Annotated in this window: 54 protein-coding genes (2 of these 54 running past the window's edge); 34 read left to right on the forward strand and 20 right to left on the reverse strand. The window is 53.1% G+C overall.

Annotated elements, in window-relative coordinates:
• Together NNO08_RS06225 and NNO08_RS06230 are read left to right on the forward strand one after the other, a co-directional pair.
• Nucleotides 1–718: the 3' portion of an L-ribulose-5-phosphate 3-epimerase gene (locus NNO08_RS06225; RefSeq protein WP_271456357.1), read on the forward strand. 137 nt of this gene lie to the left of the window's left edge; only the last 718 of its 855 coding nucleotides appear in the window; its start codon lies beyond the left edge, outside the window; the stop codon is at nt 716–718.
• A complete protein-coding gene (locus tag NNO08_RS06230) occupies nt 718–1404 on the forward strand; it encodes an L-ribulose-5-phosphate 4-epimerase (protein ID WP_271456380.1) in 687 nt (228 codons plus the stop codon). The genes NNO08_RS06225 and NNO08_RS06230 overlap by 1 nt, the downstream gene beginning before the upstream one ends.
• Before the next feature lie 131 nt (nt 1405–1535).
• On the opposite strand, the gene yjfY is transcribed toward NNO08_RS06230, so the two are convergent.
• Nucleotides 1536–1811, reverse strand: coding sequence for a DUF1471 family protein YjfY (gene yjfY, locus NNO08_RS06235; protein WP_202039800.1), 276 nt, complete (start codon nt 1809–1811; stop codon nt 1536–1538).
• Nucleotides 1812–2109: 298 nt separating this feature from the next.
• On the opposite strand from yjfY, the gene NNO08_RS06240 reads away from it, so the two are divergent.
• The 6 genes from NNO08_RS06240 to NNO08_RS06265 all read left to right on the forward strand — a co-directional run bounded on the left by NNO08_RS06240 (nt 2110) and on the right by NNO08_RS06265 (nt 5538).
• Entirely contained in the window at nt 2110–2874 is a 765-nt protein-coding gene (locus NNO08_RS06240; RefSeq protein ID WP_271440288.1) for a TSUP family transporter, read from the forward strand.
• Between the two features lie 158 nt (nt 2875–3032).
• Nucleotides 3033–3428 (forward strand): 30S ribosomal protein S6, encoded by a 396-nt coding sequence (gene rpsF, locus NNO08_RS06245; RefSeq protein ID WP_003025672.1) that lies wholly within the window; start codon nt 3033–3035, stop codon nt 3426–3428.
• Nucleotides 3429–3434: 6 nt separating this feature from the next.
• On the forward strand, nt 3435–3749 hold the full coding sequence (priB, locus tag NNO08_RS06250) for a primosomal replication protein N (protein WP_003025674.1): 315 nt from the start codon (nt 3435–3437) through the stop codon (nt 3747–3749).
• A gap of 4 nt (nt 3750–3753) precedes the next feature.
• Complete coding sequence (gene rpsR, locus NNO08_RS06255; protein ID WP_000135199.1) at nt 3754–3981, forward strand: 30S ribosomal protein S18; 228 nt, start codon at nt 3754–3756, stop codon at nt 3979–3981.
• 41 nt (nt 3982–4022) lie between these two features.
• Complete coding sequence (rplI, locus tag NNO08_RS06260; RefSeq protein ID WP_137383988.1) at nt 4023–4472, forward strand: 50S ribosomal protein L9; 450 nt, start codon at nt 4023–4025, stop codon at nt 4470–4472.
• Between the two features lie 142 nt (nt 4473–4614).
• Entirely contained in the window at nt 4615–5538 is a 924-nt protein-coding gene (locus NNO08_RS06265) for a DMT family transporter (protein ID WP_202039798.1), read from the forward strand.
• Between the two features lie 88 nt (nt 5539–5626).
• Here NNO08_RS06265 and NNO08_RS06270 read toward each other — a convergent pair whose 3' ends face one another.
• Nucleotides 5627–6277, reverse strand: a complete 651-nt coding sequence (locus tag NNO08_RS06270) for an OapA family protein (RefSeq protein WP_271456358.1) — start codon at nt 6275–6277, stop codon at nt 5627–5629.
• Between the two features lie 218 nt (nt 6278–6495).
• On the opposite strand from NNO08_RS06270, the gene fklB reads away from it, so the two are divergent.
• Both fklB and cycA read left to right on the forward strand, forming a co-directional pair.
• The gene (gene fklB, locus NNO08_RS06275) at nt 6496–7116 is read left to right on the forward strand and encodes an FKBP-type peptidyl-prolyl cis-trans isomerase (protein WP_170974407.1); all 621 of its coding nucleotides are present in this window, start codon (nt 6496–6498) and stop codon (nt 7114–7116) included.
• A 308-nt stretch (nt 7117–7424) separates the two neighbouring features.
• Nucleotides 7425–8834 carry a D-serine/D-alanine/glycine transporter gene (cycA, locus tag NNO08_RS06280; protein WP_271440290.1) on the forward strand — a complete coding sequence of 470 codons (1410 nt, stop codon included), beginning with the start codon at nt 7425–7427 and terminating at the stop codon, nt 8832–8834.
• A gap of 147 nt (nt 8835–8981) precedes the next feature.
• Here cycA and ytfE read toward each other — a convergent pair whose 3' ends face one another.
• Nucleotides 8982–9644, reverse strand: coding sequence for an iron-sulfur cluster repair protein YtfE (ytfE, locus tag NNO08_RS06285; protein ID WP_137383984.1), 663 nt, complete (start codon nt 9642–9644; stop codon nt 8982–8984).
• A 245-nt stretch (nt 9645–9889) separates the two neighbouring features.
• Here ytfE and NNO08_RS06290 point away from each other — a divergent pair, with 245 nt between their 5' ends.
• Nucleotides 9890–11461 carry a methyl-accepting chemotaxis protein gene (locus NNO08_RS06290; RefSeq protein ID WP_271440291.1) on the forward strand — a complete coding sequence of 524 codons (1572 nt, stop codon included), beginning with the start codon at nt 9890–9892 and terminating at the stop codon, nt 11459–11461.
• 61 nt (nt 11462–11522) lie between these two features.
• Here the strand turns inward: NNO08_RS06290 and NNO08_RS06295 are convergent, their stop codons facing one another.
• From NNO08_RS06295 to NNO08_RS06305, 3 genes are all read right to left on the reverse strand, one after another.
• Entirely contained in the window at nt 11523–12491 is a 969-nt protein-coding gene (locus tag NNO08_RS06295) for a DMT family transporter (protein WP_271449199.1), read from the reverse strand.
• A gap of 76 nt (nt 12492–12567) precedes the next feature.
• Complete coding sequence (locus NNO08_RS06300) at nt 12568–13392, reverse strand: AraC family transcriptional regulator (protein ID WP_271456359.1); 825 nt, start codon at nt 13390–13392, stop codon at nt 12568–12570.
• An 81-nt stretch (nt 13393–13473) separates the two neighbouring features.
• Nucleotides 13474–14322: an SDR family oxidoreductase gene (locus NNO08_RS06305; RefSeq protein WP_271456360.1), complete on the reverse strand. Its 849-nt coding sequence runs from the start codon at nt 14320–14322 to the stop codon at nt 13474–13476.
• A gap of 89 nt (nt 14323–14411) precedes the next feature.
• Here NNO08_RS06305 and NNO08_RS06310 point away from each other — a divergent pair, with 89 nt between their 5' ends.
• Nucleotides 14412–14792, forward strand: a complete 381-nt coding sequence (locus tag NNO08_RS06310; RefSeq protein WP_271449163.1) for a winged helix-turn-helix transcriptional regulator — start codon at nt 14412–14414, stop codon at nt 14790–14792.
• 47 nt (nt 14793–14839) lie between these two features.
• Here the strand turns inward: NNO08_RS06310 and NNO08_RS06315 are convergent, their stop codons facing one another.
• The gene (locus NNO08_RS06315; protein WP_271440295.1) at nt 14840–16783 is read right to left on the reverse strand and encodes a bifunctional 2',3'-cyclic-nucleotide 2'-phosphodiesterase/3'-nucleotidase; all 1944 of its coding nucleotides are present in this window, start codon (nt 16781–16783) and stop codon (nt 14840–14842) included.
• Nucleotides 16784–16971: 188 nt separating this feature from the next.
• Here NNO08_RS06315 and cysQ point away from each other — a divergent pair, with 188 nt between their 5' ends.
• Nucleotides 16972–17712, forward strand: coding sequence for a 3'(2'),5'-bisphosphate nucleotidase CysQ (gene cysQ, locus NNO08_RS06320; protein ID WP_271449165.1), 741 nt, complete (start codon nt 16972–16974; stop codon nt 17710–17712).
• Here cysQ and NNO08_RS06325 read toward each other — a convergent pair.
• The gene (locus NNO08_RS06325) at nt 17702–18259 is read right to left on the reverse strand and encodes a YtfJ family protein (protein ID WP_271456361.1); all 558 of its coding nucleotides are present in this window, start codon (nt 18257–18259) and stop codon (nt 17702–17704) included. The genes cysQ and NNO08_RS06325 overlap by 11 nt on opposite strands.
• A 326-nt stretch (nt 18260–18585) precedes the next feature.
• Here NNO08_RS06325 and NNO08_RS06330 point away from each other — a divergent pair, with 326 nt between their 5' ends.
• Nucleotides 18586–18792 (forward strand): DUF1107 domain-containing protein, encoded by a 207-nt coding sequence (locus NNO08_RS06330; protein ID WP_003025710.1) that lies wholly within the window; start codon nt 18586–18588, stop codon nt 18790–18792.
• Nucleotides 18793–18857: 65 nt separating this feature from the next.
• On the opposite strand, the gene NNO08_RS06335 is transcribed toward NNO08_RS06330, so the two are convergent.
• Entirely contained in the window at nt 18858–20195 is a 1338-nt protein-coding gene (locus NNO08_RS06335; RefSeq protein ID WP_271449166.1) for a hemolysin family protein, read from the reverse strand.
• 296 nt (nt 20196–20491) lie between these two features.
• Nucleotides 20492–21130: a peptide-methionine (S)-S-oxide reductase MsrA gene (gene msrA / locus NNO08_RS06340; protein ID WP_271449167.1), complete on the reverse strand. Its 639-nt coding sequence runs from the start codon at nt 21128–21130 to the stop codon at nt 20492–20494.
• A 212-nt stretch (nt 21131–21342) separates the two neighbouring features.
• Between msrA and tamA the strand changes: the two genes are divergently transcribed.
• From tamA to NNO08_RS06355, 3 genes are read left to right on the forward strand one after another with little or no spacing between them, the layout of a single operon-like run.
• On the forward strand, nt 21343–23076 hold the full coding sequence (gene tamA / locus NNO08_RS06345) for an autotransporter assembly complex protein TamA (RefSeq protein ID WP_271449168.1): 1734 nt from the start codon (nt 21343–21345) through the stop codon (nt 23074–23076).
• Nucleotides 23073–26849 (forward strand): autotransporter assembly complex protein TamB, encoded by a 3777-nt coding sequence (tamB, locus tag NNO08_RS06350; RefSeq protein ID WP_271456362.1) that lies wholly within the window; start codon nt 23073–23075, stop codon nt 26847–26849. The genes tamA and tamB overlap by 4 nt, the downstream gene beginning before the upstream one ends.
• A gap of 2 nt (nt 26850–26851) precedes the next feature.
• A complete protein-coding gene (locus NNO08_RS06355) occupies nt 26852–27196 on the forward strand; it encodes a gamma-glutamylcyclotransferase family protein (RefSeq protein WP_048212859.1) in 345 nt (114 codons plus the stop codon).
• 57 nt (nt 27197–27253) lie between these two features.
• On the opposite strand, the gene NNO08_RS06360 is transcribed toward NNO08_RS06355, so the two are convergent.
• The 3 genes from NNO08_RS06360 to ppa form a co-directional block, all read right to left on the reverse strand.
• Complete coding sequence (locus NNO08_RS06360) at nt 27254–29263, reverse strand: TonB-dependent receptor domain-containing protein (protein WP_271456363.1); 2010 nt, start codon at nt 29261–29263, stop codon at nt 27254–27256.
• A gap of 86 nt (nt 29264–29349) precedes the next feature.
• Nucleotides 29350–30420, reverse strand: a complete 1071-nt coding sequence (gene yncE / locus NNO08_RS06365) for a 7-bladed beta-propeller protein YncE (RefSeq protein WP_271456364.1) — start codon at nt 30418–30420, stop codon at nt 29350–29352.
• A 209-nt stretch (nt 30421–30629) separates the two neighbouring features.
• The gene (gene ppa, locus NNO08_RS06370; protein WP_005134479.1) at nt 30630–31157 is read right to left on the reverse strand and encodes an inorganic diphosphatase; all 528 of its coding nucleotides are present in this window, start codon (nt 31155–31157) and stop codon (nt 30630–30632) included.
• Nucleotides 31158–31466: 309 nt separating this feature from the next.
• Between ppa and ytfQ the strand changes: the two genes are divergently transcribed.
• The 5 genes from ytfQ (at nt 31467) to NNO08_RS06395 (ending at nt 37269) form a co-directional block, all read left to right on the forward strand.
• Nucleotides 31467–32423: a galactofuranose ABC transporter substrate-binding protein YtfQ gene (gene ytfQ / locus NNO08_RS06375; protein ID WP_048212856.1), complete on the forward strand. Its 957-nt coding sequence runs from the start codon at nt 31467–31469 to the stop codon at nt 32421–32423.
• A 103-nt stretch (nt 32424–32526) separates the two neighbouring features.
• Nucleotides 32527–34029, forward strand: coding sequence for a galactofuranose ABC transporter, ATP-binding protein YtfR (gene ytfR, locus NNO08_RS06380; protein ID WP_271456365.1), 1503 nt, complete (start codon nt 32527–32529; stop codon nt 34027–34029).
• Nucleotides 34030–34042: 13 nt separating this feature from the next.
• Nucleotides 34043–35065 (forward strand): galactofuranose ABC transporter, ATP-binding protein YtfT, encoded by a 1023-nt coding sequence (ytfT, locus tag NNO08_RS06385; protein WP_271440306.1) that lies wholly within the window; start codon nt 34043–34045, stop codon nt 35063–35065.
• Nucleotides 35052–36053, forward strand: coding sequence for a galactofuranose ABC transporter, permease protein YjfF (gene yjfF, locus NNO08_RS06390; RefSeq protein WP_271456366.1), 1002 nt, complete (start codon nt 35052–35054; stop codon nt 36051–36053). The genes ytfT and yjfF overlap by 14 nt, the downstream gene beginning before the upstream one ends.
• A 103-nt stretch (nt 36054–36156) precedes the next feature.
• On the forward strand, nt 36157–37269 hold the full coding sequence (locus NNO08_RS06395) for a methyl-accepting chemotaxis protein (protein ID WP_271456367.1): 1113 nt from the start codon (nt 36157–36159) through the stop codon (nt 37267–37269).
• 125 nt (nt 37270–37394) lie between these two features.
• Here the strand turns inward: NNO08_RS06395 and fbp are convergent, their stop codons facing one another.
• A complete protein-coding gene (fbp, locus tag NNO08_RS06400; RefSeq protein WP_271440309.1) occupies nt 37395–38393 on the reverse strand; it encodes a class 1 fructose-bisphosphatase in 999 nt (332 codons plus the stop codon).
• Nucleotides 38394–38568: 175 nt separating this feature from the next.
• On the opposite strand from fbp, the gene mpl reads away from it, so the two are divergent.
• Entirely contained in the window at nt 38569–39945 is a 1377-nt protein-coding gene (gene mpl, locus NNO08_RS06405) for a UDP-N-acetylmuramate:L-alanyl-gamma-D-glutamyl-meso-diaminopimelate ligase (protein ID WP_271449173.1), read from the forward strand.
• Between the two features lie 99 nt (nt 39946–40044).
• Here the strand turns inward: mpl and yjgA are convergent, their stop codons facing one another.
• Entirely contained in the window at nt 40045–40596 is a 552-nt protein-coding gene (gene yjgA / locus NNO08_RS06410) for a ribosome biogenesis factor YjgA (RefSeq protein ID WP_137378430.1), read from the reverse strand.
• Between the two features lie 97 nt (nt 40597–40693).
• Here yjgA and pmbA point away from each other — a divergent pair, with 97 nt between their 5' ends.
• The 11 genes from pmbA to NNO08_RS06465 all read left to right on the forward strand — a co-directional run bounded on the left by pmbA (nt 40694) and on the right by NNO08_RS06465 (nt 50318).
• Nucleotides 40694–42046, forward strand: coding sequence for a metalloprotease PmbA (pmbA, locus tag NNO08_RS06415; RefSeq protein ID WP_271440312.1), 1353 nt, complete (start codon nt 40694–40696; stop codon nt 42044–42046).
• A gap of 80 nt (nt 42047–42126) precedes the next feature.
• Entirely contained in the window at nt 42127–42513 is a 387-nt protein-coding gene (gene cybC / locus NNO08_RS06420; RefSeq protein ID WP_005134218.1) for a cytochrome b562, read from the forward strand.
• Between the two features lie 345 nt (nt 42514–42858).
• Nucleotides 42859–43167, forward strand: coding sequence for a glycine dehydrogenase (locus tag NNO08_RS06425; RefSeq protein WP_271456368.1), 309 nt, complete (start codon nt 42859–42861; stop codon nt 43165–43167).
• A 10-nt stretch (nt 43168–43177) separates the two neighbouring features.
• Entirely contained in the window at nt 43178–43540 is a 363-nt protein-coding gene (locus NNO08_RS06430; protein WP_137383954.1) for an SFCGS family glycine-rich protein, read from the forward strand.
• A 2-nt stretch (nt 43541–43542) separates the two neighbouring features.
• The gene (locus NNO08_RS06435; RefSeq protein WP_038636649.1) at nt 43543–43842 is read left to right on the forward strand and encodes a DUF4312 family protein; all 300 of its coding nucleotides are present in this window, start codon (nt 43543–43545) and stop codon (nt 43840–43842) included.
• A 22-nt stretch (nt 43843–43864) separates the two neighbouring features.
• Nucleotides 43865–44641, forward strand: coding sequence for a DUF4311 domain-containing protein (locus tag NNO08_RS06440; protein ID WP_003025764.1), 777 nt, complete (start codon nt 43865–43867; stop codon nt 44639–44641).
• Between the two features lie 11 nt (nt 44642–44652).
• Entirely contained in the window at nt 44653–45297 is a 645-nt protein-coding gene (locus NNO08_RS06445) for a DUF4310 family protein (RefSeq protein ID WP_003830379.1), read from the forward strand.
• 113 nt (nt 45298–45410) lie between these two features.
• Nucleotides 45411–46544 (forward strand): amidohydrolase/deacetylase family metallohydrolase, encoded by a 1134-nt coding sequence (locus NNO08_RS06450; RefSeq protein ID WP_271454055.1) that lies wholly within the window; start codon nt 45411–45413, stop codon nt 46542–46544.
• Entirely contained in the window at nt 46528–47646 is a 1119-nt protein-coding gene (locus NNO08_RS06455; RefSeq protein WP_271456369.1) for a DgaE family pyridoxal phosphate-dependent ammonia lyase, read from the forward strand. Before NNO08_RS06450 ends, NNO08_RS06455 begins: the two co-directional genes overlap by 17 nt.
• Nucleotides 47643–48383 (forward strand): 2-dehydro-3-deoxy-phosphogluconate aldolase, encoded by a 741-nt coding sequence (gene dagF, locus NNO08_RS06460; RefSeq protein ID WP_271440315.1) that lies wholly within the window; start codon nt 47643–47645, stop codon nt 48381–48383. The genes NNO08_RS06455 and dagF overlap by 4 nt, the downstream gene beginning before the upstream one ends.
• A gap of 21 nt (nt 48384–48404) precedes the next feature.
• Nucleotides 48405–50318 (forward strand): BglG family transcription antiterminator, encoded by a 1914-nt coding sequence (locus NNO08_RS06465; RefSeq protein WP_271456370.1) that lies wholly within the window; start codon nt 48405–48407, stop codon nt 50316–50318.
• Between the two features lie 33 nt (nt 50319–50351).
• Here the strand turns inward: NNO08_RS06465 and nrdG are convergent, their stop codons facing one another.
• The 5 genes from nrdG to treR all read right to left on the reverse strand — a co-directional run.
• Nucleotides 50352–50816, reverse strand: coding sequence for an anaerobic ribonucleoside-triphosphate reductase-activating protein (gene nrdG / locus NNO08_RS06470; protein ID WP_202039771.1), 465 nt, complete (start codon nt 50814–50816; stop codon nt 50352–50354).
• A gap of 120 nt (nt 50817–50936) precedes the next feature.
• Nucleotides 50937–53075, reverse strand: coding sequence for an anaerobic ribonucleoside-triphosphate reductase (gene nrdD, locus NNO08_RS06475; protein WP_005134198.1), 2139 nt, complete (start codon nt 53073–53075; stop codon nt 50937–50939).
• Between the two features lie 409 nt (nt 53076–53484).
• Nucleotides 53485–55137 (reverse strand): alpha,alpha-phosphotrehalase, encoded by a 1653-nt coding sequence (treC, locus tag NNO08_RS06480; RefSeq protein ID WP_271456371.1) that lies wholly within the window; start codon nt 55135–55137, stop codon nt 53485–53487.
• Nucleotides 55138–55186: 49 nt separating this feature from the next.
• The gene (gene treB / locus NNO08_RS06485; RefSeq protein ID WP_271449179.1) at nt 55187–56605 is read right to left on the reverse strand and encodes a PTS trehalose transporter subunit IIBC; all 1419 of its coding nucleotides are present in this window, start codon (nt 56603–56605) and stop codon (nt 55187–55189) included.
• Nucleotides 56606–56762: 157 nt separating this feature from the next.
• On the reverse strand, nt 56763–57671 hold the 3' portion of the coding sequence (gene treR / locus NNO08_RS06490) for a trehalose operon repressor TreR (RefSeq protein ID WP_271456372.1). It continues 39 nt past the right edge of the window; 909 of the gene's 948 nt are visible here — the last part of the coding sequence; the start codon falls outside the window, past its right edge — the gene reads right to left on this strand; its stop codon occupies nt 56763–56765.

Here is a 57671-nt window from a genome sequence, read left to right on the forward strand (position 1 = left end):
CCTGTCGCGGCTTGACTGGAGCCGCGAACAGCGTCTGACGCTGGTCACCGCGATTGCCGAAACCGGTGTGCGTGTCCCCTCGATGTGCCTGAGCGCCCACCGTCGTTTCCCGCTGGGTAGCGAAGATGATGCCGTCCGTGCCCAGGGGCTTGAGATTATGCGTAAAGCGATTCGGTTTGCGCAGGATATCGGTATTCGCGTTATTCAACTGGCGGGTTACGACGTCTATTACCAGCAGGCCAATAACGAAACGCGCCGTCGGTTTCGTGATGGGCTGAAAGAGAGTGTCGAGATGGCGAGTCGCGCACAGGTCACACTGGCGATGGAGATCATGGATTATCCGTTGATGAATTCGATCAGTAAGGCGCTGGGCTATGCCCACTACCTCAATAATCCGTGGTTCCAGCTCTATCCTGACATTGGCAATTTGTCGGCGTGGGATAATGACGTACAGATGGAACTGCAGGCGGGTGTTGGGCATATCGTGGCGGTGCATGTGAAAGATACCCGGCCGGGTATCTTTAAAAATGTCCCCTTCGGTGAAGGAGTTGTTGATTTCGAACGCTGTTTCGAGACGCTCAAGCAGAGTGGGTATTGCGGGCCATACCTGATTGAAATGTGGAGTGAAACGGCGGAGAACCCCGTGCTAGAAGTGGCAAAGGCGCGCGATTGGGTGAAAGCGCGGATGGCCAGTGCCGGTCTGATGGAGGCAACATGATACAAGAGCTCAAGCAGCAGGTTTTTGCAGCTAACATGGATCTTCCACGCTACGGGCTGGTGACCTTTACCTGGGGCAACGTCAGCGCCATCCATCGTGAACATGGGCTGGTGGTGATTAAACCTAGCGGTGTTGCCTACGAAACCATGCAGGTCGACGACATGGTGGTGGTAGATTTGGACGGAAACGTGGTTGAAGGGCGCTATCGCCCTTCATCTGACACGGCCACGCATCTGGCGCTGTACTGCCGTTATCCGTCGCTTGGCGGCGTGGTGCATACCCACTCAACTCATGCCACAGCGTGGGCGCAAGCGGGGCAGTCCATTCCGGCGCTTGGCACAACGCATGCAGATTACTTCTTTGGCGATATTCCCTGTACCAGGGCGTTAAACGAAGCAGAAGTGCAGGACGAATATGAGTTGAATACCGGTAAGGTCATCATTGAAACACTGGGAGACGTTGCGCCACTGCATACGCCTGGCGTCGTCGTGTACCAGCATGGCCCGTTTGCCTGGGGGAAAGACGCTCATGAGGCGGTGCATAACGCGGTGGTGATGGAAGAGGTGGCAAGAATGGCATGGATTGCGCGTGGCATTAATCCGGCCCTCAGCCCCATCGACAGTTATCTGATGAATAAACACTTCATGCGTAAGCATGGCCCAAACGCCTATTACGGACAGAAGTAACGGCTAAGTCCTGGAGCCAAATCATTCAGGGGATGTTATCGATCTGGCTTCAGGGCTTTTTTGCAAAAAAAGCCCCCAATAAAGGGGGCAAGTCAAACTGTGGCAATGTTCTCGTTGGTTATTTCCGGGTGCTAGCGATAAATGTCTGCGCTGGCGTGTATGTTGCCGTTACTACCGGGTTCTCTGATGAGGATCTCGTGGTAGTAAGTTGCGCCTTGCGCATCTGTCTCTTCGTTCAGAGCTTGAGTGGCTTCACTTTCAGTGGCGAAGTTATGATTTATGTAAATTACGCCTAAGCTCTGTACATCATCCATATTTCTGGCCTGATGATTGTCAATTTTGATGGCTGCCATTGCATTTGCGCTCAGCAAAAGCACAGCCAGAAGGGTCAAAACACGGGCTCGCATATGTACCTCCTCGACTGCGGTCTTTGGTTGCTTGTCTCCTGTGAGTCGTTAGCTTCTGATGTAATTTTAACCGCAACCAACGTAGTCGATAGCGACCATTTCTGATGCAGTTGTTCAAAAAATTACCGCATTGCCATCTTTCCTTTAATTAACAGTCAGCTGATATCTACCGCTGCGATAAAAAATACCTGTTTCCCAGGCATAAACTCTTACCAAATTGTCAATTTTACCAGAGGAGTACGCCGTTTATAGTGGGCTGAATAATCAACATAACTTTATGATTATAAGGCAAAAACTTATGGATACTTCATTCATGGATTTCAGCTACTTTGTGATTATGTTTATGGTCGCGCTGGTGGCTGGCTTTATTAACGTGGTGTCTGGCGGCGGCGGGTTTCTCTCTATTGGCGCATTACTGATTTCCGGTTTACCCCCGGCTAACGCGCTAGCAACCAATAAGATTCAGGCGTTGGGCAGTTCGCTGACCTCTGGGATTTACTTTTTACGCCGGGGACACATCAACGTACAGGAACATAAGTCTGTGTTCTTATCTGCTTTTATTGGTTCGGCGTTAGGTACGACGCTTATTCAGTTCATTGAGCCTGAACTGCTGAGAAAACTGCTGCCGGTACTGATTATTGCTGTCGCTATCTACTTTATTTTTGCGCCTAATCTCAGCGAGCCGAAGAGAAAGCAAAAAGTCTCCCTGTTTCTCTTTTCGTTGATCGGTGGTGGTTGTATTGGTTTTTATGATGGATTTCTCGGCGCTGGGGCCGGCTCCTTTTATACGCTCAGCTATATCCTGTTGTGGGGATACAGCATCGATAAGGCGCAAATTCACTCTAACTTTATTAACCTGGCGTCGAACATCGCCTCGATTTTGTTTTTCATTTTCGGCGGTAAAATGATCTGGTCGCTGGGGCTGGTGATGTTTGCCGGGCAGTCCCTCGGCGCACGTCTTGGCGCGACGGTCGTACTGACGCGTGGCAAGAAAGTCATCCGACCCATGATTGTGATTGTCTCCATTTGCATCAGCGTCAAAATGCTGCTGGATATGTATTAATGGCGACATGATAAATAATCGTACAAGCGCCTTGAGTTTACCTGCTGACCCCAGTATTATGACGCGTCATTTTTCAGCCGACCTTTAACACGTTCCTTGCCTCCATGGGCCTCGGCTGACCCAGACAGGAGGCTGAATAATCCGTAAGGAGCAATTCGATGCGTCATTACGAAATCGTTTTTATGGTCCATCCTGACCAGAGCGAACAGGTTCCGGGTATGATCGAACGCTACACTGCTGCCATCACTGGTGCAGAAGGCACGATCCACCGTCTGGAAGACTGGGGCCGCCGTCAGCTGGCTTACCCGATCAACAAACTGCACAAAGCTCACTACGTTCTGATGAACGTTGAAGCGCCGCAGGAAGTGATCGATGAGCTGGAAACTACCTTCCGCTTCAACGATGCCGTTATCCGCAGCATGGTTATGCGTACTAAACACGCTGTTACCGAAGCATCTCCGATGGTTAAAGCGAAAGACGAGCGTCGTGAACGTCGCGATGATTTCGCTAACGAAACCGCAGATGATGCTGAAGCTGGGGATTCTGAAGAGTAATTTCTGATGACCAACCGTCTGGCGCTGTCCGGCACTGTGTGCAGGGCTCCCCTTCGAAAGGTCAGTCCATCAGGAATTCCTCATTGCCAGTTCGTGCTTGAGCATCGTTCTGTGCAGGAGGAAGCCGGGTTTCACCGGCAGGCGTGGTGCCAAATGCCCGTTATTATTAGCGGACACGAAAACCAGGCCATTACTCACAGTATAACGGTCGGTAGCGCAGTGACCGTTCAGGGGTTCATCTCTTGCCATAAGGCAAAGAACGGCCTGAGCAAAATGGTTCTGCATGCCGAGCAGATTGAATTGATAGATTCTGGAGACTAGCCATATGGCACGTTATTTCCGTCGTCGCAAGTTCTGCCGTTTCACCGCGGAAGGCGTTCAAGAGATCGACTATAAAGATATCGCTACGCTGAAAAACTACATCACCGAAAGCGGTAAGATTGTCCCAAGCCGTATCACCGGTACCCGTGCAAAATACCAGCGTCAGCTGGCTCGCGCTATCAAACGCGCTCGCTACCTGTCCCTGCTGCCGTACACTGATCGTCATCAGTAATCGGTCACGGTCCATTAATACGACTTTGAGAGGATAAGGTAATGCAAGTTATTCTGCTTGATAAAGTAGCAAACCTGGGTAGCCTGGGTGATCAGGTTAACGTTAAAGCGGGCTATGCTCGTAACTTCCTGGTACCACAGGGTAAAGCTGTTCCTGCTACCAAGAAAAACGTTGAATTTTTCGAAGCGCGTCGCGCTGAACTGGAAGCCAAACTGGCTGACGTTCTGGCCGCTGCTGAAGCTCGTGCTGAGAAAATCAATGCACTGGAAACCGTAACCATCGCGTCTAAAGCTGGCGACGAAGGTAAACTGTTCGGTTCCATCGGTACTCGCGACATCGCTGACGCTGTAACTGCAGCTGGCGTTGACGTTGCTAAGAGCGAAGTTCGTCTGCCGAACGGCGTTCTGCGTACCACTGGTGAGCACGAAGTGAGCTTCCAGGTTCACAGCGAAGTGTTTGCTAAGCTGACTGTAAACGTAGTTGCAGAATAAGTTTTTATTCTGATGACCGCGTAAAAGCGCCGGCCTTGTGCCGGCGTTTTGCTTTTCTACCCTCCTGTTTTTCGCTCTGGCTATTCTTTGTCCTTTTCGGGATAATCATAAAAATAAAACATTATTTCAAAGTGGTGATGGAATGGAACCAACGCACCAACCTCTGTTCGCGCGTAAAAATGTTGTCTACCTGGGCGCAGCCTTCTGTTGCCTGTTGTGGGGGAGCGCTTATCCAGCGATAAAAAGCGGATACGAGATCTTCCAGATTGCCACGGATGATATTCCGTCAAAAATTGTCTTTGCCGGATATCGTTTCCTGTTTGCGGGATTATTGCTGTTGCTGCTGGCGATGGTGCAACGTAAACCAATTGGCAGGTTAAGCCCACGTCAGTTTGGCCAGCTTACGCTGCTTGGGTTGACGCAAACCTCGCTGCAATACATTTTCTTTTATATCGGTCTGGCATTCACGACAGGTGTAAAGGGGTCAATCATGAACGCTACCGGTACATTCTTTAGCGTGCTTCTGGCCCATTTTATCTATCAAAACGACAAACTAAGCTACAACAAAGCGCTGGGTTGTATTCTGGGTTTTACCGGCGTGATGGTGGTGAACTTCAACAGCGGAATGGATTTTAGTTTCAGCCTGTTAGGGGACGGTTCAGTCGTGATGGCGGCCTTTATTCTCTCTGCGGCCACGCTGTACGGTAAGCGCATTTCTCAGACGGTAGACCCAACGGTCATGACAGGTTACCAACTGGGGATGGGCGGTCTGGCGTTGGTTATTGGCGGCTATGCTTTTGGCGGGACACTGACCGTACATGGATCTGCTTCAGTGGCTATTCTGGGTTACCTGACGTTGCTTTCATCGGTGGCCTTCGCGTTGTGGAGCATTTTGCTCAAGTACAACCGCGTAGGAATGATCGCGCCGTTTAACTTCCTGATCCCGGTTTCAGGGGCGGTGCTGTCGTCAATTTTCCTCGGTGAGAACATTCTCGAATGGAAATATGCGGTGGCGCTGGTGCTGGTCTGTTCGGGGATTTGGTGGGTGAATAAGGTGAAGCGGTAACGCCTGATGGCGCTACTGCTTCTCAGGCCTACAATTGCGGGGGGCGTAAGCCGGGTAAGGCGAAGCCGCCACCCGGCAATCAGTACATTTAACGGGCGCGAATAAAGCTGCCGTTGGGCTGGCGGGTAAACAACACCTGCTGACCATTTCCGCTATCAATGGTTAACCCGGTCACCACCCCATTAGCATTCTGCCTGATTTGGATCATCTGGCCGTCTTTCAAATTGCTCAGCGGCCTCCCGGCGCCTTCCACTTGTGCCATTGCGTACACATCAGTTGGCGGAAGGTTATGGTCCCGGAAGACCTGCGCCAGCGTTTTCCCTGAGTCTACGCGGTAGGTACGCCACTGCTGCTCAATACCACTATTCTGCTGAAAGGGCTGTGTCTGAGACTGTGATTGCTGGCTCTGTGGCTGTGTATCGGGATCGCCTTCCTGGATGGGTTCCGGCGCAACGGGAGCCACCTGGCCGGGATCATTTTGTGGTGCGACCAACTGTGCCTGAAGCTGTGCTTCAGTTGGCGGCTGGGACTGCGACTGCAAATCCAGCTGCGCATTACGCGTGACCACCGGGGTATCGTTGGTGTCATTGGAAGGGAGCAGGAAACCTATCACCAGCACGATGGCAGCAGCAATAATGCCACGGCGATGCATAGGCGGTAGCGGGTCCATAATGCGAAAATTGTCCGGTGCATGCCAGATTTTCGCCAGGGTTGGTTTTAATTCAAAGCGCCCGGGCATGGCTTTCCTCCTGCTCCGCGTCTCGTTCCTCTGTCATAGAGTATAGATCGCTAACTCTATGATACTTGTTCAGGTACCCGCTTTCGTGACATTGATGCGGGCAATAGCATTGTTTCTTTTTCCTCGCGATTTGTCATCTGTTCCCGAGACAAAGTTTTACCGGATGCGGCATGGCTGATATGCTGCCCGCTACTTTACATCCGATGAAAGGAAATATGATGGCTACCCCGACTTTTGACACTATCGAAGCGCAAGCAAGCTACGGCATTGGTTTGCAGGTAGGGCAGCAGCTGAGCGAATCCGGTCTGGAAGGGCTGTTGCCTGAAGCGCTGGTAGCGGGTATCGCTGATGCGCTGGAAGGTAAACACCCGGCAGTGCCTGTTGATGTTGTGCACCGTGCGCTGCGCGAAATTCACGAACGTGCTGATGCAGTACGTCGCGAGCGTTTCCAGGCTATGGCGGCTGATGGCGTCAAATATCTGGAAGAAAACCGTGAGAAAGAAGGTGTGAATAGCACTGAATCCGGTCTGCAGTTCCGTGTGTTGACTCAGGGTGAAGGTTCTATCCCGGCACGTACCGACCACGTACGCGTGCATTATACCGGTAAACTGATCGACGGTACCGTGTTTGACAGCTCTGTTGCGCGTGGTGAACCAGCTGAATTCCCGGTTAACGGCGTGATTCCAGGCTGGATTGAAGCACTGACCCTGATGCCGGTAGGTTCCAAATGGGAACTGACGATTCCTCAGGAACTGGCTTACGGTGAGCGTGGCGCTGGCGCGTCCATTCCTCCGTTCAGCACGCTGGTATTTGAAGTTGAGCTGCTTGAAATCCTGTAAGCAGTGACTTCTGTTCCCCCCGACGCTGGGGGGAGCAACAAAATAGCGTGAAAAGCTATTGTTATGCCGATGTCGATATTTTATCTTGCAAATGATGTTATTGCGTGTATTTTTGTGAACTGATTCTCGCTATCAGAGTGATATGACACTCACTTTAAACATAAAATTAACATTATATCTAAATCTTAGTATTCATCCCGCCGATTCTTACCTAATATCGATGAGTCCTGCCAACAGGATCGTCGTATCATAGACACACTAAAGGCCGTAGAGCCTGAACAACACAGACAGGTACAGGAAGAAAAAACATGGTAGATCAGGTAAAAGTCGAAGCCGTTGAAGAGGCTTCGTCTGAACAGTCGCTACGGCGCAATCTCACAAACCGTCATATTCAACTTATTGCCATTGGTGGCGCTATTGGTACCGGCCTGTTTATGGGCTCTGGGAAAACCATCAGCCTCGCCGGGCCGTCGATCATTTTTGTCTATATGATCATCGGTTTTATGCTGTTTTTCGTGATGCGGGCAATGGGAGAATTGCTGCTCTCGAATCTCGAATACAAATCCTTTAGTGATTTCGCCTCCGACCTGCTCGGGCCATGGGCCGGGTATTTTACCGGCTGGACCTATTGGTTCTGCTGGGTGGTTACCGGGATGGCAGACGTCGTTGCGATTACGGCGTATGCGCAATTCTGGTTCCCCGGACTGTCAGACTGGGTGGCATCGCTGGCGGTGATCATTCTGTTGCTGGCTCTTAACCTCGCCACGGTGAAAATGTTTGGTGAGATGGAGTTCTGGTTTGCGATGATCAAAATCGTCGCCATTGTCGGCCTGATTGTCGTCGGTCTGGTGATGGTACTGACGCACTTCCAGTCGCCAACCGGCGTTCAGGCTTCGTTTACTCATCTGTGGAATGACGGTGGCTGGTTCCCGAAAGGTCTGAGTGGCTTCTTTGCGGGCTTCCAGATAGCAGTCTTCGCGTTTGTTGGTATTGAACTGGTGGGTACGACGGCTGCAGAAACTAAAGATCCGGAAAAGTCTCTGCCGCGCGCGATTAACTCGATTCCAATCCGTATCATCATGTTCTACGTTTTCGCGCTGATCGTGATTATGTCCGTGACGCCGTGGAGCTCGGTGGTTCCCACTAAGAGCCCATTCGTTGAACTGTTTGTGCTGGTAGGTCTGCCAGCGGCGGCGAGCCTGATTAACTTTGTGGTGCTGACATCAGCGGCCTCTTCCGCAAACAGCGGCGTGTTTTCTACCAGCCGTATGCTGTTTGGTCTGGCTCAGGAAGGTGTTGCGCCAAAAGCGTTTGCTAAGCTGTCTAAACGTGCGGTGCCGGCGAAAGGCTTGACCTTCTCCTGTATCTGCCTGTTGGGCGGCGTGGTAATGCTGTACGTGAATCCGAGCGTAATCGGTGCGTTCACCATGATCACCACCGTGTCGGCAATCCTGTTTATGTTTGTCTGGACCATCATTCTTTGCTCTTATCTGGTGTATCGCAAACAGCGTCCACACCTGCATGAGAAATCGATCTACAAGATGCCGTTAGGCAAGCTGATGTGCTGGGTATGTATGGCGTTCTTCGTCTTCGTACTGGTGCTGCTGACGCTGGAAGAGGATACCCGTCAGGCGCTGATCGTCACGCCGCTGTGGTTTATCGCGCTGGGTCTGGGCTGGTTGTTTATCGGTAAGAAACGTATGGCAGGTACGCGTTAATCGCTAAGCAGTGAGGTGTAGGCCGGATAAGGCGTTTATGCCGCATCCGGCACTATGCTGGCGGGATTGCCTGATGCGGCTTCGCCTTATCAGGCCTACGTTCGAGGTCGTTGTAGGCCCGGTAAGCGCTAGCGCCACCGGGCTTTTTTATTCACCTGCGAGGGCACGCGGGAACAACACATTGTTTTCCAGACTGATGTGTTCCATCAGATCGTCGATCATCTCGTTAATGCCGTTATACATTGCTTTCCATGTGGTGCAGGCTTCTGGCGGCGGCGTTACGTTGTTGGTGATGTGCTTGATCACTTCTACCAGTTCGCCGGCCTCGTCATGTTCGCTTTCCATCACGCTGATTGGTCCCATCGCCTGACTCCCCATTCCCTGTTTGATCATTGGGAACAGAATTTGCTCTTCTTTCATCATGTGGCTTGACAGCTCTTCATGCAGCATCGTCAGGTTCTTCGCCAGACCACGCGGTACGCTCGGCTTGTCGGCATGTACACGTTCAACTTTAGTGGCCTGCAGGATCAGCTCCGGCAGCTGTTCGCGGTGGCGGTCATGATAACGTATGACGATATGGTCGATGATTTCTGCCAGTGCCACGGTGCGCCAGTCTTTTTCCAGCGGCTGCTCAGCCAACTGAGCGAGCTGCGCTTCGATAGCTTCCACATCCAGCTCTTTACGTGCGGCAGCGCGTGCCAGCGTTTGCTTACCGCCGCAGCAGTAATCCATATCGTATTTACGAAACAGTGCCGACGCGCGAGGAATAGAGAGCGCCAGTTCACCTAAAGGTTGATCGCGATAAGACATAGCCGTTACCTCATTCTCAATAATATAAGATGTATTTTAAATGCAACTTATGCGGAAGGATATAACCCTTTCGGGGCAGAGGATTTTGTGATGACTGTCACGAAAAATTCTTGTCCCTTTAACGTGCTGAATCTTATTGAAAAGGGGTAACGCGGTGAAAAAAGCTACGCCGCAAGATTAAATAAGCCGACGCTGCTGCCGATAGTTAGACCTCAGACAATACCTGCATAACTAAAAGGCAACAGATGTTCAAACGAATCAAAGTGATAACCTTACTTATCACCGTGTTACTCGCCCTGGGCGCGATGCAGCTCATTTCCGCAGGCGTTTTTATTGGCGCGCTTAAAAACGACAAGGAAAACTTTAACGTTTCTCAACTTTCCAGCCAGAACGTGGCGGAGTTTACCGATGCATGGATTAGCCTGAACCAGGCTCGCGTCACGCTCAACCGGGGCATGCTGCGTTTGCAAGGGACGATGGCGAGCGAAATTAATGGCGGACAGTTGACGGAGTTAGTGAACACGGCGAATCGCCTGCTGGCAGACGCAAAAGAGCATTACGATAAATACTACGCGCTGCCGGAAACGCCGGGTCTGGATGAAAGTCTGGCAGACCGACTGGAAGAACAGTACGGTATCTATTCTACTGCGCTTGCAAAAATGAACGCGCTGCTGGCTGAAGGCAAACTGGAAGACATGTTCAAACAGAATGCCGAGCAAAAGCAGACGGCCATGCAGGAGGTTTATCAGGAGTGGCGTGCCGCACAAGCCGCACTGGCGAATGAGGGAGTACGGGATAACGAAAATGATTACCAGAAAATTATCTGGTTGTTGTCCGCCGTACTGTTGATTGTGTTGACCGTCATTATCGTCAGTTGGATTGCCATGCAGCGTGTCCTGCTGAAACCACTCCACGAAGTGATGGGACATATTCGCCATATCGCTTCAGGTGATCTGACCCACACTATTACCGCCGATGGCAGTAACGAAATGGCGCTATTGGCACAGAACGTCCGTGATATGCAGCAGGCGCTGGCGAATACGGTTAGCGTGGTACGTGACGGTGCGGATACTATCTATACCGGTGCGGGTGAAATTGCCGCAGGCAGTAACGATCTCTCTTCGCGCACTGAACAGCAGGCTGCTTCTCTGGAAGAAACGGCTGCCAGTATGGAACAGCTCACGGCCACCGTAAAACAGAATGCGGACAATGCGCGACAGGCGACTAGCCTTGCAAAAAATGCCTCGCAGACGGCGCAGAAAGGCGGAACAGTGGTCGACGGCGTGGTGCGTACGATGGATGAAATCGCCACCAGTTCCAGCAAAATTGCGCAAATTACCACGGTTATCGACGGTATTGCTTTCCAGACGAATATTCTGGCATTGAATGCGGCGGTAGAAGCGGCGCGTGCGGGTGAACAGGGGCGCGGTTTTGCCGTGGTGGCAGGTGAAGTGCGCACGCTGGCGCAGCGTAGCGCTCAGGCGGCGAAAGAGATTAAGGCGCTGATTGATGACTCAGGGAATCGGGTCAATGCCGGTACGGCACTGGTGCATGAAGCGGGTGAGACGATGGCGGAAATTGTCAGTGCCGTCACTCAGGTTACCGATATTATGAGCGAAATTGCGTCAGCGTCCGATGAGCAGAGTCGGGGTATCGATCAAGTCGGGCAGGCCGTTGCCGAAATGGATCGTGTGACACAGCAAAACGCCTCGCTGGTGGAAGAGTCTGCCTCTGCAGCTGCCGCGCTCGAAGAGCAGGCGGCCAGACTGAATCAGACGGTGGCGGTGTTTAAAGTGTCGCGCCGGACGGCGGCGTAAACGCCTTATCCGGCCTACATGAGATCGTACAGTCCTTGTAGGCCTGATAAGCGCAGCGCCATCAGGCATCCCCTGAAACCGGCACTACCGCCGGTTTCTGCGGTTTTGACCGCACCGCAATTACCACGCCTATTACCAGCAGCGCAATACCGCTTAGCGTCAGCAATGGTGGCATCTCCTGACGCAGCATAAAGGTGTATAACAGACCCGCCAGTGTTTCAAAGACAATCAGCGGTCCGAGGATCACCGTCGGCAACTTCTGACTGGCGACGTTCCAGCACAGTGCGCCAACCCACGAGCACAATATCGCAATGGCGATCATCAGGCCGATAAACACGTCCGGTCGCGGGCCAAAGGGCAGCGAGAATTCCGGTGTTTGTCCACGCAGCCACAGGCAGGCTGCGATGTACCCCAGCAGCGAAACCGGAAGCGTCACCAGCGCCTGAGCCGTTGCCCACATCATTGGATGCTTATCCGGGTTTTCCCGCAGCCAGCGGGCATTGCGTAGCGCGTACCAGGCCCAGCACACCACGGAGATCAGCGCCAGAGCGATGCCTGAACCATATCGCCAGCCGCTAAAATCAGGCAACCCCTGACTGAGCTCAGAGATATTCACGCACAGCAGGCCCATGCCGATCAGTACCAGCGCTGGAGCCAGGTGCCACCACGATAATTTGCCGTCGCGTTGGCTATAAAGCAGGTTGGCGAAGACCGGGATCACGACCGGTAATGTGCCGATGATCATGGTTGAAACCGGCGCGCCGGTGCGCTGAATGGCGCTGGCCAAGCAAACGTAATAAATCAGGTTGCCCATCAGGGTTAACGCCAGCGCCGTTATCCAGTCTTTACGCGTCAACTGACGCAGACGCCCGCGACCCAGCCAGGCCAACGGTAGTGCGATCAGCCCCAATGCCAGATAACGCCCCATCGACTGTAATACCGCCGGGTATTCCGGTACGAGCAAGGGTCCGACAAAAATTAATCCCCACATCAGCCCGGCAAGCAGGGCATACAACACACCGCTAATCATTTTTGACATCCACATCATTAAACATAGCGCTGAGTGTAGGCAGGGAAAACATCACTGTATTGTATGAGATTGCGCATTAGCGCGAATAAACCTGCTTCTGATAGCGTACCGGCGTAATGCCATAGCGATGGGTAAAGGCGCGGGTGAGGTGCGATTGGTCGGTCAGTCCGGTGGCGGCGGCCACATCTGCGGCAGGCATACCGTAGGTAAGAAAACCTTTGGCTCGCCACAGGCGGATCGCCATCAGCATCTGATGCGGTGTGACGTGAAAATGAGACTTGAACTGGCGCTGAAAATGCCAGGGACTGAGTGACGCCACGCGAGCCAGCTCATCGAGTGTCACAGGGTTCATGTAGTTATCGTGCAGGTATTCACGCACGCGTTCGAAGCGATGTGCCCCCTCCGGTAATACCGGTGCATGGCGAGCCAGCGGCTGGAATGTATCGATCAGATCGAGCAGCAATCCCTTTTGCGCCAGCGGGTCTTCGGTGTTCCACAGACCATGGATCAATGAACAGATCTGACGCGAGCGCAGCGGATCGTGACGGGTAACGTCATGGAACCACCAGTGACGAACGCCGGTGACCTCTTCCAGAAGATCGGGCTCAAGGTAAATCATCCGATAGCGCCAGCCGTCGGCGGTTTCAGCTTCACCGGTGTGCAGTTCATCGGGGTTCATGGTGACAACGGAGTGGGCAGGCGCTACGTATTGCGTGCCACGGTAGCGAAAACGCTCGGCACCGGCTTCAATCGCGCCAATGCCGAAAGCTTCATGGGTGTGCGGCTCAAACGCATAACGGGAGATGTGTGCATGGTACAGTTCAACGCCTGGCACCTGCGCCAGGTGGCGAAAGCGGGCGCTGTCTTTCTCATCAAAAAACTGCTCAGGTACACCTTGCACGTTATCTCTCCCCACGCATCATCTTGTCATTATCAGAGAGGATGCGTGAGGATGCCACCACAATTAACCGATTTTTAACACTTACACGATACCTTTGACGCTGTCCGCCAACGAGGTGGTTGGGCGGCCAATCAGTTTGCCCAGCGTATGGCTGTCGTCAAAGAGCCCGCCTTTGGAGGCACCGACGTCAGAATCGGCCAGCATGTCCGCCAGTCCGGCAGGCAGACCAAAACCTTTTAGCGCGGCGGCAAAATCGGCCTCACTCAGGTTCTGATACACCACCTTTTTACCACTCTGTTGGGCCAGCTCAGCGGCCAGTTGGCTCAGCGTCCAGCCCTCATCGCCTGCCAGTTCGTAGATTTTACCAGCGTGACCGTCTTCGCTGATAACGCGCGCGGCGGCTGCGGCATAGTCGGCGCGGGTCGCTGAGGCGATTTTGCCTTCTCCTGCAGCCCCAATAAACACGCCGTGCTCCAGTGCCGCTGGCGCACTCGCCAGATAGTTTTCGGTGTACCAGCCGTTACGTAACAACGCGTAGGCAATGCCGGAGTCTGCCAGCATCTTCTCGGTTGCCACATGCTCATCAGCCAGCCCCAGCGGGGAGGTGTTGGCGTGAAGCAGGCTGGTATAGGCGATAAATTTCACGTGGGCAGCTTTCGCCGCGTTAATCACGTTGCGATGCTGCGGAGTACGTTGTCCGACTTCGCTCGACGAGATCAGCAGCAGCTTGTCGACACCCTGCAAAGCCGTCGTAAAGGCGGTTTCGTCGGTGTAATCCGCCTGGCGAACGATGATGCCTTGCTGACTCAGTGCTGCCGCTTTAGCAGGGTTGCGTACAATCGCCACTATCTGGCTGGCAGGCACGGTTTTCAGCAGGCTTTCAATAACGTGTTGGCCCAGTTGGCCAGTGGCGCCGGTAATCGCAATCATGGGGAACTCCTTGGTATTGGTCTTGTGTTTAAACACGCTAACACCTAAACTTACTTTTAGTAAGTACGTACAAAAAGGTAAGTATAGAGATGACAGCTTCGACGCTTTCTCAACAATTGCGCGACGGCAATTTGTTTGCCGAGCAGTGTCCCTCTCGCGAGGTGTTAAAACACGTCACCAGTCGTTGGGGCGTATTGATTCTGGTGGCGCTGCGTGACGGTACGCACCGGTTCAGCGATTTACGTCGCAAAATGGGCGGCGTCAGCGAAAAGATGCTGGCGCAATCACTGCAGGCGCTGGAGCAGGACGGGTTTATCAACCGGGTGTCGTATCCGGTCGTCCCGCCGCATGTGGAGTATAGCCTGACCCCGTTGGGTGAGCAGGTGAGCGATAAAGTTGCGGCACTGGCCGACTGGATTGAAATGAATTTACCGCAGGTTTTGGCGCAGCGGGACGAACGGGTTGCGTAGTTTTGTAGGCCGGATAAGACGCTATTGCGTCGCATCCGGCACGAAAATTACTTACTCAAATCCAACTGATAAATCGCAAAGCCGATATCGTCGGTGGCGACTTTCTTCAGCGGATACTGCCCGTTGTCTTTGATAAACGCCGCGGCCTTATCGGACGGTGACGTTTCAAATCGAATATCCAGTTTCTTATCGCTGTGAATCGGTGCCAGACGCCAGTTGTTATCTGCCGCCGGGTGGATTTCACCGGCGCTCTTCGTTTGAGCGCTTATCCATGCAGCCAGCACCGCGCGGTTTTCATCCGGCGACGCAAAGGCGATGTGGCTGTCTCCGGTTCCGGCGAACTTACCACCATAGGCACGATAGTTGTTGGTTGCGACGAGGAAGGTTGCATCAGGATCGATAGGTTTGCCGTTAAAGGTCAGGTTTTTAATACGTTCCGCTTGCGGGTTTATGGTCTGGCACTCGCCGTCGTAACGGGCCGGCTGTGAAACATCAATCTGATAATCCACGCCGTCAATGACGTCAAAGTTATAGGTACGGAACCCATCCCAGTTAATCAGCGACTGCGGCTTGCTGCTGTGAATATCTATCTGATTAAACTGACCGGCGGAACATTCCAGCCACTCTTTAACCTCTTTACCGCTGGCTTTTACGACCACCAGGGTGTTGGGATAGAGATACAAATCAGCGGCATTACGGAAGGTTAGCTGGCCTTTTTCGACTTCCACAAAGCTTGCCGGATCGTTCTTACGTCCTCCGACCTTAAATGGCGCGGCAGCAGAGAGCACCGGCAGTTTTGCCAGATCCGGGTCACCCTGAATAAAGTGTTCCACATAGGCTTTCTGCGCGTTATTCACCACCTGCACGGTCGGGTCATCCTGTACCAGTGCCAGATAGCTGTACATGTTGTCGGCTGATTTACCGATGGGTTTGCTTACGAACTCGCGGGTGGCGTCGTGATCGGCTTTCAGGATCTTAACGATTTTCTGGTCCTCGCCCGCCAGTGATTTTTTCGCAGCGGCGTCGTAAATCGGGCGCGCCTCGGCTTTCGCCTGGGTGACCTGCCATTTACCACTATCGTTATTCAGTACCAAATCTACCACGCCCAGGTGATCGCCCCACATGCCCGGCATGACTGCAGGTATGCCATTGAGCGTGCCTTTCGCGATATCAGCTCCTTTGATGTTGGCAAAATCTTTCCCCGGGAAGACGGCATGAGCATGGCCAAACATAATGGCGTCCACGCCCGGCACTTCGCTGAGGTAATAAACGGAGTTTTCCGCCATGGTCTGATACGGGTCGGCAGAAAGACCGGAGTGAGCAATCACTACTACTACATCCGCGCCTTTTTCCCGCATCTGCGGAATATATTTACGTGCGGTTTCGGTGATGTCGTTCACGGTCACTTTACCGCTGAGGTTGGCTTTATCCCAGGTCATGATCTGTGGGGGCACAAAGCCGATGTAACCTATCTTCAGCGTCTGCTTATTCCCCTCTTTGTCGACGACGTCAGTGTCTTTAATCAGATAAGGGGTGAACAGCGGCTTTTGGGTTTTAACATCGATAATATTGGCGTTAACGTAGGGGAATTTCGCGCCAGCGAGGGCATTGTGCAGATAGTCGAGGCCGTAGTTAAATTCATGATTACCAAGGTTGCCGACTGCGTAGTCCAGCGTGTTGAGCGCCTTATATACCGGATGTGTTTCACCCGCTTTAAGCCCTTTGGCAGCCATGTAATCCCCAAGCGGGCTGCCCTGAATCAGATCGCCGTTATCAACCAGCACGCTGTTTTTGACTTCGCTGCGTGCTGCATTAATTAGACTCGCCGTCCTCACCAGGCCGAATTTTTCAGTCGCCGTATCTTTGTAATAATCGAAATCCATCATATTGCTATGCAAATCAGTGGTTTCCATTATACGCAGATCGACGGTCGCGGCATTCACGCTGGCTGCAATCAGCGTGGCGAGAAGCGTTGCACTAAACTTAATCATCAGGGGCATCCTTTTAAGATCTAAGCCACAAAAGAAAATGTATATAAATCTTCTTGCTTACAGAACTGTGAATCATGACATGAATATAGCGTTTAAAACCGCAGACGCTATCACAGTTGGCGGATCCCTTGACGATCGGGTATAAGTAAAACAACGAGTTAACACCACTGACAGAAACGAGGTGGAGAATGCTAGAACATGTATGCCAGCTTGCACGGAACGCGGGCGATGCCATTATGCAGGTCTACGATGGACTCAAACCGATGGAGATTACCAGCAAGCAGGATGATTCTCCGGTCACGGCGGCGGATATTGCCGCGCACACGGTGATCCTCGAAGGGTTACTGGCACTAACGCCGGATATTCCGGTTCTGTCTGAAGAGGCACCCCCAGGCTGGGATGTTCGTCAACACTGGCAGCGCTACTGGTTGGTCGATCCGCTGGATGGAACCAAAGAGTTCATTAAGCGTAACGGTGAATTTACCGTTAACATTGCGCTTATCGAGAAGGGAAAGCCGGTGCTGGGCGTGGTGTATGCCCCTGTGATGAAAGTGATGTACAGCGCGGAACAGGGCAAAGCGTGGAAAGAAGAATGCGGTGTACGCAAACAAATTCAGGTTCGTGATGCTCGTCCACCGCTGGTAGTGATTAGCCGTTCGCACGCGGACAATGAGCTAAAAGAGTATTTGCAACAGTTGGGCGAACATCAGACCACGTCGATTGGCTCGTCGCTGAAGTTCTGTCTGGTTGCCGAAGGGCAGGCGCAACTGTATCCGCGTTTTGGACCCACAAATGTGTGGGACACCGCAGCAGGCCACGCGGTTGCAGCCGCTGCCGGGGCTCACGTTCACGACTGGCAGGGAAAACCTCTGGATTACACACCGCGTGAATCGTTCCTTAACCCCGGCTTCCGCGTCTCTATTTACTGAGCAATTTGTGCAGCAGGGCGATAACCTGCTGCACCTCATCCTGCGTTAGCGCACCATCTTTTGCCCACTGTACGCGTCCGTCCTTGTCGAGAACGACAATAGCGGAGCTCTCTTCATCCAGTTGCCAGGCTTTACGCGCAATGCCGTTGCTGTCGACAATAAATTGTGACCACGGGTAGAGCTTCTTATTACTCTCCAGGCTGCTGCGCACGAACATGCCCGAACCAGGAATGGCATCATCCGTGTTGACGATGGTGGTGGTCTGGTATTTATCATGCGGCAGATTTGCCGCTTTGATGGCTTCAATCAGTGTCGCATTTTTCTCTTTGGCGGAGGTACGTCCGGCGATGTGTTGCACAATGCGGACTTTCCCTGGCAGTTGCGCGCTATTCCAGTTTTTGTAGCTAAACTTATCATTATCGAGAATCAGTTCGCCGCGATCGGCAATGCCCACTGGCGGTACACGTTGGTTGGTTTCAAACTTATGCGCGGAGGCAATCATCGGCAGCAGCAGGCACGACAGGGCCAGCAGTTTTTGTAAGGTCATGGGTTTTCCTTCTTTCTTTATTTTGCAGGTGATCCGACCACTTGGGCCTGGAATTTAATCATATGTGCGAATGATGCTTTTTCCCGCAAGCGCGATGCCAGTTTGCGGACGGGCGCACAAATCCTGCGAAAAATGAAGGCTTATACTGAAGACAGCGAAGCGTTGAAAAGATAATTCTGAATAATTGTAACCTGAAGGTAAATAAACTTATACACGCTGGAAACATGGTTCAGATAGTCTATAGTCATAAGGCATTAAAATTTGCGCCTGAGGATTGTCGGACCGATTGTGGTACCGCAAAGGCGTAACGCTCAGCAGGAGATACAATGAAAATTTTCCAACGATACAACCCGCTGCAGGTGGCGAAGTACGTGAAGATCCTGTTTCGTGGACGGTTATATATCAAGGATGTAGGCGCTTTTGAGTTTGATAAGGGTAAGATTCTTATCCCAAAAGTGAAGGACAAACTGCATTTTTCTGTTATGTCCGAAGTTAACCGTCAGGTTTTGCGTCTGCAGACAGAGATGGCTTAACCAAAGTGCTATGCAGTAGTTAAAAAAACGGCTCCTGATGGGAGCCGTTGATGTTTCTGGCGGGATTACGCCTTGGTCTCTTCTTTTGCATCCGGCAGTTTCGGTACCAGGACGCTCGGTTTACTGTCCAGACGTGTTACCAGCAGCTGATCGATCTTGTAGTTATCGATATCCACCACTTCAAATTTGTAGCCTGAGAACTTCACTGAATCGGTGCGTTTCGGGATTTTACGCAGCATGAACATCATGAAACCGCCGATGGTTTCATAGTTACCGGACTGCGGGAACTCGTCGATATCCAGCACACGCATCACGTCATCAATCGGCGTACCGCCGTCAATCAGCCATGAATTCTCATCACGCGCGACGATCTGTTCTTCCAGACCCTGGCCGACTAAGTCACCCATCAGCGTCGTCATTACGTCATTAAGCGTAATAATCCCCACCACCAGTGCATACTCGTTCATGATGACGGCAAAGTCTTCACCTGCGGTTTTGAAGCTTTCCAGCGCTTCTGAGAGCGTCAGCGTATCCGGCACAATCAGCGTGTTGCGGATCTGCACGCCGCTATTCAGCGCCATGCTTTGGTTTGCCAGTACGCGATTAAGCAAGTCTTTGGAATCCACATAGCCAATGATGTGGTCGATATCTTCATTACAGACCAGAAACTTGGAATGCGGATGTTCCGCCACCTTGTTCTTCAGGCTCTGTTCGTCTTCGTGCAGATCAAACCAGATAACGTTTTCGCGCGAGGTCATTGAAGACGGCACGGTACGGGATTCCAGTTCAAATACGTTTTCGATCAGCTCATGTTCCTGCTTGCGCAGAACCCCTGCCAATGCGCCGGCTTCTACTACGGCGTAGATATCGTCCGAAGTGATGTCATCTTTACGCACCATCGGGATCTTAAACAGACGGAAAATGTTATTTGCCAGGCCATTAAAGAACCATACCAGCGGGCGGAACACGAGCAGACAGAAGCGCATCGGGTTGATGATACGCAAAGCCACAGCTTCTGGCGCAATCATACCGATGCGTTTCGGGGTTAAATCCGCGAACAGGATGAACAGGCCAGTCACCAGGGAGAACGACAGAATAAAGCTCAATTGTTCGGACAGCTCTGGGGCAAAGTATTTCGAGAACAGACCGTTAAATGCCGGTGAAAACGCTGCGTCACCGACGATACCGCCAAGAATAGCAACCGCATTAAGACCAATTTGCACGACGGTAAAGAACATGCCGGGGTTTTCCTGCATCTTCAAAACACGCTGTGCATTTACGTTGCCTTCATCGGCAAGCAACTTAAGTTTTATTTTGCGTGATGCGGCAAGCGAGATCTCGGATATCGAGAAAAACGCACTCACGGCGATCAGGCAGAGAATGACTAAAATACTGTTTAACATATCTTATCCAGCGTTACGCCAGATCCTCGGAAGGGAGAAGTTGGTACTCGTCGTCTTTCAAGCAGCAGGGGCGTTGGAGCCAGCGCTAGCGCTGTTCAAAACACCTATGACGTTTTGTCCTGCAACCCGAAATCCATAAAGTATAAATCCAATGGAAAATTCATTGAAAACCTGCTCGTGGAGTTGAGCCGGTAAATTCAGACGCTAGTATAGCGTAAGGTACTGTAAAGCCGCCAGAGGTCACGTTAAGGGCGTGGAAATGCCCGATAAGCGCTGTGCTATCGGGCCGTTGCGGGTTAATTCTGCGGTGGCAGGCAAACGCCTATGCCGCCAATGCCACAGTATCCATAAGGGTTTTTATGCAGATACTGCTGATGATCGTCCTCGGCGTAGTAGAACGGGGTCGCCGTGCTGATTTCCGTCGTAATCTTGCGTTCGTCGCCCGCTGCAGTCATTGCCGCCTGAAAGCGTTCAAGGCTGGCCTGCGCGGCTGCGCTTTGCTCCGGGGTTAGTGGATAAATCGCGGAACGGTACTGAGTGCCCTGGTCGTTACCCTGACGCATACCCTGCGCCGGGTCATGATTTTCCCAGAACACCTGCAGCAGTTGTTCGTAGCTGATAACATGCGGGTCATAGACGATGCGTACCGCTTCGGCATGGCCCGTATCACCAGAGCACACTTCCCGATAGGTTGGGTTAGGGGTATAGCCACCGGTGTATCCGGCTGCTGTGCTGTATACCCCTGGTAGTGACCAGAATAAGCGCTCCACGCCCCAGAAACATCCCATGGCGAAGAGGGCTATCTCCATGCCGTCGGGCACGTTGGTCATCGAATGCTGATTAACCGCATGCAACGTTGCTACCGGCATCGGGGTATTGCGTCCAGGTAGCGCATCTGCTTGAGTAACAAGATGCTTTCTATCAAATAAACTCATGGCCGTTCTCCCGAAATCAGTCATTTGGGTTAAGGTTGTAACGAGACGCGTCTTTGCCCACAATAAATAGTGTGAATGCGTCTAGAGTTAAACATAAGAAATATTTGGGTTGTCGTCTGTTTTTCAACTCTTATTGTTGATTTTTTGTTAAGCCGAGGAACGGCATAGTATTTTTTTCCAGGGGTGGGAAAAAAGGATATTCAGGAGAAAATGTGCCACATATCCGTCAGTTATGTTGGGTGGGATTACTGTGCTTAAGTGGCTCCGCCGCCGCTGCGAATGTTCGCTTACAGGTCGAAGGATTATCAGGACCGCTGGAGAAAAACGTCCGTGCGCAGCTGTCCACGATTCAGAGTGACGAAGTCACACCAGACCGGCGTTTTCGTGCGCGCGTTGATGATGCTATCCGCGAAGGGCTAAAAGCGCTGGGCTACTTTGAGCCGACCATTGATTTTGAGTTACGTCCACCACCGGCGAAAGGACGTCAGGTGCTGATTGCTAAAGTGACGCCCGGCGAGCCGGTGCTGATTGGCGGCACCGAGGTGATTCTGCGCGGCGGCGCGCGTACGGACAAAGATTACCTGGATCTGCTGAAGACGCGTCCGGCTATTGGCACCGTGCTGAATCAAGGCGATTATGACAGCTTCAAAAAGTCGCTCACCAGTGTGGCGTTGCGTAAAGGCTATTTCGACAGCGAATTTAATAAAAGTCAGCTCGGAATTGCACTCGATCGCCGCCAGGCATTCTGGGATATTGATTACAACAGCGGAGAGCGTTACCGCTTTGGCCATGTCACTTTTGAAGGTTCGCAAATTCGCGATGAGTACCTGCAAAACCTGGTGCCGTTCAAAGAGGGTAAAGAGTACGAGTCGAAAGATCTGGCTGAGCTAAACCGTCGCCTTTCGGCAACCGGATGGTTTAATTCCGTGGTGGTGGCGCCTGAATTTGATAAAGCCCGTGAAACTAAAGTACTGCCGCTAAAAGGCGTGGTCTCGCCGCGCACCGAAAATACCATTGAAACCGGGGCCGGCTACTCGACTGACGTTGGGCCGCGGTTGAAAACCTCGTGGAAAAAGCCGTGGATGAACTCCTACGGCCATAGCCTGACCACCAGTGCCAGTATTTCTGCGCCAGAGCAGGTCCTTGATTTCAGCTATAAAATGCCGTTGTTAAAGAACCCGCTGGAGCAGTATTACCTGGTGCAGGGGGGATTTAAGCGTACCGATTTAAACGACACCGAACAGGACTCTACCACGCTCGCGGTCTCCCGCTACTGGGATCTGTCGAGTGGCTGGCAGCGTGCAATCAACCTGCGCTGGAGCCTCGACCACTTTACCCAGGGTGACGTCACCAACACGACGATGCTGCTCTATCCGGGCGTGATGATTAGCCGGACGCGCTCGCGCGGCGGCCTGATGCCTGTCTGGGGGGATTCCCAGCGCTATTCCATTGACTATTCCAATACGGCCTGGGGTTCAGACGTTGATTTCTCCGTCTTCCAGGCGCAGAACGTCTGGATCCGTACATTGTACGACAAACACCGTTTTGTGATGCGCGGTAACCTCGGCTGGATCGAAACCGGTGACTTCGACAAAGTCCCGCCGGATCTGCGTTTCTTCGCCGGGGGCGACCGCAGTATCCGCGGCTATAAATACAAATCTATTTCGCCTGAAGGCAGTGACGGTAAGCTGAAAGGGGCCTCGAAGCTGGCGACCGGTTCGCTGGAATATCAATACAACGTGACCGGGAAATGGTGGGGCGCGATGTTTGTCGATAGCGGTGAAGCGGTCAGCGATATCCGCAGAAGCGATTTCAAAACCGGTGCCGGGGTCGGTGTACGCTGGCAGTCGCCGGTGGGGCCTATCAAGCTCGACTTTGCCGTCCCTGTAGGCGACAAAGATGAACATGGTTTACAGTTTTACATCGGTCTGGGGCCTGAATTATGAGTTTATGGAAGAAGATAAGCCTCGGGGTGCTGGTTTTTATCCTGCTGTTGTTAGGTACCGTCGCTTTCCTGGTGGGGACAACCTCCGGTCTGCATCTGGTCTTCAAGGCAGCTAATCGCTGGGTGCCTGGGCTGGAGATTGGCCAGGTTACCGGCGGCTGGCGGGATCTGTCGCTGAAAAATATCCGCTACGACCAGCCCGGTGTGGCGGTAAATGCCGGTGAAGTACATCTGGCGGTGGGACTCAACTGCCTGTGGAACAGCAGCCTGTGCGTCAACGATCTGTCGCTGAAAGATATCAACGTGGCGATCGACAGTAAAAAGATGCCGCCTTCCGCGCCGGTTGCAGAAGAAGAGAGCGGGCCGCTCAACCTTTCCACGCCTTATCCCATCACGCTTTCACACGTGGCGCTTAACAACATCAATATCAAAATTGATGACACCACGGTTTCCGTCCTGGATTTCACGTCCGGCCTCAATTGGCAGGAAAAAACGTTGACCCTGAAGCCTACGTCATTACAGGGGCTGCTGATCGCGCTGCCTAAAGTAGCAGATGTGGCGCAGGAAGAGGTTGTCGAACCGAAGATTCAACATCCGCAGCCGGACGAAAAACCGCTGGGTGAAACGCTAAAAGATCTGTTCTCAAAGCCGGTGCTACCGGAGATGACCGATGTCCATCTGCCGCTGAACCTCAACATTGAAGAGTTTCGTGGCGAGCAGCTGCGCGTGACCGGGGATACAGATTTAACGGTACATAACATGCTGCTGAAAGTGAGCAGCATTGACGGCAACATGAAGCTTGATGCGCTGGATATCGACTCGAATCAGGGAACAGTAAAAGCCAACGGCACGGCGCAGCTCACCGACACATGGCCGGTTGATATTACGTTAAACAGCACACTCAATATCGACCCGTTAAAAGGCGAAAAGGTGAAGCTGAAGGTCGGTGGCGCGCTGCGTGACCAGCTGGAAGTCGGCGTCAATCTGTCTGGCCCGGTTGATATGGACCTGCGTGCGCAAACGCGTCTGGCAGAAGCCGGCTTACCGCTCAATCTGGAAGTGGTGAGTAAACAGGTTTACTGGCCGTTTACCGGCGACAAGCAGTTCCAGGCTGATGATATCAAGCTCAAGCTGACCGGCAAAATGACCGACTACACGTTATCGATGCGCACCGCCGTGAAAGGGCAGGATATCCCTCCGGCCACCATTACGCTGGATGCCAAAGGTAACGAACAACAGATCAATCTCGACAAACTCAGCATTGCGGCGCTGGAAGGAAAAACCGAGCTGAAGGCGCTGGTGGACTGGCAGCAGGCCATTAGCTGGCGCGGAGAGTTGACGCTGGATGGCATCAATACGGCAAAAGAGATCCCTGACTGGCCGTCAAAACTGAATGGTCTGGTGAAAACCCGCGGCAGTCTGTATGGCGGAAGCTGGCAGATGGAGGTTCCGGAACTGAAGCTGACCGGGAATGTGAAACAGAATAAGGTCAATGTGAACGGCTCACTGAAGGGGAATAGCTACCTGCAGTGGACCATTCCAGGCCTACACCTGGAACTGGGGCGCAACAGCGCTGAGGTAAAAGGGGAACTGGGGGTTAAAGATCTCAATCTGGATGCGACGATTGATGCCCCGAGTCTGGATAACGCACTACCGGGGTTAGGTGGTACGGCAAAAGGACTGATTAAAGTTCGCGGTACGGTCGAGGCACCGCAACTGCTGGCGGATATCACCGCCCGTGGTCTGCGCTGGCAGGAACTTTCCGTGGCTCAGGTGCGCGTCGAGGGCGATGTGAAATCAGCTGAGCAAATCGCCGGTAGCCTCAACGTGCGCGTAGAGCGGATTGTGCAACCTGACGTCAATATCGGGCTGGTCACTCTGAACGCGAAAGGCAGTGAAAAGCAGCATGAATTACAGCTACGCATTCAAGGGGAGCCGGTTTCCGGGCAACTGGATCTGGCCGGCAGCTTCGATCGCAAAGAACAGCGTTGGAAAGGGGCGTTGAGCAATACCCGCTTCCAGACGCCGGTCGGTCCGTGGTCGCTTAACCGTGCGATTGCGCTGGATTACCGTAACCAGGAGCAGAAAATCAGCATTGGGCCACACTGCTGGAATAACCCGAATGCGGAACTGTGCGTGCCACAAACGATTGATGCGGGTGCGGAAGGTCGCGCGGTGGTGAATCTGAACCGTTTCGATCTGGCGATGCTGAAACCGTTTATGCCGGATACAACCCAGGCCAGCGGCGTCTTCAGTGGCAAAGCGGATGTGAGCTGGGACACCACCAAAGAGGGGCTGCCGCAGGGACAGGTCACGCTAAGTGGGCGTAACGTGAAGGTCACCCAGAGCGTAAACGATGCTGCGTTACCGGTCGCGTTTGAGACGCTGAACCTGACCGCTGACCTGCACAACAACCGTGCTGAGCTGGGATGGCTGATTCGCCTGACCAATAACGGGCAGTTCGACGGACAGGTGCAGGTAACCGATCCGCAGGGACGACGTAATCTTGGCGGTAATGTGAATATCCGCAACTTCAATCTGGCGATGGTGAATCCCATCTTCTCCAGAGGTGAAAAAGCCGCGGGAATGATCAACGCCAATCTGCGTCTGGGCGGCGATGTGCAAAGTCCGCAGTTGCTTGGACAACTGCAGCTTAGCGGTCTGGATATCGACGGTAACTTTATGCCGTTTGACATGCAGCCCAGCCAGCTGGCTGTGAACTTTAACGGAACGCGTTCGACGTTGGCGGGCGTGGTGCGTACGCAGCAGGGGCAGATTAACCTCAGCGGCGATGCCGACTGGAGCCAGATAGATAACTGGCGGGCGCGTGTTGCAGCCAAAGGCAGTCGCGTGCGTATTACCGTGCCGCCGATGGTTCGTCTGGACGTTTCGCCGGATGTGGTCTTCGAAGCCACGCCGAGCCTGTTTACCCTTGATGGCAACGTGGATGTGCCGTGGGCGCGTATTGTGGTGCATGACCTGCCGGAAAGCGCGGTGGGAGTGTCCAGCGACATGGTGATGCTCAACGACAATCTGCAGCCAGAGAAGCCGCAAAGCGCGGGTATTCCGATCAACAGTAACCTGAACATTCATGTAGGCAACAACGTACGTATCGATGCCTTTGGTCTGAAAGCGCGTCTGACGGGCGATCTGAAAGTTGCACAGGATAAGCAGGGGCTGGGGTTGAACGGGCAGATCAATATCCCGAGCGGGCGTTTCCATGCCTATGGTCAGGATTTGATTGTGCGTAAGGGTGAACTGTTATTCTCCGGTCCGCCGGATCAGCCGTTACTCAACATAGAAGCAATTCGTAACCCAGATGCCACCGAAGACGACGTGATCGCCGGTGTCCGCGTCACTGGTACTGCCGATGAACCGAAGGCGGAGATCTTCTCCGATCCGGCGATGTCGCAGCAAATGGCACTTTCCTATCTGCTACGCGGACAAGGACTCGATAGCGAACAGAGCGATAGTGCGGCGATGACCTCAATGCTTATTGGCCTGGGGGTTGCACAAAGTGGTCAGGTTGTGGGTAAAATCGGGGAGACATTTGGCGTAAGCAATCTGGCACTGGACACGCAAGGGGTGGGTGACTCCTCTCAGGTGGTTGTCAGCGGATACGTACTGCCAGGTCTGCAGGTGAAATATGGTGTGGGTATATTTGACTCCTTAGCGACACTCACGCTACGTTATCGTCTGATGCCTAAGCTATATCTGGAAGCAGTGTCTGGCGTAGATCAGGCACTTGATTTGCTCTATCAGTTCGAGTTTTAGCAATGCGAATATTTGTCTACGGCAGTTTACGAACCAAACAAGGCAACAGCCACTGGATGACCAATGCCCTGTTGCTGGGAAATTTCAGTATCGACAACTACCAGTTGTACAGCCTGGGCCACTATCCAGGCGCCGTTCCGGGAAATGGAACAGTACACGGGGAAGTTTATCGTATTGACAACGCCACGCTGGCAGAGCTTGACGCTCTGCGTACGCGAGGTGGCGAATATGCACGCCAGTTAATTCAGACGCCGTACGGAAGTGCATGGATGTACGTGTACCAACGTTCAGTCGAGGGATTAACGCTGATTGAAAGCGGTAACTGGTTAGACCGAGACCAGTACTGATATATCGCCTACGAGAATAAACAACGCCGCCTTCGGGCGGCGTTGTTTATTTAAGGCTTAAAACTCTACGCGCGCGCCGAGATTATAGCGACGGCCTTCCACCTGAGCGGATTCATTCCACGCGGTAGTCAGCTTCGGATCTTCATCCAACACGTTGTAGACGCCAGCCATCAACTGCGTGTGCTTATTGAGCTGATAACGTACGCCCACATCAACCATTGTGTAGTCATCGTATTTGTAATTATTGCCGCTGTTGCGGTTACTGCTGCGATAGTTCACTGTACTCCACACGTCGAGACTCTGTGTCGCCGCCCAGGTCAGCGACAGATTCGCCATATGACGCGGGTAGTCGTTCAGCGCGTAGCCTTTGTTGACGCCGCTTTTCTGCTCGCTGTGGTTCCAGGTGTAGTTAGCGTTGGCTTTGAGGTCGGCGCTAATTTGCCAGTCGGCATTCAGCTCAATGCCGTATACGTCTGCCTCACTGACGTTAAAGTATTTACTGACGGAATCTGCTTTGTAGCCATTCACCGAGCACTGGTTTGTCGCCGTGGTTTCACAAATGGTTTGTTCAGCGATTTTGTCTTTGAACTGGGTATAGAAGACCGTGCTATCCAGAGCCAGCGCATCGCCCGTCCAGTAGAGACCCAGCTCAGAGTTAACGCTTTTCTCTGGTTTCAGGTCGTCATTACCTACCGTCAGGAATGGATAAGGCACGGTTGAGCCGTAAGGGGTGACGAAGTTGCTGGAGGTCGCGCGTAGCTCCGGCTTTTTATATCCTGCCGAAATACCGCCCTTTAGCGCCCAGGCATCGCTGAAGGCCCAGTTACCGTACATTTTTGGCGTAATATGCGTACCAAAGTTATCGTCCTGATCCATACGTGCCGAGGTGGTCAGGATGAAATCGTCGATACTCCAACCATCTTCAGCAAACAGCGCCCAGCCGTTGCGGCTGATTTTGGTTACCGGCTCTGAGCCGGGCAGCGTTTTGTTAGCCACATCAAAGCGGTCATTTAGCTCTTCGCGGGTAAAATTCGCCCCGATGGTCAGTTTATGGTTGTCGAGTGTAAATGTGGTTTGCGAATTAGCGACATAGTTTTCCATCTGCACATACTGTGGAGTCTGCCCGTTATAGACGTATTTCGAACGGCCTTTCTCGTAGTTAATGTAGTTGGTTGTCGCGATGGTATCGTCTGCGTACCAGCCGGTATGCGTCAGGGTGGCGGCATTACGATCGAACAGCCATGACCACGGGGCACCGCGTTTCTGAGTGCGATTTTTCTCCTGCTCGCCGGTGACCACGTTGAGGTCGAACAGGTTGTTTTCGCTGGCGGCAAGACCCAGCGTCATATCAACGGATTTGCGGTTGTGTTTGCCGAAATAATTATTGCGATCGTCATCGCGACGGTCGAGCCAGTCGGCCGCCACGCTAAGGCCCAGCACATCGGGCACAATCGGCCCCATGGTAAACAGGTTCATCTGACTGGTATTGCCAAGATACTGGTGTTCCTGAAGCCAGGTATTCGCCGCAATCGCCGTCGTCCAGTCTTTCGCGCCGTACGGTTTTTTGGTGATGACGTTGACCACGCCACCGATAGCGTCTGAACCGTACAGCGAGGACATCGGCCCGCGAATAACCTCGATACGCTCAATGGCCTCCATAGGCGGTAAGAAGTTGGCTTCGGTACCAATATCATGGCCGTAGGGGCGCGACTCACCGGTATTCTGTTTGACGCTGTTAACCATAAAAGCGGTATAGGACGGGTCCATACCGCGGATCATAATGCTGCCCGCGTTCATGCCGCTGCTGTTGGTGACCGAGACACCGGGAAGGTTTTTAATCGCTTCGCCAATGCTACGGTCCGGCTGAATATCCAGCGTTTTACGATCGATAACCGAAATGGTGGCCGGCGCTTCGTGCTTTTGCTGCGAGAACCCGGATGCGGTGATCACCATTTCATCTTCACTATTGCGTGAGGTTTCGGTGAGTTCTTCTGCCTGAGTGGGGAAAATAACACCGCCTGAGAATGCAACGATCCCCGTCAGCGTAATAAGTTGACGCGTTTTCATAATATAAGACACCTGAAAAGTAAAAAAATAAAAGCATCACCTTGCAACCCGGAAAAGCTGCAAGGTGCAAGAAGTATTTTTAATTATTAATATTTAGAGAGATCGACTTTCAGCACGTAGTCGGGTTGTATGCCAATCATTTTTTCCGACTGCTTTACACTGACATACAGGGTGTTAGCATCTGCCGAAAGCGCGAGGCTGTTAGGTAAGGCCTTGGTTTCAATGCTTTGTTTTACCTGATAAGTCTTGCTGTCCACAATGCTGATGCGCTTTGCATTACGGTGGGTGATATAAACTTCCTGGCGTTTTTCGTTATATAGCACGGCTAAAGAATTAATGACCTTAATTGGTGCAATAACTTTTCCATTATTAATGTCGACAACCAGAACATCAGCCAGATCAGGATCGGTCAGAAACGCACGATTATTTTTTGCATCAAGCGCAATATTCAGGAAGAAATGTTTTTTGTCAGATTCAATGGTAAAACGGTTAATAATTTTTTGGCTGGTGGTATCCAGTGTAATCAGTTCATTTCGGCCATTCACGACATACAAGCGATCTTTATCAGCATCGACGGCCATACCGGTTGGGTACTGACCCATGTTTTCAAGAGTGGCAATTTTTTCACGTTTTTGCGTATCCACGACCCAGACAATGCCTTTTTCAGCCACGCCGGAGACATACAGGCGGTGATGCTGTTTATCGAGCACCATTTCACGGGTATGGACAATATCTTTCGGGTTGCTGGCTTCGCTCAGTTGCAGTATCGCCAGCTCTTTACCGCTGCGGGTATCGATTAAGGTGACTGAACCTTCCAGCGTATTACCGACATACAGTACCTGGTTCTCTTCATCCAGCGCGGTGGCGAAGGCGCGGCGGCTGGTCTTGATGACTTCGGTGGTTGTGAGTTTTTCCAGATCGAGTTTGTAGATAAGCCCGCTGGTTTTGTCTTTATCAAATGACGGAGACGAAGCGGCAAAAAGCGTGTTCTGCTGACTATCAACCGCCAGTTCATACACGCCGTTACCGACATCGTGGGTCAGAAAATCGTTTTCAGGCAGCGTCTCTGCCGTGCTGGGCAGGCTGGTAAATAACAGCGCCGTGACGAGTGCTACGCCGGAATAGTGTTTCAGGGACTTCACAGTGTGGAGGTTCATTGACTTTTATTCACATTTATTTACGTGTTGCGAATGATAATGAGATCTAATCTCATTCGCAAATAAGATGAATGAAATGTGACTACCCAATCTGGTAGGTCAAAAAGAAACCAGCGGGCTACCGGGAGAATAAAGGGAGGGAAAGTACAGGCATAAAAAAACCCTTACTAACCAGAGGCTGGTGTTCAGGGTTTTCAGTGCAGGCGAAATTATTTCTTCGCGCGCTCGAAGGAAGCAACGATTTCAGCTTTAGCCGCTTCAGCGTTGTCCCAACCGTCAACTTTCACCCATTTGCCCGCTTCGAGGTCTTTATAGTGCTCGAAGAAGTGAGTGATCTGCGCTTTCAGCAGGTCCGGCAGGTCGTTAACATCTTTGATGTGATCGTATTCTTTGCTCAGTTTGGTGTGCGGTACGGCAACCAGTTTCGCATCTTCACCGGATTCGTCGGTCATTTTCAGTACGCCAACCGGACGGCAGCGGATAACTGAACCTGGTTCCAGCGGGTACGGAGTCGGGACCAGAACGTCTACCGGGTCACCATCCAGAGACAGGGTGTGGTTGATGTAACCGTAGTTGCACGGATAGAACATCGCGGTGGACATGAAGCGGTCAACGAACAGGGCGCCGCTCTCTTTGTCAACTTCGTATTTGATCGGATCTGCGTTTGCAGGGATCTCGATAACAACGTAGATATCTTCCGGCAGATCTTTACCGGCAGGGACGTTGAGTAAGCTCATGTCTGTTTCCTTTAAATAAGCTATGGCAAACAAGTGGCGGGTATTATAGCCAACTCGCGCCGAATGTCTCCGCTTGTTTTCGATTTCGCGGCGCACATTTTCTTCTTTTTTCTTCTCTTTCGTGACAGAAAAATCCATATCTTCAGCCACATTTTTCATAGTGATATGAAAGCGATTACAAAGTTGTGATTAACGTTTTATTTACTTTTTTGAAGTGTGATGTAACGCAATTCGTTACATGCTCAATTGTCTATAGTTTTTTCGCGACTGTTTATTAACCAACAATAATCCCCCTACGAGGACGCACTTATGTGGAAGCGCTTACTTTTAGTCACAGCAGTTTCGACAGCCATGTCGTCTATGGCATTGGCAGCCCCTTTAACCGTAGGATTTTCGCAGGTTGGCTCTGAATCCGGCTGGCGCGCGGCGGAAACCAATGTGGCGAAAAGCGAGGCCGAAAAGCGTGGTATTACGCTGAAAATCGCTGACGGCCAGCAAAAACAGGAAAACCAGATCAAAGCCGTACGCTCATTTGTTGCACAGGGTGTGGATGCCATCTTTATTGCGCCGGTTGTGGCAACGGGTTGGGAGCCGGTGTTAAAAGAAGCGAAAGATGCCAACATTCCGGTCTTTTTGCTCGATCGTTCCATCGATGTAAAAGACAAATCTCTCTATATGACCACCGTTACTGCCAATAACGTGCTGGAAGGTAAATTAATCGGCGACTGGCTGATTAAAGAGGTGAACGGCAAACCGTGTAACGTGGTTGAGCTGCAAGGGACCGTCGGGGCCAGCGTGGCGATTGACCGTAAAAAAGGTTTTGCCGAAGCCATCGCCAGCGCGCCAAACATCAAAATTATTCGCTCTCAGTCCGGGGACTTCACCCGCAGCAAAGGCAAAGAAGTCATGGAGAGCTTTATCAAAGCTGAAAATAACGGCAAGAACATCTGCATGGTTTACGCTCACAACGATGACATGGTGATCGGGGCTATCCAGGCGATTAAAGAAGCGGGTCTGAAGCCGGGCAAAGATATTCTGACCGGTTCAATCGACGGCGTACCGGATATCTATAAAGCGATGATTGATGGCGAAGCCAACGCCAGCGTCGAGCTGACGCCAAATATGGCAGGGCCGGCATTCGATGCGCTGGAGAAATTCAAGAAAGACGGCACGATGCCTGAGAAGCTGACCATTACCAAATCCATCCTCTATCTGCCTGATACCGCAAAAGAAGAGTTAGAGAAGAAGAAAAACATGGGCTATTAGGCCTTCATGAAAATGCCGGGGGCGCTGCGCTTGCCCGGCCTACATTACGCTCTTTTGTAGGCCGGATAAGCGCAGCGCCATCCGGCGTGATGCAGGGGGAACCATGACCACCGACCAATATCAGGAAATCCTCCGCACCGAAGGATTAAGCAAATTCTTTCCCGGCGTTAAGGCGCTGAATAATGTGGATTTCAGTTTGCGTCGTGGCGAGATTATGGCGCTGCTGGGAGAAAACGGGGCCGGAAAATCGACGCTGATCAAAGCGCTGACCGGCGTTTATCATGCCGATCGCGGCACGATCTGGCTCGAAGGCCAGACTATCTCCCCTAAGAATACTGCTCATGCCCAGCAACTGGGGATTGGCACCGTATATCAGGAAGTAAACCTGCTGCCCAATATGTCGGTGGCAGATAATCTTTTTATTGGTCGTGAGCCGCGACGCTTCGGTTTGTTGCAACGTAAGCAAATGGAAAAACGTGCCACGGAGCTGATGGCGTCTTACGGTTTTTCGCTCGACGTGCGCGAGCCGCTGAACCGCTTTTCGGTGGCGATGCAGCAGATAGTTGCCATCTGTCGGGCGATCGATCTCTCCGCGAAAGTGTTAATTCTCGATGAGCCCACCGCCAGCCTCGACACCCAGGAAGTTGAAATGCTGTTCGGTCTGATGCGCCATCTTCGCGATCGCGGCGTCAGCCTGATCTTCGTCACCCATTTCCTCGATCAGGTTTATCAGGTCAGCGATCGTATCACTGTCCTGCGTAACGGCGGGTTTGTGGGTTGCCGTGAAACCCGCGAGCTGCCACAGATCGAACTGGTGAAAATGATGCTGGGTCGTGAACTGGATACCCATGCACTACAGCGTGCGGGCCGCACCTTGCTGAGTGATAAACCGGTGGCGGCATTCAGTGATTTTGGTAAGAAAGGTACGATTGCACCGTTCGATCTGCAGGTACGCCCCGGCGAGATCGTTGGGCTGGCGGGGCTGCTGGGATCGGGACGAACAGAAACGGCGGAAGTGATCTTTGGTATTAAACCCGCAGACAGCGGCAGTGCGCTGATCAAAGGTAAACCGCAGGTGCTGCGATCGCCGCATCAGGCTTCGTGTCTGGGGATCGGCTTCTGCCCGGAGGATCGCAAAACGGATGGCATCATCGCCGCGGCTTCGGTACGGGAAAATATCATTCTGGCCCTGCAGGCGCAGAGAGGCTGGCTGCGGCCTATCCCGCGGAAAGAACAAAACGAGATCGCCGAGCGCTTTATTCGTCAGCTCGGTATCCGCACCCCCAACGCTGAACAGCCGATTGAGTTTCTCTCCGGCGGCAATCAGCAAAAAGTCTTGCTCTCGCGCTGGTTGCTGACCAAACCGCAGTTCTTGATCCTTGATGAACCCACGCGGGGGATCGACGTCGGTGCGCATGCCGAGATTATCCGCCTGATCGAAACGCTGTGCGCGGATGGTCTGGCGCTACTGGTGATTTCATCCGAACTGGAAGAGTTAGTGGGCTATGCCGATCGGGTCATTATTATGCGCGATCGCAAACAGGTGGCCGAGATCCCACTGGCTGAATTGTCCGTACCGGCGATCATGAACGCTATTGCGGCCTAAGGAGACTATGGTGATGCCTCAATCTCTCCCTCAATCCAATCCGCCTGAGCGGCGGTTTCGCTGGCCAAAGGGAATGCCGCAACTGGTGGCGCTGCTGTTGGTGCTGCTGGTGGATAGCCTGGTCGCGCCGCACTTTTATCAGGTCATTTTGCAAGATGGCCGCTTGTTCGGCAGCCCGATTGATATTCTCAACCGCGCCGCGCCCGTGGCGCTGCTGGCGATTGGTATGACGCTGGTGATTGCCACTGGCGGCATCGATCTGTCCGTTGGGGCGGTGATGGCTATTGCAGGGGCGACAACCGCTGCGATGACGGTTGCCGGGCACAGCTTACCCGTGGTGCTGCTTGCTGCCTTAGGCTCCGGCCTTCTGGCGGGATTGTGGAACGGGATTCTGGTGGCGATCCTCAAGATCCAACCGTTTGTCGCGACGCTGATCCTGATGGTCGCCGGGCGTGGGGTGGCGCAGTTGATCACCTCCGGGCAGATCGTCACCTTCAACTCACCTGATCTGTCGTGGTTTGGCAGCGGCTCGCTGTTGCTTTTCCCCACGCCGGTAATTATTGCATTGCTAACGCTGGTAGTGTTCTGGTTGCTGACACGAAAAACGGCGCTGGGCATGTTTATTGAAGCGGTAGGTATCAACATTCGTGCGGCGAAAAATGCCGGGGTCAACACCCGCATCATTGTGATGCTTACCTATGTACTGAGCGGCCTGTGCGCAGCGATTGCCGGCATTATCGTCACCGCGGATATTCGCGGGGCCGATGCCAATAACGCCGGGTTATGGCTGGAGCTGGATGCCATCCTCGCGGTAGTTATTGGCGGTGGCTCGCTGATGGGCGGACGTTTTAACCTGCTGCTATCGGTAATTGGCGCGTTGATCATTCAGGGGATGAACACCGGGATTTTACTGTCGGGCTTCCAGCCGGAACTGAATCAGGTGGTCAAAGCCATCGTGGTGTTGTGCGTGCTGGTCGTGCAGTCACAACGCTTTATCAGCCTGATAAAAGGAGTGCGCGGTCGTGATAAAACGTAATTTACCGCTGATGATCACCCTCGGGGTCTTTATTTTGGGCTACCTCTACTGCCTGACGCAATTTCCGGCTTTTGCCTCCACCCGGGTGATCTGCAATATTCTGACTGATAACGCCTTTTTAGGGATTATCGCCGTGGGTATGACTTTCGTCATTCTCTCCGGGGGGATCGATCTTTCCGTCGGGTCGGTGATTGCCTTTACGGGGGTATTTTTAGCAAAAGCGATTGGTTACTGGGGGATTTCGCCACTGCTGGCGTTTCCTTTGATTCTGGCAATGGGCTGTGCGTTTGGTGCGTTTATGGGGTTGCTGATTGATGCCCTGAAGATCCCTGCATTTATCATTACCCTGGCGGGAATGTTCTTCCTGCGCGGCGTTAGCTATCTGGTTTCCGAAGAGTCGATTCCGATCAACCATCCTGTTTATGACGCCCTCTCCAGTCTGGCATGGAAGATCCCCGGCGGCGGTCGCCTGAGTGCGATGGGATTACTGATGCTAGGGGTCGTCGTCATCGGTATATTCCTGGCGCACCGTACGCGCTTTGGTAATCAGGTTTACGCCATTGGCGGCAACGCCACTTCGGCCAACCTGATGGGCATCTCAACCCGCAGCACCACCATCCGTATCTATATGCTGTCCACCGGGCTTGCGACGCTTGCCGGCATTGTCTTTTCCATTTACACCCAGGCCGGTTATGCGCTGGCAGGTGTCGGAGTAGAACTGGATGCTATCGCCTCGGTGGTGATTGGCGGTACGTTGCTCAGCGGTGGGGTTGGTACGGTTTTGGGTACCTTATTTGGCGTTGCCATTCAGGGGCTGATTCAGACCTATATTAATTTTGATGGCACATTAAGTTCCTGGTGGACAAAAATCGCGATTGGCATTTTATTGTTTATTTTTATTGCCTTACAACGTGGTCTCACGGTGCTTTGGGAAAATCGTCAGAGCTCGCCGGTCACTCGCGTGAGTACGGCTGAAGTACCAAAGTAACATCATGATTTTCCAGAAAACATTTAAATACCTAAACTTTTTCCGGTTGTAGTCGATAGGTTCTGTACAGGTCTGTTTTATCCCTACAACCGGAAATATAACGATGCCAAAATCCCTTTCAATTCGATCAAGTTTGTTGGTGTTATTGTCTCTGCTGACGTTTCTTCTGTTGCTGACCGGCAGTATGGGGCTTTATGCCGCCACCCGTGTTATTAACTCTTTGGTTTATCACGGTATTATGAGTGCTGCCATGTTGGCTGCCATTGCGTTGCTGGCGGTCATTTGGTTTATGCTGCGAAATAAGTTTCTTAAACCCCTGGATAACATTATTGAACAGCTGGAACGTCTGGCGACAGGCGATTTGTCGCCTGTTAGCACGTTATCGGCCAGCGCTGAATTCAACCGCCTTAACGCTGCGATGGATGAAATGCGCCATGCGTTGGGTGATTCTGTGCAGCGTGTGCGTGAAGCCAGCTCGCAAATTGATGTTGGCAGTCGTGAATTGAGCGCAGGCAACCAGCATTTGGCGCAACGTACAGAATCCACCGCCACGTCGCTGGAACAGACCGCTGCCAGTATGGAAGAACTCACCGCGACCGTGAAACAGAACGCGGAAAACGCAGAGCAGGCGCATCAGCTGGCAAAATCGGTATCGGATACCGCCGATCGGGGCAGTGAGATGGTGTGCTATGTAATTGAAAAAATGCGCGATATTTCCGGCAGCTCCAGCCGAATTGCCGATATCCTCAGTGTGATTGACGGTATTGCTTTCCAGACCAATATCCTGGCACTCAATGCCTCCGTTGAAGCGGCGCGCGCGGGTGAGCAAGGCCGTGGTTTTGCGGTGGTAGCAGGGGAAGTACGCAATCTTGCCAGCCGTAGCGCCGAGGCGGCAAAAGAGATCCGTACATTGATCAGTGATTCCCATACGCATGTGGGTGAGGGAAGTGAATTGGCGCAACAGGCGGGGGAGACCATGGATGAAATCGCGACCGAGGTTATGCGTATGACCAAGCTGATGCGTGAAATTGCCAGCGCGTCTCAGGAGCAGAGCCGTGGGATTGAGCAGGTGAATATTGCGGTGAGTCAGATGGATGAAACGGCGCAGCAGAACGCGGCGTTGGTACAGCAGTCTTCAGCGGCTACCCGCTCGTTGGAAGAGCAGTCTTCAGCGCTAATCGAAGCCATGGCCGTATTTAAGCTACAGACAGTCTAACCGAACGTAGGATTTTGTAGGCCGGATAAAGGCGTTTACGCCGCCATCCGGCAATATCACCGCATCGTGCCGGATGACGCTTCGCTTATCCGGCCTACAACGCGTTATAGGCCGGGATGTTGCGCTTACGCGTCCGGGAACTCGCGGATAAAGCGCTCTACATCGTCGACCATATGGTCATTACCGACGAAGAAGGAGCGACGCTGGTGCAGGCTTTCTGGGGTGATATCCAGAATACGGTCTTTACCATCGCTTGCCTTGCCGCCCGCTTGCTCGGCCAGGAAGGCCATCGGGTTGCATTCGTACAGTAGACGCAGTTTCCCTTGCGGGTGGCTGGCGGTGCTTGGGTACAGATAGATCCCACCTTTCAGCAGGTTGCGATGGAAATCGGCAACCAGAGAGCCAATGTAGCGCGAGGTATACGGGCGCTGAGTGGCCTTATCTTCTTCCTGGCAGAATTTAATGTATTTCTTCACGCCGTTCGGGAATTTGATGTAGTTGCCTTCGTTAATGGAGTAAGTGCTCCCCTTGGCCGGGAAGCGCATACGTTCCTGGCTGAGGCAAAATACGCCCAGAGAAGGATCGTAGGTGAAGGCGTGTACGCCACAACCGGTGGTGTACACCAGCATGGTGGATGAACCATAAACAACGTAACCTGCAGCAACCTGTTTGTTGCCCGGCTGCAGGAAATCCTCTTCCGTGACCGGTGTGCCGACAGGGGTTACGCGGCGGTAAATAGAGAAAATCGTACCGACAGAGACGTTTACATCGATGTTGGATGAGCCATCCAGTGGATCCATTAGCACAACGTATTTTGCGTGTTCACAGCCTTCAAAGACGACGATTTCATCTTCTTCTTCTGAGGCAATACCCGCCACGATGTCGCGCGCCTTCAGTGCAGCTTTCAGTTTCTCGTTTGCGAACAGATCGAGTTTTTGTTGCACCTCTCCCTGCACGTTCTCTGCACCGCTGGCACCCAGGATATCGACCAGACCGGCCTTATTGATATCGCGGTGGATGATCTTGGCGCCCAGCTTTATTGCCGACAACAAAGCAGTGAGTTCACCGGTAGCATGAGAAAACTCGTGCTGCTTTTCGACAATAAATTCACCTAACGTTTTCATAACACTTTCCCTGCAATTTATGTGGAGTAAAGCGACCGCAACAATATTAACAAATATTTCAGCTATCGCGCTCAGGTGAATCGCGCCAGCAAACTACGGAATATCCTGAAATGCGTTTCTCAGTTGCCAGACATGTGCGTAAAATGGCCCCCAGATTAAAAAAGGATAGTGACGTATGCGCATTCATATTTTGGGAATTTGTGGCACTTTCATGGGCGGTCTGGCGATGCTGGCACGCTCGCTCGGTCATGAAGTAACGGGTTCGGACGCCAATGTGTATCCGCCGATGAGCACCTTACTTGAGAAACAAGGTATTGATCTGATTCAGGGTTACGATGCCAGCCAGCTCGACCCACAACCGGACCTGGTGATCATCGGTAATGCGATGACACGTGGTAATCCCTGCGTGGAAGCGGTGCTGGAGAAGAACATTCCATACATGTCTGGTCCGCAATGGCTGCATGACTTTGTGTTGCGCGATCGCTGGGTACTGGCGGTAGCGGGGACGCACGGTAAAACGACTACGGCGGGAATGGCAACCTGGATCCTCGAGGCCTGTGGTTATAAACCGGGATTCGTGATCGGCGGCGTGCCGGGTAACTTTGAAGTTTCCGCGCGTCTGGGTGAAAGCAACTTTTTCGTGATTGAAGCGGACGAGTACGACTGCGCCTTCTTTGATAAGCGTTCCAAATTTGTGCATTACTGCCCGCGAACCCTGATCCTCAACAACCTTGAGTTCGATCACGCGGACATCTTTGACGATCTGAAAGCGATTCAGAAACAGTTCCATCACCTGGTGCGTATCGTGCCGGGTCAGGGACGCATCATCTACCCGGAAAACGACATCAATCTGAAACAGACGATGGCGATGGGATGCTGGAGCGAACAGGAGCTGGTGGGCGAGCAGGGTCACTGGCAGGCGAAAAAACTGACCACCGATGCTTCCGAGTGGGAAGTGTGGCTGGACGGTGAAAAAGTGGGTGAAGTTAAGTGGGGCCTGGTAGGCGAACACAACATGCACAATGGCCTGATGGCGATTGCGGCAGCCCGTCACGTGGGGGTGCTGCCAGCCGATGCGGCGAATGCGCTAGGCTCGTTCATTAACGCTCGTCGTCGTCTTGAACTGCGTGGTGAAGCGCACGGCGTGACGGTGTATGACGATTTTGCCCACCACCCAACCGCAATTCTGGCAACGCTTGCGGCGCTGCGCGGGAAAGTGGGCGGCACGGCACGCATTATTGCGGTGCTGGAACCTCGCTCTAACACCATGAAAATGGGACTGTGCAAAGACGATCTCGCGCCATCATTAGGCCGCGCGGACGAAGTATTCCTGCTGCAACCACCGCATATTCCGTGGCAGGTAGCGGAAGTCGCTGAAGCCTGTGTCCAGCCAGCTCACTGGAGTGGTGATGTGGATGCGCTGGCGGATATGGTAGTGAAAACCGCACAACCCGGCGATCATATCCTGGTAATGAGCAACGGTGGTTTTGGCGGTATTCATCAAAAACTGCTGGATGGTCTGGCGAAGAAAGCTCAGGCAGAAGAAGAGTAAAAAAATGCCCGGTGGCGCTACGCTTACCGGGCCTACAACGGATAGTAGGCCGGATAAGGTGTTTGCACCGCCATCCGGCACTTTCGGCGGACGAAGAGGTTAGGCCTCGTTTTCCGCCAGTTCACGCAGATACTGGAAGATCTGACGTGCTGATTTCGGCGGCTTGTTGCCTTCTTTCTCTTTCTTCGCATTACGAACCAGAGAGCGAAGCTGCTGGCGATCGGCGGTTGGCCACAGGTTCAGCACTTCTTCTACGGCATCATCACCTTCGACGATCAGGCGATCGCGCAGTTGCTCAAGCTTGTGAAACAGTACAACCTGTTGGTTGTGGCGGTTTTTCAGCTTGTCCAGTGCCTGGCGGATTGGATCGACATCGCGCTGGCGCAACATCTTACCAATGAGCTGCAGCTGGCGGCGGCGTCCTTCCATCTTAATACGCTGGGCCAACTCAATTGCGGCACGTAAATCCGCATCGAGCGGGATTTTATCCAGCGCGTTTTTCCCCAGTTCGACCAGTTCCACACCCAGGCGTTTTAACTCCTCGGCGTCACGTTTAATTTCACTTTTACTGACCCAGATAATTTCATCGTCTTCGTCTTCGATGTCATCACCGGGAACGTCGTCGAGCCAGTCTTCGGGCTGCTTAGTCATGTCAGGCTCCTTAAAAAAAAAGAGGCTAATGTTACCAGTTAAGATGCGCACTGAAAAACGGTTCTCTGTTAGACTTCAGAGAAACTCTCTCTACATTATGGCATTTGCGATGAAAGTAATCTCACAAGTTGAAGCGCAGCGTAAGATTCTGGAAGAAGCGGTCTCGACAGCACTGGAATTAGCGTCAGGTCAGTCGGATGGCGCGGAAGTCGCTGTAAGCAAGACCACGGGTATTAGCGTCAGCACCCGTTATGGTGAAGTGGAGAACGTAGAATTCAATAGCGATGGTGCGCTGGGGATTACGGTTTATCACCAGAACCGTAAGGGCAGCGCATCGTCCACCGATTTAAGCCCACAGGCGATTGCGCGCACCGTGCAGGCCGCGCTGGATATCGCCCGTTACACTTCACCGGATCCGTGTGCAGGCGTGGCTGATAAAGACCTGCTGGCCTTTGATGCACCCGATTTAGACCTGTTCCATCCGGCGGAAGTCACGCCTGATGAAGCTATCGAACTGGCGGCGCGCGCTGAACAGGCAGCGTTGCAGGCGGACAAACGCATCACCAATACCGAAGGCGGCAGCTTTAACAGCCACTATGGCATCAAAGTGTTTGGTAACAGCCATGGCATGTTGCAGGGTTACTGCTCTACGCGTCACTCTCTTTCCAGCTGCGTGATCGCTGAAGAAAATGGTGATATGGAACGCGATTATGCCTACACCATTGGCCGTGCGATGGGCGATCTGCAAACGCCGGAATGGGTGGGGGCCGACTGTGCTCGCCGCACGTTATCGCGCCTGTCGCCGCGTAAGCTCTCCACCATGAAAGCACCTGTTATTTTTGCCAACGAAGTGGCGACCGGGCTGTTTGGACACCTCGTCGGCGCCATTGCGGGTGGCTCGGTGTACCGCAAATCCACGTTCCTGCTGGATTCGCTGGGCAAACAAATTCTGCCGGAATGGCTGACCATTGAAGAACATCCGCACCTGCTGAAAGGGCTGGCCTCTTCGCCATTTGACAGCGAAGGCGTGCGTACGGAACGCCGTGACATTATTAAAGATGGCGTGCTGACCCAGTGGCTGCTGACCAACTACTCTGCGCGTAAGCTGGGGCTGAAGAGCACCGGCCATGCGGGCGGAATTCACAACTGGCGAATTCCGGGGCAGGGACTAAGCTTCGAGCAGTTGCTCAAAGAGATGGGCACCGGCCTGGTGGTGACTGAGCTGATGGGGCAGGGCGTGAGCGGTATTACCGGGGATTACTCGCGCGGCGCGGCGGGCTTCTGGGTTGAAAATGGCGAAATTCAGTACCCGGTGAGCGAAATTACCATCGCCGGTAACTTAAAAGATATGTGGCGAAATATCGTCACCGTCGGTAATGATATTGAAACCCGCAGCAATATACAGTGTGGTTCGGTACTGTTGCCGGAGATGAAGATCGCCGGGCAGTAATACCCGTCATACTTCAAGCTGCAGCTCGAATGATTTAGGGTATCTGGCGTTATTTTTTAATAATAAAAAGGAAGTGAGCAATGCGTAAACACCTGTTAGCGATCGTCGCGGCTTCAACGCTGGTTCTTGGTTCTTCTGCCTTTGCAGCCGATCTTGAAGACGACATGGGGATCCTCAACGACAACCTGAAGATCGTTGAAAAAACGGATAACGCGACCGAGTTAAAAGATGCGTTAACGAAAATGCGTACAGCTGCGCTGGATGCACAGAAAGGAACACCACCGAAGCTGGAAAGCAAATCCCCTGATAGCCCGGAGATGAAAGATTTCCGCCACGGTTTTGACACGCTGATCGGCCAGATCGACGGTGCGCTGAAACTGGCGAATGAAGGTAAAGTCTCAGAGGCGAAAGCCGCAGCGGAAGAGCTGAAAACCACCCGCAACGCTTACCATAAGAAGTATCGTTAATTTATGTATCCGGCCTGCGCAACCGTAGGCCGGATAAGACGCGACAGCGTCGCCCTCCGGCACCACTCTCACCCATAAGTAAACGTTATCCCCATCACATTATTTAACTTTTAACGCCAACCCGTTTTTCCTGCCGCTTGCGGTTTCCCTGCTATCTCGTGCGATCTCCATCACGTTATCCAAGGGGAAAATAACCAATCCCGCCCTTTTTGCGGCACAGATCACTGTCGCTGCGTCCGTTTCCACTTCGAAGTGGAAAACAACTCGCTACAAACTTTTAACCTCCACCGCTACTTTACCCTCAGAGCCATTAGTGGGGTAAGACGAGTGAATAACGGAGCTGTAATGAATGACATGGGGGAATCGGTGGAACTGGCCGAGCGCATGCTGGCGCAGGTGTATGCCTTGCTGCGTGAACGCCACATTATTCCCAACGCAGTACAGGAACAGATGCTGACATCGCACGTTCGCGCTATGGCGCACCGCTCGGTCACGGGTGAACCGCTACCTGAAGTCGATGCCAGCTTATTTGATGAAATATCTGCCGAATCAATGGCGCTTGCCCGCGACGTCGTCGCCGAGTTTGGCAATCTTCCTGAGGAAGAGGCCTGGCTGCTGTCGGTGCACTTCGAAGTCGCGAAAGACAACCTTTAAGGAGCAAAAGATGGAACAGATTACCGTAGTGATTGGCGATCGTCTGGGTAAAGGCCAGAAAGTGGCGGCAGGTGTTGAGAAAGCAGGCGGCCGTGCGGTTGTGGTACCGGGCGTTGCCGCTGATATGAAGCTGGGCGATGTGATGAAAGCGGAAAATGCCACCTTTGGCATCTCGTTTTGCGGCAGCGGCGGCGCGGGGGCTATCACTGCACAGACCAAATACGGCTACAAGGCGAAATATGGAATGCGCTCAGTTGAAGAGGGCGTGACCGCCATCAACGAAGGTTGCAACGTGCTGGGGTTCGGCTTTATGGACAAAGAAGAGCTCGGCGAGCGCCTGGTACAGGCGTGGCAAAAGAAATACGGCGCTTAAGTATGAAAGAGCAATTCACCACCACGGTGAGAGTCACTGGCAAGGGCGAAGCCAAAGCGCGCGCCTTTGCCGATGCCCTGAACCACGTTCAGGCTGCGGTGATGAAAGCATCGCCGCATATCTTACTGCGTATTGAGCCACAGGATGTGCAGGTCGTTCAAGCGCGTGAAACGGTGCGCAAAGAGGCGTTTTTATTCCTCTTTCTACGCCGGGAAAGACGCACTTTCAGCGTGGAGCTGGATGTGACTGTCAACGTGACTGCCATCAATCTCGACAAGGTGGATTTCGTTACGCAACGCTGATTCTCTATTAAAAGGCATAACTATGTTCCTGATAATATTAATAAAATCGCTCATCATCGGCGCGCTGGTTGGCGTCGGTGTCGGCGCTGGGGCTGCACGCATGTTTCATGCGCCTACCACTCAAGGGATGGGCGCATTTCGTACCCTTGGGGAACTGAATTCCTGTGAAGGGGATCCGGCTTCTCACTTCTCGTTCGGCCTGGGCTTCTTCTTTAACGCCTGGGCTTCTTCCGTTGCGGCGGGGGCGTTCACTCAGGACGTTGACCACCGCATCATCCCCAACTGGGGTGCCGCCGCGCTGATGATCAAAAATCGCAACGTCGGTGAAACGCTGCACGATCCTAAACGCATGGCGATTGCTTGTGGCGTCATTGGCATGATCGTTGTGACGTTCCTGAACCTTACCGCATCATCCGTACCCGAAGCATTGCAGGTTACCGCCGTTAAGGTGCTGGTTCCCGCAGCCAACCTGCTGGTCAACACGGTAATGCCGGTGATCTTCTGGCTGGCGGCGATCGATGCCGGTAAAAAATCTGGCTTCTGGGCGACCGTTTTCGGTGGTGCAGCACAGCTGATTATGGGTAACGCCGTTCCGGGTCTGGTCCTCGGTATCCTGATTGGTAAAGGTGTTGAAGAGAGCGGCTGGAACCACGTCACCAAAGTGATGATGGTGGCTATCGTCGCGCTGTTCGTCCTGAGCGGCTTCTTCCGCGGCTTCGATATGAAGATGATCGAATCTTTCCATCTGACCGTGCCTAACTGGCTGGAACTGATCCACAACTCGCTCAGTGGCAAATAACGGAGGCCATCATGGAACAAAATAAAGGTTTTTGGTTTGCCGACTGGTCATTCCCGATCTTCGTTGGCTTGCTCTCTTCTGGCGTCTTTGCCGGAACGCACATGTACTACCTGTATGGCATTGGTGCATTCAACGAAGTGGCATTCGTGGCGATGCTTAAAGCGGGAATGGATACCGGCTCCTACGGCGCGGTAGCGGCTTTTGGTGCAAGCTTCCTGTTTGCCCGCATCATTGAAGGTTCGCTGGTGGGGATTCTGGACATCGGCGGGGCGATTCAGACCGGTGTTGGGTTAGGCGTTCCGGCGCTGCTACTGGGGGCGGGCATTATTTTCCCGGTCGCCAATTTTGCCGCCTCACTGGTCACCGGTCTGGTGATTGGTCTGGCGATTGGCTACATCATCATTCTGGCGCGTAAGTTCACCATCAATCAGAGCGACTCGACCTACGGGGCTGACGTGATGATGGGGGCCGGCAACGCCTCCGGCCGCTTCCTTGGGCCGTTGATTATCCTCAGTGCCATGACGGCCTCTATTCCTATCGGGATCGGCTCTCTGGCGGGCGCACTGCTGTTTTACCTGTGGCAGAAACCAATCACCGGCGGTGCGATCCTTGGGGCGATGATCCTCGGTTCCATCTTCCCGATTGCCATTAGTTGATGGTGTGCCGTTGTAGGCCGGATAAGGCGCAGCCGCCATCCGGAAATGACGCCTGATGGCGCTGCGCTTATCAGGCCTACACGACCGCCCCCATTTCAACAGGAGAGAGAGACATGTTTGATTTACTCCTGCGCCATGCGCGTCTGGTTGACGATACGGTGAGTGATATTGCGCTAAAGGACGGCAAAATCGCGGCGCTGGGCGACATTGATAGCCCGGCGGCAAACATCATCGACTTACGCGGCGAGTGCTACGTCAGCGCAGGCTGGATTGATTCCCACGTCCACTGTTATCCCAAATCCCCGATTTATCATGACCAACCCGACAGCGTGGGCATTGCCACCGGTGTCACTACGGTGGTGGATGCGGGCAGTACTGGCGCTGATGATATTGACGATTTTTACACGCTGACGCGCGATGCAGCCACTGAAGTTTATGCACTGCTGAATATCTCCCGCGTTGGGCTTATCGCGCAGAACGAGCTGGCTAACATGGCCAATATCGACGCCGATGCGGTGCAGCAGGCGGTGAAACGCCACCCCGATTTTATCGTGGGTCTGAAGGCGCGCATGAGCAGCAGCGTGGTCGGTGAAAATGGCATTACACCGCTGGATCGGGCTAAAGCGATGCAGGCGCAGAACGGTGACCTGCCGCTGATGGTGCACATCGGCAACAACCCCCCGGATCTGGATGAGATTGCCGAACGCCTGATGGCGGGCGATATCATCACCCACTGCTACAACGGTAAGCCAAACCGCATTCTGACACCGGAAGGTGAGCTGCGTGCATCGGTGACACGGGCGATTTCGCGCGGGGTTCGTCTGGACGTTGGGCACGGTACAGCCAGCCTCAGCTTTGCGGTGGCGAAACGCGCTATCGAACTGGGTATTCTGCCGCACACCATCAGTTCCGATATTTACTGTCGCAATCGTATCAGCGGCCCGGTGTATTCCCTGGCGAATGTGATGTCGAAGTTTCTCGCTATCGGCATGTCACTGCCGCAGGTTATTGAATGCGTAACCGCCAATGCGGCCGATGGTCTGCGGCTGAAAAACAAGGGCCGACTGCAGGTGGGGCTGGATGCCGATCTGACCCTCTTTGCGTTGAAACGCCAGCCAGGCGTGCTGGTAGATGCCGAAAACGACAGCCTGCAGGCTGAACAACTGCTGGTGCCGCTTGCCGCAATACGTGCGGGTAAGGGCTATATGACCGAACAAGGGAGCGCGGAACATGCCTTCAATTTTTGAGAAGTACCATTTAAAACAGGTGATTAATACATCCGGTCGCATGACGGCACTGGGTGTCTCCACGCCACGACCGGAAGTGGTTCAGGCTGCGATGGCGGGGATGAATCAATACTTCGAAATGAAAGATCTGGTCAATAAGACAGGTGAGTACATTGCGAAGTTACTGGATGTGGAAGGGGCAACCGTCGTTTCCTGTGCCTCGGCAGGGATTGCCCAGTCGGTGGCGGCGGTGCTGGTTAAAGACAGTGACTGGCTATTGGAAAACCTGCACGTGACGCCTGTCGATAACAACGAAATCGTGCTACCCAAAGGCCACAACGTTAACTTCGGCGCTCCGGTTGGCGCGATGGTGGCGCTCGGCGGCGGTAAGTTAGTGGAAGCGGGCTATGCCAACGAATGCTCGGCGGCGCAGCTGGCTGCGGCTATTACACCGCGCACGGCGGCCATTCTGTATATCAAATCTCACCACTGTGTACAGAAAAGCATGCTCAGCGTAGAGCAGGCTGCGGTGGTCGCTCGCACGCATAACCTACCGTTGATCGTCGATGCGGCGGCGGAAGAGGATTTGCAATGTTACTACCGTGTCGGCGCGGACCTGGTCATTTACAGCGGAGCGAAGGCGATCGAAGGGCCAACCAGCGGTCTGGTGATTGGCAAAACGCAGTATGTTGAATGGGTCAAACGCCAGACGGCGGGCATTGGCCGGGCAATGAAGGTCGGCAAAGAAGGCATCCTCGGTTTGACCTGTGCTATCGAACTGTACCTAAGCGCGCAGAAAGAGAGCGGCGCAGAGATGGTAGAAAAAATGACGCCGTTTATAGAGGCGTTGAATGCCCTGAATGGTGTGAGCGCTCGTGTCGTGTGGGACAGTGCAGGGCGTGACATTGCACGTACAGAAATTAAGTTTGACGAAGCGGTAACCGGTATCGCCACGGGCGAACTGGTCGACGCGCTGAAGCAAGGGGAGTATGCGATTTACTTCCGTGGTTACAAAGCCAATGAAGGCATCATTGAGGCGGATGTGCGCAGCGTCGATCGTGCGCAACTGGAGATTGTGGCTCGCCGGATTGCTGAAGTGATTTCGCAGGAGCAAAAAGCATGAAATTAACCCCTAATTTTTACCGCGATCGCGTCTGTCTGAACGTGCTGGCAGGCTCCAAACAGAACGCCCGGGATATTTATGCGGCGGCGGAAGGACACGTGCTGGTTGGCGTGTTGTCAAAAAATTACCCCAACGTCGAAAGCGCGGTTGCGGATATGCGTGAATACGCGGCGCTTATTGACAATGCACTGTCTGTGGGGCTGGGGGCGGGCGATCCGAACCAGTCGGCAATGGTCAGTGAAATTTCCCGCCAGGTGCAGCCTCAGCATGTTAATCAGGTGTTTACCGGCGTGGCAACCAGCCGTGCGTTATTGGGCCAGCAGGATACGGTAGTCAATGGTCTGGTCTCGCCAACGGGGACGCCGGGCAGGGTGAAAATTTCCACCGGTCCGCTAAGCAGCCAGGCACCAGACGGCATTGTGCCGGTTGAAACCGCGATTGCTCTGCTCAAAGATATGGGCGGTAGCTCAATTAAGTACTTTCCGATGGGCGGTCTGAAATGCCGTGACGAATACATCGCGGTCGCGCAGGCCTGCGCCCGCCACGACTTCTGGCTTGAGCCTACCGGCGGTATAGACCTGGAAAATTTCGCGGAAATCCTGCAGATCGCCCTTGATGCTGGAGTGAGCAAAATCATTCCTCACATCTATAGTTCGATTATTGATAAGGTGAGTGGCGATACCCGTCCGCAGGACGTTCGCCAACTGCTGGCGATCACCCGCGCCTGCGTAGGCTAATTAACAGATGAGGAAACTGACGTGAGATTCCCCAACCAACGTTTAGCGCAGCTGTTTGACATGCTGCAAAACGAAGCGCTCCCGCAGGATGAGCTGGCGCAGCGGTTGTCGGTTTCTACACGCACCGTACGTGCGGATATTACGGCGCTAAACGCGCTGCTTACCCAGTACGGCGCGCAGTTTGTTCTCAGCAGGGGCAGCGGTTACCAGCTTAAAATTGATGACCCGGCAAGTTATCACTCCCTGCAAACGCAGCAGCCTGAAACGTTGCTGCGCATCCCGCGAACCAGCCAGGAGCGGGTACACTGGCTGGTGGTCCGTTTTCTGACGTCGGCCTTTTCACTGAAACTTGAAGATTTAGCTGATGAATGGTTTATCAGTCGTGCGACGCTGCAAAACGATATGGCCGAAGTCCGTGAACACCTGCAACGTTATCATCTGACGCTGGAAACACGTCCCCGGCATGGCATGAAGCTGTTCGGCAGCGAGATGGCGATTCGCGCCTGTTTGACCGATCTGCTATGGACGCTGGCGCAGCAGGATCCGCAGCATCCGTTAGTGACGCAAGAGGCGCTGAATGCCGGGATCCCTGAACAGCTACAACCGATTTTACAGGATATTTTTGCCCGTTTTCATATTCGACTGACCGATGAGGGCGAGCTGTTTCTGCGCTTGTACTGTGCGGTGGCTATCCGGCGGATTAGCGAAGGGTATCCACTGCCTGAATTTGCCGCTGAAGAAACTGAACAGGCGGTGTGCCTGGCGGCAAGAGAGATTGCGGGGATTTTGCACCAACTGGCAGACAAGCCGCTTTCCGCGTATGAAGAAAACTGGCTTCAGGTACACATTGCCGCCCGTCAGGTACAGGAGATTGCGCCCAGCGCCATCAATGCCGATGATGACGAAGCGCTGGTCAATTACATCCTGCGTTTTATCAACACCCAGTACAACTACAACCTGCTGAATGACCAGCAATTGCATGCCGATCTGCTGACACATATTAAGACAATGATCACCCGGGTGCGTTACCAGATAATGATCCCTAATCCGTTGCTGGAAAATATTAAACAGCACTACCCGATGGCATGGGATATGACGCTGGCCGCCGTGTCAGGTTGGGGAAAATACACGCCGTATACCATCAGTGAAAATGAGATCGGCTTTCTGGTTCTGCATATTGGCGTTGGGCTGGAACGTAGTTACAACATCGGTTACCAGCGTCAACCGCGTGTGCTGTTGGTCTGTGATGCGGGAAATGCGATGGTGCGGATGATTGAAGCGGTGCTGGCGCGAAAATATCCGCAGATTGATATTGTGGGCACCGTGACGCTACGCGACTACGAACAGCGTGAAAGCATCAGCGAAGACTTCGTTATTTCTACCGCGCGGATCGGTGAAAAAGATAAACCCGTAGTGATGATTGCGCCGTTCCCTACCGATTATCAACTGGAGCAGATTGGCAAACTGGTGCTGGTCGACAGAACCCGTCCGTGGATGCTGAACAAGTTTTTCGATGCCGCCCACTTTCGTATTATCGACGGCACCATGGATCAGCAGACGCTGTTCAAAACGTTATGCCACCAGTTGCAGGATGAAGGTTTTGTCGACGCGGAGTTTCTTGATTCGGTTGTTGAACGTGAGGCCATTGTCAGCACCATGTTGGGCGACAGCATTGCTCTGCCGCATGCGCTCGGCTTGCTGGCAAAGAAAACGGTGGTCTACACCATCCTCGCCCCGCAGGGTATTGCCTGGGGCGATGAAACGGCACACGTGATTTTCTTGCTCGCCATTAGTAAAAGCGAATACGAAGAAGCGATGGCCATCTACGATATCTTTGTCACCTTCCTGCGTGAACGCGCCATGACGCGACTCTGCGCGAGCAGGAATTTCACCGAGTTCAAAACGGTCGCGATGGAGTGCGTGAGTCGTTTTTGAGAGGCGGAAAACAGAACGTCTACCGCCGGAAAATTATCGCAAATGATGTACCACCTGGTTGCTGCTACCGCGCCAGATAAGCGCCGGGTCTTTAAGATCCTGCACAAATTTGCCATCAACCAGCACGTTGATGAGATCCACCACCTGCATCTGCGCGGCATTGAGTTCATCGAGCTTGTAACCGGTCCACACCCAAATATCTTTCCCCGGACACTCAGCGCGAATACGTTGTACCAGTTGCAGAATATCCGGCACGTTTTGCGGGTGCAGCGGATCGCCGCCGGACAGCGAAATCCCCTGACGATGAATGCGCGTGTCGTTCAGATCGGCAACGATCTTGTCTTCCATCTCTTTGGTGAATGGCAGACCGGAGTTTAACCGCCATGTGCTTTTGTTATAGCAGCCAGGGCATTCATGCACGCACCCGGAAACAAACAAGGTGCAGCGGGTGCCGGGGCCGTTAACGATATCGACGGGATAATATTGGTGGTATTGCATAGAAGATGTCCAGAAAGCATGTAGGCCGGATAAGGTGCTTGCACCGCATCCGGCAACATTGTGATGCCTGATGGCGACGCGATTGCGTCTTATCAGGCCTACGGCCTTTGCAAACGGAAATTAACCTATCTGCCCGTTACCTAAATGCTTAACGCGGCGCTTCACTTCTTCCTGCTTACCGGCGTTAAACGGACGGGCGTCCGGGCTGCCTAAGTAGCCGCATACGCGACGGGTTACCGATACGCGCGCGGCGTCGTGGTTACCACATTTCGGGCAGGTGAAGCCTTTGCTGGTGCATTCGAACTCACCAGTAAAGCCACATTCGTAGCACTCATCGATTGGCGTGTTGGTCCCGTAATACGGCACGTGCTGGTAGCTGTAATCCCACACGTCTTCCAGCGCTTTCAGGTTGTGCTGAATGTTCGGGTACTCGCCGTAGCAAATGAAGCCTCCGCTTGCCAGCGGCGGGTACGGCGCTTCGAAGTCGATTTTGTCGTATGGGTTCACCTTCTTCTCTACATCAAGGTGGAAGCTGTTGGTGTAGTAACCTTTGTCGGTTACGCCTGGTACCACACCAAATTCGGCGGTATCGAGACGGCAGAAGCGGTCACACAGGTTTTCGCTTGGCGTGCTGTACAGGCTGAAACCGTAGCCGGTTTCGTCTTTCCACTGATCAACAGCCTGACGCAGACGTTCGACAATGGCGATACCTTTGGCGCGCAGCTCTTCGCTGTCGTACAGGTGCTTATCACCAAACAGCGCGTTGATGGTCTCGTGAATGCCGATGTAACCCAGAGAGATGGATGCGCGGCCATTTTTAAAGATTTCAGACACATCATCGTCCGCTTTCAGGCGAACACCGCAGGCACCTTCCATATACAGGATTGGCGCAACGCGGGCTTTCACACCTTCCAGACGCGCGATACGGGTCATCAGCGCTTTACGTGCCAGAATCAGACGGTCGTCGAGCAGTTTCCAGAAGGTGGCTTCGTCACCATGGGCTTCCAGCGCGATGCGTGGCAGGTTCAGGCTAATAACGCCAAGGTTGTTGCGTCCGTCGTGAATCTGTTCGCCGTTCTCGTTTTCCCAGACGCCGAGGAAGCTACGGCAGCCCATTGGGGTTTTGAACGAACCGGTGACTTTCACTACCTGATCGTAGTTCAGGATATCCGGGTACATACGCTTGCTTGCGCATTCCAGCGCCAGCTGTTTAATGTCGTAGTTTGGATCGCCAAACTTGTGGTTCAGACCGTCACGAATCGCGAATACCAGTTTCGGGAAGACGGCTGTTTTACGATTTTTACCCAGTCCCGCGATGCGGTTACGCAGAATGGATTGCTGGATCAAACGTGATTCCCAGCTGGTTCCCAGGCCAAAACCAAAGGTGACGAATGGCGTCTGACCATTAGCGGTATGCAGGGTATTCACTTCATACTCAAGGGACTGGAATGCGTCGTAGCACTCTTTCTCGGTACGGGAATGTGCATAACCGTCAGCATCCGGGATCTGCCACTCTTCAGCGGTTTTACGGTGTTTATTAAAGCTCTCGGTCACGAAGGGCGCGAGGACTTCATCAATACGGTTAATGGTGGTGCCGCCATAAATATGGCTGGCAACCTGCGCGATGATTTGTGCAGTGACGGCGGTTGCGGTCGAGATGGATTTTGGCGGCTCAATCTCCGCGTTACCCATCTTAAAGCCCTGTGTCAGCATACCTTTCAGGTCGATCAGCATGCAGTTAAACATCGGGAAGAACGGCGAGTAGTCGAGGTCGTGATAGTGAATATCACCACGCTCGTGTGCCTGGACGACATCACGCGGCAGCAGGTGCTGGCGTGCATAATGTTTGGCGACGATACCCGCCAGCAGGTCACGCTGGGTCGGGATCACTTTGCTGTCTTTGTTGGCATTTTCATTCAGCAGAGCAGAGTTGGTTTGCTCAACCAGACCACGAATTTCCTGGTTCAGACGGCCACGTTTTTCACGCTGTATATCACGGTCGTGGCGATATTCGATGTACGCACGGGCGAGTTGTTTGTACGGACCAGACATCAGTTGGTTTTCTACCGCGGTCTGGATCTCGTTGATATCGACCTGGCTGCGCTCATTCATCTGACTGCTAACGACTTCTGCGACGGTGGCACAGTAATCTGCGTCATCGACTCCCGCTGCTTTAGCTGCACGCAGAATGGCTTCTTTGATGCGCTCTGATTTAAACGGCACTTTACAGCCATCTCGTTTCATCACATGCGGTGTCATGATCACTCCATATTTATAAGAACAGGTTATCCACAGAGGTTGGGGAAGCGGCCATGGGTTTATTCATCTATCAGGCCAATGACTTCCCGCAATCCCGACCCACTTTATCCACAATTCCACCGCTAACCGGGGAAATGTCGTTGTAGCAATTGTAGTCGATTAATACAACATATTGGGTCGGCGTGCATTTTAAGTTCTATATGTAGTGATTTGCATCAAGGATGTTTACGATTTATTTGATGTAGCGCAAAGTAAAAACTGGAGCGTACAGATGACGGGCACTGCAGCCGATTGTAAATTGTGGCAAGAAAAATCTGATTAATTATTCAACAAAAACAGGAAGGTAAGTCAGACATCTTCGGTGAAGCCCGGTAGCGCTATCCGTACCGGGCTCAAAGCCAATTGCAAGCTATTTTTGCAGCCACCAGATGGCTTCAAAAGGACGTAATGTCATATCGCCTGGCTGGCTGGCGACCTCGGCGTAGTTGTGCATCATCACCTGCCAGTTTCCCTGGGTGTCAGCGGGTTGCCAGGGCTGGAAGGTGTTGCTCAGGTTGGCAATGACCAGAAGCCGCTGCCCTTGCCACTCGCGCTGATAGCACCATATGTGCGGGCTGTCAGGTAGCAGATCCTGGTAATCACCCCAGGTGAGAACCGGCTCCGCTTTACGCAATGCGATCAGCTTCTGATAGGTATAGAACACCGAGTCGTCATCATTCAGCGCCGCTGCGACATTGATATCCGCTGCGTTGTCGCACAGATTGATCCATGGTTCACCCTGCGTGAAGCCTGCGTGTTTGCTGGCATCCCATTGCATCGGCGTGCGGCTGTTATCACGGGATTTACTGGCCAGAATCGTCAGTAATTCGTCGGCATCGCGTCCCTGCGCATTCAGCTCAGCGAACATGTTATGGCTTTCCACGTCGCGATAATCGGTTATCTGGCGGAAGTGTGGGTTGGTCATGCCAATCTCTTCCCCCTGATAGATATAAGGCGTGCCCTGCATACCGTGCAGCACCATGGCCAGCATTTTGGCGGCAGGAACGCGGTATTTCTCTTCATCGCCAAAACGCGAAACGATACGTGGCTGATCGTGATTACACCAGAACAGCGCGTTCCAGGCGACGTTGTGCATGCCTTGCTGCCAGTGGCGGAACAGGGTTTTTAGCGCCAGATAGTCGGGTTTTGCTAGCGTCCATTTCTCTCCATTGGGGTAATCCACTTTCAGATGGTGGAAGTTAAAGGTCATCGACAGCTCACTACCATCCTGGGCGGCGTATTGCTGGCAATGTTCCAGCGTAGTGGATGACATTTCTCCCACCGTCATCAGGTTGCGTGGGGTAAAGACATCGCGGTTCATCTCACGCAAAAATTCATGTGCGCGTGGACCGTCGGTATAAAAACGGCGTCCATCACCGTCTGGATCGTTCGGGAAGTCCTGATCTTTAGAGATAAGATTCACCACGTCGAGACGCAGACCGTCCACGCCGCGATCGGCCCAGAACTCGCACACTTTTTTCAGCTCAGCGCGAACCGCCGGGTTTTCCCAGTTCAGATCGGCCTGCTCTGGGGCAAAGAGGTGCAGGTAATACTGCTCGCTTTCGGCGTGCCAGCTCCAGGCACTGCCGCCAAATTTGGAGCGCCAGTTGTTCGGGCTGGCCTCTGACGTGCCATCGCGCCAGAAATAAAACTGACGATACGGGCTGTTTTTATCCAGAGCGTCACGAAACCAGGCGTGCTGTGTTGAAGTATGGTTAAGCACCATATCAAGGATAATACGGATGCCGCGCGCTTTTGCCTGCGTGACCAGTTCGTCAAAGTCTGCAAGCGTACCGTAGGCCGGATCGACGGACATATAGTTAGCGACGTCATAGCCGTTATCAACTTGCGGTGAAATGTAGAATGGCGTCAGCCAGATAGCATCGACCCCCAGTTTCTGCAGGTAGTCGAGACGCTGCGTCACACCGCGCAAATCACCGGTACCGCTACCGGTGGTGTCCTGAAAACTCTTGGGGTAAATTTGATAAATAACGCCGTTTTGCCACCAGTGTGGAATATTCATTGCTGTTTCCTGGAGATACGATGGGGCGCAACTGCGCCCCGAAGAAAAGTCAGACAATCTGTAAGGTGCCCTGACGGTATTTACGCTGGTAGATGAACGAAGTCAGTACCATCGGGATAACAATGGAAATCACCATCGCCAGACCAAATACCTGCCAGTACGTTGGCTGAATGGAGAGGATGCCAGGCAAGCCGCCGACGCCAATGCCGTTTGCCATCACGCCGTTCAGGCCGCACAACAGCCCAGCAAGGCCCGAACCAATCATTGCGCACAGCATCGGGAAGCGATATTTCAGGTTGATGCCGTACATCGCGGGTTCAGTTACCCCCAGATAGGCGGAGATCGCAGCAGGAACGGAGATTTCACGCTCATTGTGTTTACGACTGGAGATAATGATGCCGACCACCGCAGAGGCCTGAGCGATGTTAGACAGCGCAATCAGCGGCCATACCGGTGTGCCGCCCATGCTCTGGATCATCTGCATATCGATAGCCAGCGTGGTCTGATGTACACCGGTGATCACCAGCGGGGCATACAGGAAGCCGAACAATGCTGCGCCAATCGGGGCAAAGCTGCCGGTCAGCAGATGGCGGACGGCAAACGCGACACCGTCGCCGATCATGCGGCCAAATGGACCGATAAAGGCATGGGCGAGAAACACGGCCAGGATCAGCGAACATACCGGGACGATGACCAGGTACAGATAATCCGGGACGATGCGTTTCATCCGCGTTTCAATAAAGCCGAGCGCCAGGCCCGCCAGCAGCGCCGGAATAACCTGCGCCTGGTAGCCCACTTTCTCGATACTGAACAGGCCGAAGTTCCACACTTCCGGTACCTGCTGGCCGAGCAAATAGGCGTTCATCAGTTGCGGAGAAACCAGCGTGACGCCCAGCACGATGCCGAGGATCGGCGTACCGCCCATTTTCTTCACGGCAGACCAACAAATCCCCACCGGCAGATAGAAGAAGATCGCTTCGCCAATCAGCCACAAGAAGTCGTAGAGCGTTTTGAGCGAGGGATGCATCTGCGCCAGCGTCTGCCCGTTGCTCATCGGCACATCGCCGATGACGTTACGAAAACCTAAGATCAAACCACCGCTGATCAGCGCAGGGAGCAGTGGGAAGAAGATCTCCGCGAAGTGAGAAATCAACTGCTCGTGCCACTTCATGTTCTGCCGCGCCGCTTTCTTTGCCTGCTCTTTGTCGGCACTGGCTTGTCCGGTGGTCGCCAACAGCGCCTTGTAGTAATCACCTACCTCAGTGCCGATCACGACCTGAAACTGCCCGGCGTTGGTGAAGCAGCCTTTGACCATCGGTAGCTGTTCGATCTCTTTCGGTCTGGCATTCGCGGGTTGATTCAACACAAAACGCAGGCGCGTAATGCAGTGACTCACCGTGGCGATATTGTCGCGCCCGCCAACCAGCTCTATCAGCCGGTCGATATCCGCTTGTTTTACTTTGCTCATGATGACGTGTGTTCCCCGTAGGTCGGATTAGACGCTTTCGCGACGTCATCCGGCAGCTGTCTCGTTGTTGGTGCCAGAGTATATCGTCGGTGAATATTTAAAAATGGGAACGTTCCCGAAACGCAGCGAAGATCACAAATTAGTGCTCAGAAAGCGATCAGGAGAGGGTGGCAGGAATGACGATTTGCCGCAGTTCGCTGCGGCCGTTGATCTGTTCGATCAGCTGTAACGCCGCTTGCCGCCCTGCTTCAGCGTAACCGGGATCGACGGTTATGATCTCCGGATGGAGGAATTTCATCAGCGGCGTATTACCGACGCTTGCCAGTTGCAGGTTGTCGATTCGCTGTTCCTGCAGATATTTGCTGACACCAAGGGCAAGCGTGTCCGTTGCACAGACTAACGCGGTGGTTTCCGGCGTAATAACATCGGCGGCATGCTCATAGCCCTGCTTCATGGCAAGACCAGGCAGAGCAGCGGCAGGATGCAGCTTATGCTTCTTGCAGAAGGTCAGGTAGGCCTCATGACGGCGCTTACCGGTGGTGACATCGCTATGGGGGACGCCAAGGAAACTGATATGACGATGTTCGCGATCGTACAGACGCTGCATCAGGGTATGAATGGCACCTTCGTCGTCATAACAGACGGAGGCAAAGCCTTTGGCATCCCTGGCCAGCAGCACCAGAGAGTCCTGCCAGGAGGTGAGCATGGTTTCCGTTACGCCGGTAAAACCAAACAGCACCACCCCATCAATGTTGCGACGTTTAAGCATTCCCAGATGTTCTTCTACCAGCTCAGGTGAGAACTGGCTTTCCATCATAATCGGATCGTAACCCTGCTCATAAAAGGCGGGCAGCATGGTCTGCACCGCGAGGTTTTCTGAAAGTGAGTCCAGACGTGTGACGATAATCGCCACGACTTTGTCGCTTTGCCCACGCATGGCACGTGCGGAGCGGGAAGGGGAGAAACCGTGCTGATTCATCACTGCTTCAACACGTTCACGGGTGCGTTCGCTAACGCCGCTTTCGTTGTTGAGCACGCGGGAAACCGTTGATTTCCCCACGCCGCT

The organism is Citrobacter sp. Igbk 17 (assembly GCF_028069775.1).
Lineage (GTDB): Bacteria > Pseudomonadota > Gammaproteobacteria > Enterobacterales > Enterobacteriaceae > Citrobacter.

Bases quoted from the DNA above. Each gene is read 5' to 3' on its own strand.
- fbp (WP_271440309.1), bottom strand. From the start codon at position 38,393: ATGAAAACGTTAGGTGAATTTATTGTCGAAAAGCAGCACGAGTTTTCT.
- NNO08_RS06335 (WP_271449166.1), bottom strand. From the start codon at position 20,195: ATGTTAAACAGTATTTTAGTCATTCTCTGCCTGATCGCCGTGAGTGCG.
- msrA (WP_271449167.1), bottom strand. From the start codon at position 21,130: ATGAGTTTATTTGATAGAAAGCATCTTGTTACTCAAGCAGATGCGCTA.
- NNO08_RS06240 (WP_271440288.1), top strand. From the start codon at position 2,110: ATGGATACTTCATTCATGGATTTCAGCTACTTTGTGATTATGTTTATG.
- ytfR (WP_271456365.1), top strand. From the start codon at position 32,527: ATGACCACCGACCAATATCAGGAAATCCTCCGCACCGAAGGATTAAGC.
- NNO08_RS06290 (WP_271440291.1), top strand. From the start codon at position 9,890: ATGTTCAAACGAATCAAAGTGATAACCTTACTTATCACCGTGTTACTC.
- ytfE (WP_137383984.1), bottom strand. From the start codon at position 9,644: ATGTCTTATCGCGATCAACCTTTAGGTGAACTGGCGCTCTCTATTCCT.
- mpl (WP_271449173.1), top strand. From the start codon at position 38,569: ATGCGCATTCATATTTTGGGAATTTGTGGCACTTTCATGGGCGGTCTG.
- pmbA (WP_271440312.1), top strand. From the start codon at position 40,694: ATGGCATTTGCGATGAAAGTAATCTCACAAGTTGAAGCGCAGCGTAAG.
- NNO08_RS06450 (WP_271454055.1), top strand. From the start codon at position 45,411: ATGTTTGATTTACTCCTGCGCCATGCGCGTCTGGTTGACGATACGGTG.
- NNO08_RS06455 (WP_271456369.1), top strand. From the start codon at position 46,528: ATGCCTTCAATTTTTGAGAAGTACCATTTAAAACAGGTGATTAATACA.
- NNO08_RS06295 (WP_271449199.1), bottom strand. From the start codon at position 12,491: ATGATTAGCGGTGTGTTGTATGCCCTGCTTGCCGGGCTGATGTGGGGA.
- tamB (WP_271456362.1), top strand. From the start codon at position 23,073: ATGAGTTTATGGAAGAAGATAAGCCTCGGGGTGCTGGTTTTTATCCTG.
- NNO08_RS06310 (WP_271449163.1), top strand. From the start codon at position 14,412: ATGACAGCTTCGACGCTTTCTCAACAATTGCGCGACGGCAATTTGTTT.
- rpsR (WP_000135199.1), top strand. From the start codon at position 3,754: ATGGCACGTTATTTCCGTCGTCGCAAGTTCTGCCGTTTCACCGCGGAA.
- ytfT (WP_271440306.1), top strand. From the start codon at position 34,043: ATGCCTCAATCTCTCCCTCAATCCAATCCGCCTGAGCGGCGGTTTCGC.
- NNO08_RS06325 (WP_271456361.1), bottom strand. From the start codon at position 18,259: ATGACCTTACAAAAACTGCTGGCCCTGTCGTGCCTGCTGCTGCCGATG.
- yjfY (WP_202039800.1), bottom strand. From the start codon at position 1,811: ATGCGAGCCCGTGTTTTGACCCTTCTGGCTGTGCTTTTGCTGAGCGCA.
- dagF (WP_271440315.1), top strand. From the start codon at position 47,643: ATGAAATTAACCCCTAATTTTTACCGCGATCGCGTCTGTCTGAACGTG.
- nrdD (WP_005134198.1), bottom strand. From the start codon at position 53,075: ATGACACCGCATGTGATGAAACGAGATGGCTGTAAAGTGCCGTTTAAA.
- rplI (WP_137383988.1), top strand. From the start codon at position 4,023: ATGCAAGTTATTCTGCTTGATAAAGTAGCAAACCTGGGTAGCCTGGGT.
- NNO08_RS06330 (WP_003025710.1), top strand. From the start codon at position 18,586: ATGAAAATTTTCCAACGATACAACCCGCTGCAGGTGGCGAAGTACGTG.
- NNO08_RS06265 (WP_202039798.1), top strand. From the start codon at position 4,615: ATGGAACCAACGCACCAACCTCTGTTCGCGCGTAAAAATGTTGTCTAC.
- NNO08_RS06440 (WP_003025764.1), top strand. From the start codon at position 43,865: ATGTTCCTGATAATATTAATAAAATCGCTCATCATCGGCGCGCTGGTT.
- treC (WP_271456371.1), bottom strand. From the start codon at position 55,137: ATGAATATTCCACACTGGTGGCAAAACGGCGTTATTTATCAAATTTAC.
- NNO08_RS06395 (WP_271456367.1), top strand. From the start codon at position 36,157: ATGCCAAAATCCCTTTCAATTCGATCAAGTTTGTTGGTGTTATTGTCT.
- treB (WP_271449179.1), bottom strand. From the start codon at position 56,605: ATGAGCAAAGTAAAACAAGCGGATATCGACCGGCTGATAGAGCTGGTT.
- priB (WP_003025674.1), top strand. From the start codon at position 3,435: ATGACCAACCGTCTGGCGCTGTCCGGCACTGTGTGCAGGGCTCCCCTT.
- NNO08_RS06315 (WP_271440295.1), bottom strand. From the start codon at position 16,783: ATGATTAAGTTTAGTGCAACGCTTCTCGCCACGCTGATTGCAGCCAGC.
- ppa (WP_005134479.1), bottom strand. From the start codon at position 31,157: ATGAGCTTACTCAACGTCCCTGCCGGTAAAGATCTGCCGGAAGATATC.
- NNO08_RS06270 (WP_271456358.1), bottom strand. From the start codon at position 6,277: ATGCCCGGGCGCTTTGAATTAAAACCAACCCTGGCGAAAATCTGGCAT.
- cysQ (WP_271449165.1), top strand. From the start codon at position 16,972: ATGCTAGAACATGTATGCCAGCTTGCACGGAACGCGGGCGATGCCATT.
- yncE (WP_271456364.1), bottom strand. From the start codon at position 30,420: ATGAACCTCCACACTGTGAAGTCCCTGAAACACTATTCCGGCGTAGCA.
- rpsF (WP_003025672.1), top strand. From the start codon at position 3,033: ATGCGTCATTACGAAATCGTTTTTATGGTCCATCCTGACCAGAGCGAA.
- NNO08_RS06430 (WP_137383954.1), top strand. From the start codon at position 43,178: ATGGAACAGATTACCGTAGTGATTGGCGATCGTCTGGGTAAAGGCCAG.
- NNO08_RS06305 (WP_271456360.1), bottom strand. From the start codon at position 14,322: ATGATTGCGATTACCGGCGCCACTGGCCAACTGGGCCAACACGTTATT.
- cycA (WP_271440290.1), top strand. From the start codon at position 7,425: ATGGTAGATCAGGTAAAAGTCGAAGCCGTTGAAGAGGCTTCGTCTGAA.
- NNO08_RS06425 (WP_271456368.1), top strand. From the start codon at position 42,859: ATGAATGACATGGGGGAATCGGTGGAACTGGCCGAGCGCATGCTGGCG.
- nrdG (WP_202039771.1), bottom strand. From the start codon at position 50,816: ATGCAATACCACCAATATTATCCCGTCGATATCGTTAACGGCCCCGGC.
- NNO08_RS06355 (WP_048212859.1), top strand. From the start codon at position 26,852: ATGCGAATATTTGTCTACGGCAGTTTACGAACCAAACAAGGCAACAGC.
- ytfQ (WP_048212856.1), top strand. From the start codon at position 31,467: ATGTGGAAGCGCTTACTTTTAGTCACAGCAGTTTCGACAGCCATGTCG.
- NNO08_RS06360 (WP_271456363.1), bottom strand. From the start codon at position 29,263: ATGAAAACGCGTCAACTTATTACGCTGACGGGGATCGTTGCATTCTCA.
- NNO08_RS06445 (WP_003830379.1), top strand. From the start codon at position 44,653: ATGGAACAAAATAAAGGTTTTTGGTTTGCCGACTGGTCATTCCCGATC.
- fklB (WP_170974407.1), top strand. From the start codon at position 6,496: ATGGCTACCCCGACTTTTGACACTATCGAAGCGCAAGCAAGCTACGGC.
- NNO08_RS06435 (WP_038636649.1), top strand. From the start codon at position 43,543: ATGAAAGAGCAATTCACCACCACGGTGAGAGTCACTGGCAAGGGCGAA.
- yjgA (WP_137378430.1), bottom strand. From the start codon at position 40,596: ATGACTAAGCAGCCCGAAGACTGGCTCGACGACGTTCCCGGTGATGAC.
- cybC (WP_005134218.1), top strand. From the start codon at position 42,127: ATGCGTAAACACCTGTTAGCGATCGTCGCGGCTTCAACGCTGGTTCTT.